Source organism: Allorhizobium pseudoryzae (genome assembly GCF_011046245.1).
Classification (GTDB): Bacteria; Pseudomonadota; Alphaproteobacteria; order Rhizobiales; family Rhizobiaceae; genus Neorhizobium; species Neorhizobium pseudoryzae.
Window position 1 is genome coordinate 345,437 of sequence record NZ_CP049244.1, and the last position, 57,671, is coordinate 403,107.

General features: G+C 59.2%; 47 protein-coding genes and 4 pseudogenes (2 of these 51 running past the window's edge). 31 read left to right on the forward strand and 20 right to left on the reverse strand.

What is annotated here, in order from left to right:
• The 6 genes and pseudogenes from G6N78_RS20550 to G6N78_RS20575 form a co-directional block, all read right to left on the reverse strand.
• A protein-coding gene (locus G6N78_RS20550) for a LysR substrate-binding domain-containing protein (protein WP_165223238.1) crosses the window boundary here: on the reverse strand, positions 1-801 show its 5' portion. It extends 192 nt beyond the left edge of the window; 801 of the gene's 993 nt are visible here — the first part of the coding sequence; its start codon is at positions 799-801; the stop codon falls past the left edge of the window.
• Between the two features lie 238 nt (positions 802-1,039).
• Positions 1,040-1,759 (reverse strand): annotated as a pseudogene (locus tag G6N78_RS20555) (type II toxin-antitoxin system HipA family toxin); the annotation flags it as partial.
• Positions 1,760-1,811: 52 nt separating this feature from the next.
• Positions 1,812-2,309 (reverse strand): annotated as a pseudogene (locus G6N78_RS20560) (transposase); the annotation flags it as partial.
• A gap of 12 nt (positions 2,310-2,321) precedes the next feature.
• A protein-coding gene (locus G6N78_RS20565) for an IS630 family transposase (RefSeq protein ID WP_165221754.1) occupies positions 2,322-3,273 on the reverse strand; the annotation gives its coding sequence in 2 pieces (ribosomal slippage) (positions 2,322-2,939 and positions 2,941-3,273; 951 coding nt in all).
• Between the two features lie 80 nt (positions 3,274-3,353).
• Positions 3,354-3,851, reverse strand: a pseudogene (locus G6N78_RS20570) (IS5 family transposase); the annotation flags it as partial.
• 225 nt (positions 3,852-4,076) lie between these two features.
• On the reverse strand, positions 4,077-5,009 hold the full coding sequence (locus tag G6N78_RS20575; RefSeq protein ID WP_230831444.1) for a LysR substrate-binding domain-containing protein: 933 nt from the start codon (positions 5,007-5,009) through the stop codon (positions 4,077-4,079).
• Between the two features lie 154 nt (positions 5,010-5,163).
• Here G6N78_RS20575 and tkt point away from each other — a divergent pair, with 154 nt between their 5' ends.
• The 10 genes from tkt to G6N78_RS20625 all read left to right on the forward strand — a co-directional run bounded on the left by tkt (position 5,164) and on the right by G6N78_RS20625 (position 16,323).
• A complete protein-coding gene (gene tkt, locus G6N78_RS20580) occupies positions 5,164-7,137 on the forward strand; it encodes a transketolase (protein ID WP_165223244.1) in 1,974 nt (657 codons plus the stop codon).
• On the forward strand, positions 7,134-8,090 hold the full coding sequence (locus G6N78_RS20585) for an NAD(P)-dependent oxidoreductase (protein WP_165223247.1): 957 nt from the start codon (positions 7,134-7,136) through the stop codon (positions 8,088-8,090). The genes tkt and G6N78_RS20585 overlap by 4 nt, the downstream gene beginning before the upstream one ends.
• A gap of 15 nt (positions 8,091-8,105) precedes the next feature.
• Positions 8,106-9,377 carry a glycerate kinase type-2 family protein gene (locus G6N78_RS20590; protein ID WP_165223250.1) on the forward strand — a complete coding sequence of 424 codons (1,272 nt, stop codon included), beginning with the start codon at positions 8,106-8,108 and terminating at the stop codon, positions 9,375-9,377.
• A gap of 85 nt (positions 9,378-9,462) precedes the next feature.
• Entirely contained in the window at positions 9,463-10,449 is a 987-nt protein-coding gene (locus tag G6N78_RS20595) for a LysR family transcriptional regulator (RefSeq protein WP_165223253.1), read from the forward strand.
• Between the two features lie 110 nt (positions 10,450-10,559).
• Positions 10,560-11,414, forward strand: coding sequence for a transketolase (locus G6N78_RS20600; RefSeq protein WP_165223256.1), 855 nt, complete (start codon positions 10,560-10,562; stop codon positions 11,412-11,414).
• Positions 11,411-12,445: a transketolase family protein gene (locus tag G6N78_RS20605; RefSeq protein ID WP_165223259.1), complete on the forward strand. Its 1,035-nt coding sequence runs from the start codon at positions 11,411-11,413 to the stop codon at positions 12,443-12,445. Before G6N78_RS20600 ends, G6N78_RS20605 begins: the two co-directional genes overlap by 4 nt.
• Positions 12,446-12,489: 44 nt before the next feature.
• Entirely contained in the window at positions 12,490-13,242 is a 753-nt protein-coding gene (locus tag G6N78_RS20610; protein WP_165223262.1) for an SDR family NAD(P)-dependent oxidoreductase, read from the forward strand.
• Between the two features lie 274 nt (positions 13,243-13,516).
• Positions 13,517-14,485: a TRAP transporter substrate-binding protein gene (locus G6N78_RS20615; RefSeq protein ID WP_165223265.1), complete on the forward strand. Its 969-nt coding sequence runs from the start codon at positions 13,517-13,519 to the stop codon at positions 14,483-14,485.
• A gap of 44 nt (positions 14,486-14,529) precedes the next feature.
• Positions 14,530-15,054, forward strand: a complete 525-nt coding sequence (locus G6N78_RS20620) for a TRAP transporter small permease (protein WP_165223268.1) — start codon at positions 14,530-14,532, stop codon at positions 15,052-15,054.
• A 12-nt stretch (positions 15,055-15,066) separates the two neighbouring features.
• Entirely contained in the window at positions 15,067-16,323 is a 1,257-nt protein-coding gene (locus G6N78_RS20625; protein WP_165223271.1) for a TRAP transporter large permease, read from the forward strand.
• 108 nt (positions 16,324-16,431) lie between these two features.
• Here the strand turns inward: G6N78_RS20625 and G6N78_RS20630 are convergent.
• A pseudogene (locus tag G6N78_RS20630) lies at positions 16,432-16,830 on the reverse strand (IS6 family transposase); the annotation flags it as partial.
• A 221-nt stretch (positions 16,831-17,051) separates the two neighbouring features.
• On the opposite strand from G6N78_RS20630, the gene G6N78_RS20635 reads away from it, so the two are divergent.
• Positions 17,052-18,044 (forward strand): IS5 family transposase, encoded by a 993-nt coding sequence (locus tag G6N78_RS20635; protein WP_165223274.1) that lies wholly within the window; start codon positions 17,052-17,054, stop codon positions 18,042-18,044.
• An 8-nt stretch (positions 18,045-18,052) separates the two neighbouring features.
• On the opposite strand, the gene tnpB is transcribed toward G6N78_RS20635, so the two are convergent.
• The 3 genes from tnpB to G6N78_RS20650 form a co-directional block, all read right to left on the reverse strand.
• Entirely contained in the window at positions 18,053-18,319 is a 267-nt protein-coding gene (tnpB, locus tag G6N78_RS20640; protein ID WP_165223277.1) for an IS66 family insertion sequence element accessory protein TnpB, read from the reverse strand.
• Positions 18,316-18,678, reverse strand: coding sequence for an IS66-like element accessory protein TnpA (gene tnpA, locus G6N78_RS20645; protein WP_165223280.1), 363 nt, complete (start codon positions 18,676-18,678; stop codon positions 18,316-18,318). Before tnpA ends, tnpB begins: the two co-directional genes overlap by 4 nt.
• A 131-nt stretch (positions 18,679-18,809) precedes the next feature.
• A complete protein-coding gene (locus tag G6N78_RS20650; RefSeq protein WP_165223283.1) occupies positions 18,810-24,002 on the reverse strand; it encodes a trifunctional serine/threonine-protein kinase/ATP-binding protein/sensor histidine kinase in 5,193 nt (1,730 codons plus the stop codon).
• A 54-nt stretch (positions 24,003-24,056) separates the two neighbouring features.
• Between G6N78_RS20650 and G6N78_RS20655 the strand changes: the two genes are divergently transcribed.
• The 6 genes from G6N78_RS20655 to G6N78_RS20680 all read left to right on the forward strand — a co-directional run bounded on the left by G6N78_RS20655 (position 24,057) and on the right by G6N78_RS20680 (position 30,922).
• Positions 24,057-24,953, forward strand: a complete 897-nt coding sequence (locus G6N78_RS20655) for an AraC family transcriptional regulator (protein WP_165223286.1) — start codon at positions 24,057-24,059, stop codon at positions 24,951-24,953.
• A gap of 151 nt (positions 24,954-25,104) precedes the next feature.
• Entirely contained in the window at positions 25,105-25,761 is a 657-nt protein-coding gene (locus G6N78_RS20660) for a hydrolase (protein WP_165223289.1), read from the forward strand.
• A gap of 150 nt (positions 25,762-25,911) precedes the next feature.
• Positions 25,912-26,151: a DUF1427 family protein gene (locus G6N78_RS20665; RefSeq protein WP_165223292.1), complete on the forward strand. Its 240-nt coding sequence runs from the start codon at positions 25,912-25,914 to the stop codon at positions 26,149-26,151.
• 72 nt (positions 26,152-26,223) lie between these two features.
• Positions 26,224-28,101, forward strand: coding sequence for an amidohydrolase (locus G6N78_RS20670; RefSeq protein WP_165223295.1), 1,878 nt, complete (start codon positions 26,224-26,226; stop codon positions 28,099-28,101).
• 113 nt (positions 28,102-28,214) lie between these two features.
• Entirely contained in the window at positions 28,215-29,192 is a 978-nt protein-coding gene (locus tag G6N78_RS20675) for an alpha/beta fold hydrolase (RefSeq protein ID WP_165223298.1), read from the forward strand.
• Positions 29,193-29,305: 113 nt separating this feature from the next.
• Positions 29,306-30,922 (forward strand): MFS transporter, encoded by a 1,617-nt coding sequence (locus tag G6N78_RS20680; RefSeq protein ID WP_370691541.1) that lies wholly within the window; start codon positions 29,306-29,308, stop codon positions 30,920-30,922.
• A gap of 28 nt (positions 30,923-30,950) precedes the next feature.
• Here G6N78_RS20680 and G6N78_RS20685 read toward each other — a convergent pair whose 3' ends face one another.
• Together G6N78_RS20685 and G6N78_RS20690 are read right to left on the reverse strand one after the other, a co-directional pair.
• Positions 30,951-31,325, reverse strand: a complete 375-nt coding sequence (locus G6N78_RS20685; RefSeq protein ID WP_165223301.1) for a response regulator transcription factor — start codon at positions 31,323-31,325, stop codon at positions 30,951-30,953.
• 85 nt (positions 31,326-31,410) lie between these two features.
• Entirely contained in the window at positions 31,411-32,046 is a 636-nt protein-coding gene (locus G6N78_RS20690) for a response regulator transcription factor (RefSeq protein ID WP_165223304.1), read from the reverse strand.
• A gap of 181 nt (positions 32,047-32,227) precedes the next feature.
• On the opposite strand from G6N78_RS20690, the gene G6N78_RS20695 reads away from it, so the two are divergent.
• The 6 genes from G6N78_RS20695 to G6N78_RS20720 all read left to right on the forward strand — a co-directional run bounded on the left by G6N78_RS20695 (position 32,228) and on the right by G6N78_RS20720 (position 38,147).
• On the forward strand, positions 32,228-32,779 hold the full coding sequence (locus G6N78_RS20695; RefSeq protein ID WP_165223307.1) for a helix-turn-helix transcriptional regulator: 552 nt from the start codon (positions 32,228-32,230) through the stop codon (positions 32,777-32,779).
• Positions 32,780-33,022: 243 nt separating this feature from the next.
• Positions 33,023-33,397 (forward strand): response regulator, encoded by a 375-nt coding sequence (locus G6N78_RS20700; protein ID WP_165223310.1) that lies wholly within the window; start codon positions 33,023-33,025, stop codon positions 33,395-33,397.
• 156 nt (positions 33,398-33,553) lie between these two features.
• Positions 33,554-35,278: a ubiquinone-dependent pyruvate dehydrogenase gene (poxB, locus tag G6N78_RS20705; protein ID WP_165223313.1), complete on the forward strand. Its 1,725-nt coding sequence runs from the start codon at positions 33,554-33,556 to the stop codon at positions 35,276-35,278.
• A 2-nt stretch (positions 35,279-35,280) separates the two neighbouring features.
• On the forward strand, positions 35,281-35,784 hold the full coding sequence (locus G6N78_RS20710) for an FUSC family protein (RefSeq protein WP_165223316.1): 504 nt from the start codon (positions 35,281-35,283) through the stop codon (positions 35,782-35,784).
• A 164-nt stretch (positions 35,785-35,948) separates the two neighbouring features.
• Complete coding sequence (locus G6N78_RS20715; RefSeq protein ID WP_165223319.1) at positions 35,949-36,398, forward strand: hypothetical protein; 450 nt, start codon at positions 35,949-35,951, stop codon at positions 36,396-36,398.
• 69 nt (positions 36,399-36,467) lie between these two features.
• Positions 36,468-38,147, forward strand: a complete 1,680-nt coding sequence (locus tag G6N78_RS20720; protein ID WP_165223322.1) for an FAD-dependent oxidoreductase — start codon at positions 36,468-36,470, stop codon at positions 38,145-38,147.
• Positions 38,148-38,298: 151 nt separating this feature from the next.
• On the opposite strand, the gene G6N78_RS20725 is transcribed toward G6N78_RS20720, so the two are convergent.
• The 5 genes from G6N78_RS20725 to G6N78_RS20745 form a co-directional block, all read right to left on the reverse strand.
• Complete coding sequence (locus G6N78_RS20725; protein ID WP_165223325.1) at positions 38,299-39,414, reverse strand: FAD binding domain-containing protein; 1,116 nt, start codon at positions 39,412-39,414, stop codon at positions 38,299-38,301.
• A gap of 10 nt (positions 39,415-39,424) precedes the next feature.
• Positions 39,425-40,654, reverse strand: coding sequence for an MFS transporter (locus G6N78_RS20730; RefSeq protein WP_165225308.1), 1,230 nt, complete (start codon positions 40,652-40,654; stop codon positions 39,425-39,427).
• Between the two features lie 198 nt (positions 40,655-40,852).
• Positions 40,853-43,102, reverse strand: coding sequence for a xanthine dehydrogenase family protein molybdopterin-binding subunit (locus G6N78_RS20735; RefSeq protein ID WP_165223328.1), 2,250 nt, complete (start codon positions 43,100-43,102; stop codon positions 40,853-40,855).
• Positions 43,102-43,590: a (2Fe-2S)-binding protein gene (locus G6N78_RS20740; protein WP_165223332.1), complete on the reverse strand. Its 489-nt coding sequence runs from the start codon at positions 43,588-43,590 to the stop codon at positions 43,102-43,104. Before G6N78_RS20740 ends, G6N78_RS20735 begins: the two co-directional genes overlap by 1 nt.
• Positions 43,587-44,909: a c-type cytochrome gene (locus G6N78_RS20745; protein ID WP_165223335.1), complete on the reverse strand. Its 1,323-nt coding sequence runs from the start codon at positions 44,907-44,909 to the stop codon at positions 43,587-43,589. The genes G6N78_RS20740 and G6N78_RS20745 overlap by 4 nt, the downstream gene beginning before the upstream one ends.
• Before the next feature lie 397 nt (positions 44,910-45,306).
• Between G6N78_RS20745 and G6N78_RS20750 the strand changes: the two genes are divergently transcribed.
• The 3 genes from G6N78_RS20750 to G6N78_RS20765 all read left to right on the forward strand — a co-directional run bounded on the left by G6N78_RS20750 (position 45,307) and on the right by G6N78_RS20765 (position 47,757).
• On the forward strand, positions 45,307-45,822 hold the full coding sequence (locus tag G6N78_RS20750; protein ID WP_165223338.1) for a Dps family protein: 516 nt from the start codon (positions 45,307-45,309) through the stop codon (positions 45,820-45,822).
• Between the two features lie 150 nt (positions 45,823-45,972).
• Positions 45,973-46,809: an alpha/beta fold hydrolase gene (locus tag G6N78_RS20755; protein WP_370691547.1), complete on the forward strand. Its 837-nt coding sequence runs from the start codon at positions 45,973-45,975 to the stop codon at positions 46,807-46,809.
• Between the two features lie 801 nt (positions 46,810-47,610).
• Positions 47,611-47,757 (forward strand): hypothetical protein, encoded by a 147-nt coding sequence (locus tag G6N78_RS20765; protein ID WP_165223347.1) that lies wholly within the window; start codon positions 47,611-47,613, stop codon positions 47,755-47,757.
• An 810-nt stretch (positions 47,758-48,567) separates the two neighbouring features.
• Here the strand turns inward: G6N78_RS20765 and G6N78_RS20770 are convergent.
• The 3 genes from G6N78_RS20770 to G6N78_RS20780 are packed head-to-tail and all read right to left on the reverse strand — an operon-like array spanning position 48,568 to position 51,156.
• A complete protein-coding gene (locus tag G6N78_RS20770; protein ID WP_165223350.1) occupies positions 48,568-48,708 on the reverse strand; it encodes a DUF2474 domain-containing protein in 141 nt (46 codons plus the stop codon).
• Positions 48,708-49,718, reverse strand: a complete 1,011-nt coding sequence (cydB, locus tag G6N78_RS20775) for a cytochrome d ubiquinol oxidase subunit II (RefSeq protein WP_165223352.1) — start codon at positions 49,716-49,718, stop codon at positions 48,708-48,710. Before cydB ends, G6N78_RS20770 begins: the two co-directional genes overlap by 1 nt.
• A gap of 1 nt (position 49,719) precedes the next feature.
• Entirely contained in the window at positions 49,720-51,156 is a 1,437-nt protein-coding gene (locus tag G6N78_RS20780) for a cytochrome ubiquinol oxidase subunit I (RefSeq protein WP_165223354.1), read from the reverse strand.
• A 414-nt stretch (positions 51,157-51,570) separates the two neighbouring features.
• Between G6N78_RS20780 and G6N78_RS20785 the strand changes: the two genes are divergently transcribed.
• From G6N78_RS20785 to G6N78_RS20805, 5 genes are all read left to right on the forward strand, one after another.
• Positions 51,571-52,773 carry a sensor histidine kinase gene (locus tag G6N78_RS20785; protein ID WP_165223356.1) on the forward strand — a complete coding sequence of 401 codons (1,203 nt, stop codon included), beginning with the start codon at positions 51,571-51,573 and terminating at the stop codon, positions 52,771-52,773.
• 132 nt (positions 52,774-52,905) lie between these two features.
• Positions 52,906-53,856 carry a helix-turn-helix domain-containing protein gene (locus G6N78_RS20790; RefSeq protein ID WP_234906063.1) on the forward strand — a complete coding sequence of 317 codons (951 nt, stop codon included), beginning with the start codon at positions 52,906-52,908 and terminating at the stop codon, positions 53,854-53,856.
• A 110-nt stretch (positions 53,857-53,966) separates the two neighbouring features.
• Positions 53,967-55,076 carry an HlyD family secretion protein gene (locus tag G6N78_RS20795; RefSeq protein ID WP_165223357.1) on the forward strand — a complete coding sequence of 370 codons (1,110 nt, stop codon included), beginning with the start codon at positions 53,967-53,969 and terminating at the stop codon, positions 55,074-55,076.
• Entirely contained in the window at positions 55,073-56,674 is a 1,602-nt protein-coding gene (locus tag G6N78_RS20800; protein WP_165223359.1) for an MFS transporter, read from the forward strand. The genes G6N78_RS20795 and G6N78_RS20800 overlap by 4 nt, the downstream gene beginning before the upstream one ends.
• Positions 56,675-56,979: 305 nt before the next feature.
• A protein-coding gene (locus G6N78_RS20805) for an FdhF/YdeP family oxidoreductase (protein WP_165223361.1) crosses the window boundary here: on the forward strand, positions 56,980-57,671 show its 5' end (the start). 1,600 nt of this gene lie beyond the right edge of the window; 692 of the gene's 2,292 nt are visible here — the first part of the coding sequence; it begins with the start codon at positions 56,980-56,982; the stop codon falls past the right edge of the window.

A 57,671-nucleotide genomic window follows, 5' to 3' on the forward strand; every position in this document is an offset into this window, starting at 1 on the left:
CACCAGTTCGACCTGGGCAATTGCCAAGCCGTTGCCAGCCATGGCTGCCTCGTAGACGAGTGTCGAATTCGAAAAGACAAGCAATGGTGTTTGGTCATTCGCCGCCCGATCAGCTCTGTCAAGCCATCGAGGCCAGTCAGCCATACGGTTGCGGGAGGCAATCAGCGGAACTCGCGCCAAATCGAGTGTCGGCCCCAGCTGAACAGCCACGGACGGGGTACAGACTGGACAAAGATGAGGGGTGAAAAGTGGGATCAACTTGTGCCCTGCAGATTCGACAGTCCGCACAGTTAGCGCCATATCGAGGTCAGGCCTATCAGTGTCCACTGTATCGATTCCGGTCTCGAACTCCACAGCGATTCCAGGATGCTGCTGATAAAATGCGTCCAGCCGCGGTATCAGCCAACGATTTGCCCAAGTCTGGAACACTCTAAACTTTATTGCCTTTAGCTCTCTGCCGACGACCTGTTCCAAGGCGACTTCAATTCCACGAAATGCATCGCCGAGCGATTGTGCGATTTGTATCGCCGCTTCCGTCGGCTCTGATCGATTTCCGTGGCGCCGGAAAAGGGGAACTCCCAGATTTTCTTCGAGGCGGCGGATCTGCTGACTGACTGCCCCCGGCGTCACGTTCAGCTCCCGTGCTGCCGCTTCAAATGTCTTGAGGCGGACAATCGCCTCAAGATGACGCAGTGCCTGGAGGTGCAATCGAGACAGGATGCTTGTTTCATGTGCCATAGGTTTGCCGAAAGAACTCAACACAGATTGCGCAGTAGCGATAGCGTAACGTACTAAACCCATATCTGAGAGGATTTCTGGTTTGAATAGCAGAGACGCCGTCGACTCCAACTAATAATGTTCAGATCACCTCTTGCCAGCAGCTTTCGCTCCCAGTGCTGGCTTTCGGGTTGCCGGATTGGCTACCCTGAAGAGGGTCGCGGTATGAATTGTTCAGCGCCTTGAGCGGATATGAACCGGCGACCCGATCGGTACTGGTGGGCCACGAAACTGCTAACGCGTTACGGAAAAACACCAATTGCTAATCAGCGCACGTGCCGAGGATCGGCGACATCAGCTTGATGTGGGCATCAACCCGTTCCAACACTCTATCGGGTAGAACAGCTCGTTCAGGCAGAGACCACCAAGACTGATTGACGCGCTCGACCGTCTCCGTAACAGCCTTCAGCACAGCAGCTTCCGGCAGCCGCGCACGATGAGCGAAGACTTTCCATCGCTGGGCGTTCATTGCCTTGAACGGCCTTTCACCGGCCAGCGACAGTGCCATGGCGTCCGACGGAATGTAAGGGACAGTCGAGAGCACATCATAGACTGGGGCGAGTGCCGGCTTGTCGCCCTTCCCATGATAAATCAGCGACCAATTCTTAAGGTGCATGTCGCCATTTCCTGTCAGGACAGCCAAAGCCAGTCGTCGGACGAACTCGAGGGCTGCCGCTGAAGAAACGGCGACCCCAATAGCCACAGCGATGTCATGATAGGCGGCCCCCTCATATTTTCGAGACGGATAGACGCCGAATACCTGAGCGAAATCTTCGATATGGACGCGCTCACCACCGGCAAAGCGATCGAAACGTTTGACGAGGAGGACTTTGCCGTCGGACAATGTCTTAAACTCCTCCGGGATACCCTCGAACTGCGATTGTTCCACGAGCTCGCGTTCCGGCACGTCCATACCAATCGCTTCGGCCAATGCGAGATTTGCAAATTCGTTTTCCGAGACACCGGGAAATGATGTCGATGGGCTTTGGTGCGTGGGTCGTTGAAAGAACGGAACTCCGTCTTTGATGCTGCTTCTATGGGTTAGCTTTTGTGCAGCGGACGGATTTCGGGCGTGCGCAGGCCAGCATGCGATTGAGGACAGCGCAGCCGATGGCGACTTCCGTCTGCTGGGTCGCGAATGAGCGCGCCCGCAGCCGCCGTCCGATGATTGATTTGTAACGGCCGATCGCCGTCTCGACCAAAGATCTTTTCCCGTAGCCGGTCGCGGCCTGCCACTTCATCCGGCCGTCGGCGTTGATCGCGGCTATATGACGGGCTCGTTGACTGGAGGGATCAGCGTCAGGTTGCTTCACAGCATTGGCGCGTGGCGGAATGATCACCGCCGCGTCAGGACTGTGATTGGTAAGGGCGCCATAGGTCGGATCGCCATCATAGGCGCCATCCGCGGTGAACTGGCCAATCGGCGTGTCGATCATCTGATCGAGCAGCGGCCCAACCTGTGAAGTGTCGCCGGCCTCCTGATCGGTCATGACGTGTGCGATGATGTCGCCGCTGTCGGCATCCAGCGCTAAAGCGTGTCGCATTTATTCTGCCTCATATCCTGCTGCGCGGAAAAAGTTTCTGCATTCAGTGACGGAGAAGAGGCTGATGATGTCGCCGAGGGCTTGGGCAATCGCATCGAAGCTTCTGGCGGCTCGCTTTCGTAAGAGCGCCTTGAGCTTTGAGAACGCCATTTCGATGGGGTTCAGGTCCGGTGAATAGGGCGGCAGGAAGAGCAGCCAGGCGCCCTTCGCCTTGACCAGCTGCTCGGCTTTCTCGCTTTTGTGGAAGCCGACATTGTCGAGGATGACAACATCGCCGGGCGACAGTGTCGGCGCAAGCTGTGTTTCGATCCATGTTTCGAAGATGCGGCCGTTCATGGGCCCCTCGACGATCCACGGCGCGGTCAGGCCATGGCAGCGCAGTCCGGCGATGAATGTCTGCGTCTTCCAGTGGCCGAAGGGAGCGTAAGCCGCAAAGCGGCTGCCTTTGGCACACCATCCGGTGCGCTTTGTCAGACGGGTATTCGTGGACGTCTCATCGATAAAGATGAGACGGGACAACGCCTTGTTGAAGAACCGCTTTCGGCGGTTGATCCAAAGGTCACGCGCCTTGGCGATCTCCGGTCTGCGCTGCTCGCTTGCCTTGAGGCTTTTTTTTATTGCTGAGCCCAAGCTGGTGTAGAAACCGCCCGACGGTGGCGCGGTGGACGTCGATGCCGCGCTCGGCCAGTTCGAGACACAGTTCGTCCAGGGTCACTTCGCCATGCAGAGCAACGCGTTCTCTGATCCATTCCCCATGAGGCGAAAGTTTACTGCCAGGCGGATGGCCCTGTCTGGCGGGGCGAAGAGAACCAGAGGAACGATGCAGGATCATCATGTTGTTGACGAACCGGGGCGAAACCCGGAAATGCCGGGCGGCTTCCCGATTGCTATTGCCTTCGTTCACAAACGCAACGACACGCTCACGCAACTCTATCGGATGCGGCTTACCCATGGCGCTTCTCCTTCCATGGGCAAATGAATCATAAATCCAAACAAACCGGAATACCGAATCTGGTTTGGCGCGACACGCTTTAGGTGCAGTTTTCGCCAACCTCTGCGGGATTTGACACTATGCTTTTCCTCCAGCCACTGCCCCGCGCCGTAGACTTGCAAGCCGGTGCTATCGATCAGGACGTGGATGGGCCCCTTCTGAGGGATGCGATCATTGTGCCGCTTGTCCGGCACTCTCAGCCTACTGGCTCGACGGCTCAGGGTCGTATGGTCGGGAACGGGGAGATCCAGGCCCATCAGCTTCAGTACCGAAGTCAGCAAACCTTCCGTCTGGCGCAGCCGCAGCCCAAACACCAAACCAAGCGTCAGTGCCGTCTCGATCGCCAGATCGGAGTAGCGGGGCTGGCCACCGCGTGTTGTCCGCTTTGGTGCCTGCCAGCACGATAGTGCCTCCGGCGTCAGCCAAAGGGTTAGGCTGCCACGCCGACGCAGGCCTGCCTCGTATTCCCGCCAGTTCGTCACCTTAAACTTCATCTTGCCGATACGATGCCGGCGGCTGGCGTTGTGTTTGAAAGGCATGATCAGTCAGCTGGGTTGTTTCCACCCAATCCGACTACATCACCGCCCTTAAACGATCCGTGCACCAACGCCCCCGAGCATGAGAGATATGTGCGGATAGCGTCTTTCGCTCGCCTTTCGTTCATTAAGTTTACGATGCCAGCGGAGGGGCGGTCAAGATGATCCGCTCTTCGACACGCCCGCCATGAGCGCGGGTGACCTCCAGTACCGCCGACGACCTCATCCCTAACCAGACTGCGGCGTTTTCGCTTTACCAGATTCGGACATTTCCGTTGCCGCAAGTGATATGGCGGCATCCAGATGTGGAGGCAAGTTCAGGCTCTCCAGCAACCATTTGACAAAGAGGCGCACCGGCTTGCGGATCGGGCGGTTGCGTGGAATGACCAGCTTGTGGCCGCTGTCGTAAAGTCGTCCCCCTGCCTGCGACAGCGGTGCAACCAAGCGGCCGCTTGACAGGTCCTCTTGGGCCAGTCTCATTGATTCAAGGGCGATGCCGAGTTCGTTGCGGGCTGCGGAAAGGGCCATGAAGCTGCGATCGAAGCGCAATGCCCGGTTCAAAGACTTGTTGATGCCGTTGACCTTGAGCCAATCGTCCCACCGCACCTGTTTCTGGTCACTCTGGATCAACGGAAAAAGCGCAATATCATCGATGCATCCGATTTGGTTCGCTATCGCGGGAGCGCACAGGGGTGCGACTTCTTCTTCTCCCAGCAGGAGGGAGGTCACACCTTCGGCCCGCACAGGACCGTAAACTATATCCAGATCGAAATCGTCGGTGGCGAAGCGGGCATATTGCGTGTCTGCCGACAGGCGAAGCTCGATCCCCTCGTGGCGCGTGGTGAATTGCTTCAGGCGCGGCGCAAGCCAAAGCGCTGCGAAGCTGGGTGCGGAATGGATGCGCAGCAGCGCCGACCCACGCTGACCGACATCCTCGATGCCCCGTCTGATTTCATCGAAGGCAACGGAAAGCCGTGACAGAAGCGCAAGCCCTTCGAGGGTCGGACGCACACCTCTGCCGGCGCGTTCGAAAAGCTGGACGCCCAGTGCCGCTTCAAGCTGACGCACGGAATGGCTGATGGCGCTGGGCGACAGGCGCAGTTCGTCGGCGGCCCCTTTGAAGTTGCCGTATCGCGCTGCAGCTTCGAAACTGCGCAGCATGGAGAGTGTCGCGCCACCGATCATAGGTCTTGATTAACGTGAATCTGATTCATGAATCAATGAGGAATTGTCGTTTGCATCTCAGGTATCGGATGAGTACGCCTTGACGCCGATAGTCGCGCAGTGCCTGCACGGGTACGCAATGGGAGGAAACATGGTCGACATACAGCGCATGGCGCATGCAATCCGGTTTCTCGCCCTCGATTCCATCCTGAATGCCGGCGAAGGGCATCAGGGCGTACCACTTGGCATGGCCGAAATCGCGGCAACCCTTTACGCCAGGCATCTGAAGATTGACCCGTCCGAACCGCTCTGGCCGGACCGCGATCGCGTCGTGTTGTCGAACGGCCATGGCTCGATGTTGCTTTATGCGCTGCTCCATCTGGCCGGCTACGACCATGTCTCGGTTGATGCGCTCAAGAGTTTCCGCAAGCTTGGATCTCTGTGCGCCGGTCATCCCGAGATCGAACAGCACGCCGGCATAGAGATCACAACCGGGCTGCTTGGCCAGGGCATTGCCTGCGCGGTCGGCATGGCGGTAGCCGAGGCGCGGCTGGCGGCGCGTTTCGGCGCGCCTTTGGTCGAACATCGAACCTGGGCCTTTGTCGGTGATGGCTGCCTTCAGGAGGGGATCGGACAGGAGGCTGTTTCTCTGGCCGGCCATCTACAGCTCGGCAAGCTCACGTTCCTGTGGGACGATAATCATATCACCGACGATGGTGACACGGACCTGTCGACCAGCGAGGACATTCCGGCACGATTTCGCGCTGCCGGATGGCACGTCCATGCGGTTGATGGTCACGATATAGAGGCCATTTCGATGGCGCTTGATGCGGCAAAGGCTGATCCGCGACCGTCGCTCATTGCCTGCCGGACGACGATCGCGCGCGGCATTCCCCGCCTTCAGGGCCAGCGCGGCGGCCATAGCGCGCCTTTGAAGGTGGAGGATTCTGAGCAGGCGCGTGCTCTTCTCGACTGGCCTCACGCGCCTTTCGACATACCGGCGGAGATCCTTCGCGATTGGCGCAGCGCGCTTGCCAAGGGCAGCGCCGCGCACGAGGCCTGGCGCTTGAGGCTGGAAGTCTATCCGGACAAGGCCGAATTCCAGCGTTGGATATCGGGCGGCCTTCCCATGGACTGGTCCTCGCAGATCGCGGCACTGCATGCGGCGGCCGGGCGCCAGATCGAGCCAAGGGCAACGATACTGTCGTCCGGCGATCTCTGCGACGGGCTGGTGTCCGTGCTGCCGGAGACCTTGGTTCTTTGCGCCGATCTCGAAGCGCCGACCAACCACAAGCGCAGCCGTGGCGCCTTCGATGTGCGCGACCGCAGCGGCAGCTATGTCCACTGCGGCGTCCGGGAACATTTGATGGGGGCAATGGCGGATGGCATTGCCGCCCATGGTGGTCTGCGCCCCGTCAATGTCACCTATCTTGCCTTCGCCGATTATGAACGGCCCGCCATGCGCATGGCCGCGCTGATGGGTCTGCCGGCACTGTTCGTTTTCAGCCACGATTCCATTGGCGTCGGCAGCAACGGGCCGACCCACCAGCCCGTCGAGGTTCTGGCGAGTTTCCGCGCCATGCCGAACATGCTAGTCTTCCGACCCGCCGATGCGATCGAGACCGCCGAGGCCTGGCAGGTTGCCATCGAACATCGCAGCGGTCCGAGCCTTCTGGCCCTGTCGCGCCAGGCGGCTGTGCCTGTGCGGATGGAGACGGACGAAAACCGCACCAAACGCGGCGCCTATGTGTTGCGCGAGCCCGCAGGCGGCCGCGATGTGACGTTGATTGCGACCGGAACCGAGGTGAGCCTTGCCGTCGCCGCGCAAGCAGAGCTTGCTCACCTGGGGATCGCTGCCGCCGTGGTGTCCATGCCCTCGTGGGAATTGTTCGAAATGCAGGGTATGGATTATAGATCCGCCGTGCTTGGTGAGGCGCCGCGCATCGGCATCGAGGCGGCGCTGTCCTTCGGCTGGGAGCGCTGGCTGCGGCCCGAGGATCGCTTCATAGGCATGAGCGGATTTGGTGCTTCCGCGCGCGCGGAGGTTCTTTACGAGCATTTCGGCATTACCAGCCGGCGCATCGTGGACATGGCGAAACAGATGGTGGCAGGAGTGGCTGCGTGAGCCGTATCGTTTTTCTTGACCGGGACACGATCAGTCCCGATATCGACGTGCCGCGTCCCGGCTTCGATCACGAGTGGATCGTCTTCGCAAAGACTGCGCCCACGCAGACCGCCGAGCGCATTCGCGATGCGGAGATTGTCATCACAAACAAGGTACGCATCGACGCCGATGTTCTCGATGCGGCACCCGCTTTGCGGCTCGTGGCGGTCGCTGCCACCGGCTACGATTGCGTGGACATCGCGGCCTGCGCGGCGCGCGGGGTCACCGTCTGCAACATACGCGGATATTCGGTCAACACGGTGCCGGAACATGTCTTCGCGCTACTTCTGGCGCTACGCCGCAGCCTGGTGCCGTATGTGTCGGAGGTGCGCGACGGCGCATGGCAGCGGGCCGGACAGTTCTGCTACTTTTCCAATCCGATCCGCGATCTCGCCGGATCGACCATGGGCATTGTCGGCAAAGGGGGCATCGGCGGAAAGGTTGCCGCGCTGGCTTCGGCCTTCGGCATGGAGGTGATCTATGCGGCTAGGCCCGGCGAGACTGCCGCGCCCGGTCGGATCGCCTTCGACGAGTTCTGCGCCCGTACCGATGTGATCTCGCTGCATTGCCCGTTGACGGAGAGCACAAGGTCGCTCCTCGATGCCAAGGCCTTTTCGGCCATGCGCAAGCAGCCCATCATCATCAACACGGCGCGCGGAGCGCTGATCGACCTCCCCGCCCTGCGCGAAGCCCTGGAGGCACGGAAAATCTCCGGCGCAGGCCTTGATGTCGCCGATCGCGAGCCGCCGCCGGCCGACGATATCCTGATGCAGCTTGCCGGCGATCCGCGCGTTCTGGTCACGCCGCATATTGCCTGGGCCTCGAGAGAGGCGCAGAAGACGCTTGCGCGCCAGCTTTGCGACGTGATCGAGTCGTTCCAGCGCGGTGCACCGATCAACTCGCTGACACCATAAAGAACGACGCGATCGATGACAGACACCAAGGCCCTTCTGCGCAGCATGTTCGAGACGGCAATCAACGCGGCGCGGCCTGGCATTGTTCTGCCGCCGGCGCTGCCGCCGCGTCCCCCGACTGGTCGGGTCGTCGTCATTGCCGTTGGCAAGGCGGCGGCAGCCATGGCGGCGGCGGTCGAAATGGTCTGGGGGCCGTGCGAAGGATTGGCATTGACGCGCTATGGCCACGGCGTGCCGACGCAATCGATCGAGGTGGTGGAGGCGGCTCATCCTGTTCCGGACAAGGCGGGGCAGGACGCGGCGCGGCGCATTCTGGCGCTGGCCGAAAGTCTTGGTGCGGGCGACACGCTCCTGTTTCTGATCTCGGGTGGGGCCTCCGCGCTTTTGTCCGCTCCGCTTTCCACAATCACTCTGGACGAAAAGGCGGCGCTGACGCACGCCCTGTTGGCGAGCGGGGCGACGATCACCGAAATGAACAGCGTGCGCCGACATCTCTCGTCAGTGAAAGGCGGACGCCTTGCCGCCGCAGCCCATCCGGCCCGCTGTCTCTCCTTTGCCATATCCGATGTGCCGGGCGATCGACCGGAGGTGATAGGCTCAGGCCCGAGCGTGCCCGATCCTACGACGCAGGCCGACGCGCGCGCCGTGCTCGCCAAATATGACATCCCGGCACCGCCATCGATCACGTCCGTTCTGGCAGATCCTTTTTTCGAAACACCCAAGCATGACGACCCGCGTCTGGCCCATGGTCAATTCAAGCTCATTGCCACACCGCAAATGATGCTCGCCGCGGCCCAGGCGGCTGCGCCCCTGCCCTGTCATTTGCTCGGCGATGCTATTGAGGGCGAGGCGCGCGAGGTCGGCCGCGCCTTTGGGGGACTGGCGCGTGCCGTTAAGGAAGGCAAGTCCGCCTTCATGGCGCCCTGCATTCTTCTTTCCGGCGGTGAAACAACCGTCACGCTGCCGCCAAAGGCCGACGGAAAAACCGTGGGCAGAGGTGGCCGCAATGTCGAATTCCTGATGGGCCTTGCCGGCGAAATTGCCGGCGTCGAGGGCATCTTCGCGCTCGCCGGCGACACCGACGGGATCGATGGTGCCGCAGACGTCGCCGGCGCCTATGCGGATTGGACGACGCTCGAGCGCGCACGCACAACGGGCTACCCGCTTGGCGCGGCCATGGCGGCGTATGATGGGCACGGCCTCTTCGAGCGCCTGGACGACCGGATCGTCACCGGGCCAACCCATACCAATGTCAACGACTTTCGCGCCATCCTGATCCAGTCCTGAAGCGAGCGTTCCGCACGCATTGCGATGGCAGTCGATAAGCCGAAGCCTATTTCCTCTTTTCAACGAAATGCTTTAGCTTCCAGACATGCGTGATCTCAATCTCAAGGCAACCGAATATTTCGAAGCGGCCGCCCGACTGGGCAGCGTGACCAGGGCGGCGGAGGAACTGGGCATTTCCCCTTCCGCAGTGAGCCAGCAAATATCGCTTCTCGAGGCACAACTCGGGGTGAAACTCTTTCGGCGCGAGAAACGCAGGCTGCTGCTGACGCTTGACGGAGACCGACTTTTTCAGACAACAACACAAGCCTTCGGGGCCATCCGCAATGCGCGCTCGGCAGTCTCCTTCCAGCGAGACCGACGCAATTTCGTCATTCGCGTCAGTCCCAGTTTCGGGGTGCGGTGGCTTGGGCCGCGCGTCGGCGCCTTCTGCGCGGACAATGAAGAATGGAACATGCGCATCGATGCCACGCCCGACTTTTCGGCTTTTGAAACGGAAAATGTCGATGTGGACCTCCGCTATGGCCTCGGCACCTGGAGCGGGGTTTCCGTGACGCCTCTGATGCATGATCTGGTCCTGCCGTTGTGCAGCCCGGCCTATCTGGAGCGGCTGCGACAGATCGATCCGGATCCCGCCCGCCAGCTGGCACAGGCGCGGCTGATCGACAGTGTGAAGACACTTTATCGCTGGGACCTTTGGCTTGCCTCCAACCAGATCCATATTCCGAACGTGAGTTACCCCTTACGCTTCGACCGATCGTCCATGTCGATCGAAATGGCAAAGCAGGGCGGAGGCATCGCGCTTGACAGCGTTACGCTCTGCCTCGGAGAACTGGAGCGTGGCGAGCTTGTGCCGTTCTCGACGGCCTTCGAAGTCATCGACTTCCCCGCCTATTGGTTCGTCTGTCCGTCACGGCATCTGAACAGACGGATTGTCCTGCGCTTTTTCAACTGGATGATGTCGGCCTGCAAGAACCACGACGATTCTGCCCGTGCGCATCTAGCAGGCCTGGGCTGCCGGTTCCGCATGGGGTTACCCACCGATCTCATCGACGTCAAACCCTGGGGTCTGTGACGCGCCGGGAAAGAGTTGTTAAGCCTGACTTCACATGTCTTTCGGATTTCTTAAAATATTTTCTCTGCTGTAGATGCTATCTCTCAGGCACAAACAGTCGGGAGGAAACGATGAATTTGGCAAGCAGCCCGGTGGCGCGTTCCAACGTGTCGCTGGCACTTCGGGCATGGAATATCCGGCGCAAGGCCCTTCTTATGGGCCAAGTTCAAGGCCAGGGCTACATCGGCCAGGCGCTCGGCATTGCGGATGTTCTGGCCGCCTCCTATTTCCACGCGCTTGAATACCGCTCCGAAGATCCGGAATGGGAGGGACGCGACCGCTTCCTCCTGTCGATCGGTCACTATGCCATCGCACTCTATGCCGTGTTGATGGAAGCAGGCCTCCTGCCCGAGGAAGAGCTGGAAACCTATGGCATGGATGACAGCCGCATGCCGATGTCGGGCATGGCATCCTACACGCCAGGCATGGAAATCACCGGCGGTTCGCTCGGACACGGATTGGGCATCGCCGTCGGCATGGCCATGGGCCTGAAGCGCAAGAGCAACAAGGCATTCGTCTACAATCTCATGTCGGATGGTGAACTGGGTGAAGGATCGACGTGGGAAGCCGCCATGTCGGGCGCGCATCACAAGCTCGACAACCTGATCTGCCTTGTCGATTTCAACAACCAGCAGGCCGACGGCAAGTCGACCGAGATGCTCTGCTCCGAGCCGCTGACGGAAAAGTGGCAAGCCTTCGGCTGGCACGCCCAGCGAGTCGATGGCAACGATCTTGCCGCCGTCGTCGCCGCATTCGATGCCGCGCGTGACCTCACGCAAGCCAAGCCCCGCGTCATCATCTTCGACACGACCATGTGCAAGGGCGTGCCCTTTCTGGAAAGCCGGGAAATCACCCATTTCGTTCGCGTTGACGCCGATGAATGGGACAAGGCGCTTGCAGTTCTGGAAGAAGGAAAGCCCGCATGACGCTCGCATCCATGGCTCGCAAATACGAAGCCCGCAAGCTTCCCGAGGGCGAACGCCAGGCAACCTCTGCGATGATCGCATCGCTGGCCGCCGAAGGCTACGCCACCGTGGCCGCTCCGTTCGGACAGGCCCTTATCGAGGCCGCTCAGAAAGATGAACGCATCGTTGGTCTCACGGCCGATCTCGGCAAATATACCGATCTGCATGTCTTCGCCAATGCCATGCCGGACCGTTTCTATCAGATGGGCATGGCCGAGCAGGTGCTGATGTCAGCGGCGGCCGGACTTGCACGTGAGGGTTTTCTGCCCTTTGCAACGACTTATGCCGTCTTTGCGTCGCGCCGCGCCTACGATTTCATTGCCATGGCGATTGCCGAGGAGAACCTTCCCGTTAAGATCGTCTGCGCCCTGCCAGGGCTTACGACCGGCTATGGTCCGAGCCACCAGGCCACCGAGGATATCGCCATCTTCCGTGGACTGCCCAATATGACGATCATCGATCCGTGCGACGCCGACGATATTCTCGGCATGGTGCCGGAAATGTGCGCCCATCAGGGCCCTGTCTATGCGCGACTTCTCCGGGGCAAAGTTCCTTCCGTGCTCAGGAAACACAAGCCCGATTACAAATTCAAGCTCGGCAAGGCCCAGCCGATCCGCGAGGGTCGAGATGTTCTCGTGATATCGACGGGCCTGATGACCATGCGTGCGCTGGACGCTGCCGTAAAGCTTGCCGAAGACAAGGTGGATGTGGCGGTCCTGCACTGCCCCACCATCAAGCCCCTCGACCTTGAAACGATCGCGGCGGAAGCCTCCAGGGGCGGGCGCCTCGTCGTGACCGCCGAAAACCATACGGTGGTGGGCGGATTGGGCGAGGCCGTCGCCGCAGGTCTTCTTTCTCGAGGGATCGCGCCGAAATTTCGCATGATCGGTCTGCCGGACCAGTTCCTTGAGGCAGGCGCGCTGCCAACCTTGCACGACATGTACGGACTTTCGGTCGATAAGGTGGCGCAGAAAATTCGGGAATGGCTCTGAAGGCCGCCCCGGAGATCCAATAAATTTACGGAGGAATGAGACCCATGGGTCTACTGAAGGGAAAATTCGCGATTATCACGGGGGCTGCGTCGGCACGCGGGCTTGGAAAGGCAACGGCAAGGCTGTTTGCCGAGCATGGGGCGACGGTTGCAATCCTCGACCTGAACGCCGATGCCGCAATGGCCGCAGCCTCGGACCTGGGTCCTGATCATGTCGGTCTTGCCTGCAACGTGACCGACAAGGCGGTCTGCGAGGCAGCCGTGGCGGGACTCGAAAAGCGCTGGGGTCGCATCGACATCCTCGTCAACAATGCCGGCATCACGCAACCGCTGAAGATCATGGATATCGAACCGTCGAATTACGATGCCGTGCTCGACGTGAACCTGCGCGGCACGCTTTACATGAGCCAGGCGGCCATTCCGGGCATGCGCGAGCGCAAATCCGGCTCGATCGTCAATCTGAGTTCGGTGTCTGCTCAGCGCGGCGGCGGTATCTTCGGCGGACCGCATTATTCGGCGGCGAAGGCGGGCGTGCTTGGCCTCACAAAGGCAATGGCGCGGGAGCTTGCTCCGTCTCAGGTCCGGGTGAATGCCATCTGCCCCGGCTTTATCGCGACTGACATCACGGACGGCAAGCTCACACCGGACATGCTCGAAAAGATCGTCGAGGGCATACCGCTGGGCCGTGCGGGAGAGGCCTCGGATGTTGCCGGTTGCGCATTGTTTCTTGCGTCGGATCTTTCGGCTTATTGCACGGGTACCGAAGTGGACGTGAACGGTGGTTCCTTGATCCACTAGGGCATGAGTCCGAGTTGGCAAGGCCGCAAGAGGAGCTGCGGCGGACCTTGTCATCAAGGCAAGAGGAGCCTGCGGCGGGCCTTGTCATCAACGCTTGTCACGCTCCGGAAATTGAGTTTGGTTCGCCGGCGGCAGATCCGCCGGCAGCCGTTGGGGGAGATCTGAAACAAAGCAATGGCCGCAAGGCGGCCTGCCTGTTTCGGGCCGCGCGTGAAAAGCCCCGGTCACAGCCCGGCTTGGCACTAGCGGGGGATCATTTGAGGAGGAGAAAAACATGAAATCGAGCTGCATAACCGCTGTTGCACTGGCAGCGACTTTGTCCGCGAGCGGCGCGTTCGCCGACCAGATCACCTTTGCGCATGGCGCGAATCCGGGAAACCCCCGGTTCGTGGCTGCCGAGGAATGGGGCAAGATCTACGCCGAATGCACGGGCGGCAAGACCAAGGTTGATGTCGCTCCGTCGGCAACGCTGGGTGACGACGTGGAATTGCTGACCTCGGCGATCGGCGGCGTCATCAATGTGACGGCCAACAGCCAGGGCGCAGTCTCGCAGGTCGTGCCGGAAGTCGGCCTTCTGGGCCTGCCTTTCCTCTTCAAGGATTTGCCTGCGGCCTGGAAGGTCCTCGATGGCCCTGTCGGTCAGATGCTCGACGATCGCGCCCAAAAACACGGCCTGAAAATCCTGGGATTCTGGGATAATGGCATCCGCCAGGTCAGCACCCTCAAGGGTACGGTCAAGGAACCAGCCGACCTGAAGGGGATCAAGATCCGCACACCGCCAGACCAGATGACCATCGACATCTTCACAGCTCTGGGTGCGGCGCCTGCGCCGCTGGCCTTCTCGGAATTGCCGACGGCCTTGCAGTCCGGCGTCTTCGATGCGCAGGAAAATCCGCTGACCAACATCTACTCGTCGAAGATCTACCAGATCACCAAAAACATCACGATGACCGGCCACAAATATGAAAGCACGCCGGTTGTCGCGGGTCTGGCCTGGTGGAATGAGCTGGACAACGCGGGACAGGACTGCGCGCTCAAGGCCACAGCGGAAGCCGGGAAAATGCAACGCGATCTCTCGCTGGAAGGCGACCAGACGCTGCGTCCTAAGATGGAAGCGGAAGGCGTTGTCTTCGCCGAAGCCGATCATGACGCCTATGTGAAGGCGACGGCCTCGGTCTACGACAAATACGCCAAGCAATATCCTGAGATCGTCGACATGCTTAAGAAGGCAGCGGGGCAATAATGTCCGGCCGCACGCAGTCTTCCGAAAAAACGGTGGAGGGGCCGATGGCCCCCCTCATCCGGTTCATGCTCCGCCTGAAGATGGTGTTGGACTGGAGCGGTCGCGTTATCGCCGCCGTCTCCCTCAGCGCTCTCTTCGTCGTTCTGCTGGTCAATGTGGTCCTGCGTTATTTCTTTAATTCGGGCATCGCATGGGCCTATGAGATCCACGGACTGTTGCTTCCGTGGCTTGTGGCGGGCGGCCTACTGATGGCGGCCGCACATGGCCGAAACATTGCAGTGACGCTGTTGCCGGAAATGCTCGGACCGCAATGGTATCGGCCGATCATGGTGGCGGTTCACCTCTGCGCCTTGGTCATCTGCGTCAGCGTTCTTAGCTCCAGCTCGCCCATCTTGCGCGCGGCGCAATACCAGATGTATTCGACCATGCCGATCAGCCAGATTTGGGGCTATTACAGCATCATCTACGCATTCGGCGGGATGGCTTTCATTGCCACCGCAGATGCTCTTGCACTCCTGCTTGGGCACGCCGTCACTGAAATCGATGTCAGCAATTCCAGCCTGAGCTGAGGAGACTTTCTCATGTCTGCCGTAATGATATGGGTCTTCATGATCCTACTGGCCATCGCAGTGCCCGTGGCCCATGCCATGCTTGGCGGTGTGGCTGCAGCGCTTTGGCTCGCGGATCGCCCGCTGGCCGTCATCACCCAACGGCTGTTCTCGACGACACAAAGCTTTCCGATGCTTGCGGTGCCGTTCTTCATCCTCGCGGGCAGCTTGATGATGTCGGGCCGCTTCGGCGTCTATCTCGTCAATATCGCGCGTCTTCTCGTGGGGAACTTCAAAGGCGGCCTCGGTCAGGTATCGATTATCGGATCGGTCATGTTCGGAGGCGTGTCGGGGTCTGCCGTTGCCGATGCCACGGCCATGGGAAATGCCCTGATTCCAGTGCAGCGCGAAGCGGGCTATCCGCGCGGGTTTTCGGCGGCGATCAATGCCTCCTCGTCAACGATTGCCGTGCTTATCCCGCCTTCGATCCCGCTCATTCTCTTCGGTCTTGTCTCCAATGTCTCCATAACCGACCTTTTCGTGGCGGGTATTGTGCCCGGCCTCCTTCTGGGTTTCGGCATGTCGGTTGCGGTCTGGTGGGTCGCGCGCAAAGAGAACCTGCCGCGCGCGCCGCTGGCTGGAGGCTTCAAGGCATTTCGCGGTGAAATCCTTACAGCGCTCCCGGCACTTTTCATGCCCTTCTTCGTCATTGGAACGCTGCGTTTCGGCGTTGCGACGCCGACAGAAGTCAGCGTCATGGCCGTAGCCTATGCTCTCCTGATCAGCGGCGTGGTCTATCGCGACCTGAGCTTTCGAACACTATGGCGCGCAGCCTGCGAAACCGCGCTCATGACGGGTGCTGTCATGTTCATCATCATGGCATCATCGACCATTCAATGGCTGCTGACCGCCGAACAGGTTCCTCAGCATCTTGCGGCCTGGGTTACGTCCTACTTCAGCGAGAAGTGGATGATCATTCTGGCGATGAACATTGTCATGCTGATCGTCGGATGCTTCCTCGATCTTCCCGCAGCCGTCCTGCTGCTTGGCCCGCTCTTCGTCACGATCGGTAGCGCCATTCACCTGGACCTCGTGCAGCTCGGCTTGATGATGGTGGTGAACCTGTCCATCGGACTTTACACGCCTCCTGTCGGTACGACGCTTTTCATTTCCTCCGCCATCGCCAAAAGCGGCATCGGTGAGACGGTCAAGGCACTTGCGCCATTCTATGCGGTTGCGGTTGCCGTGCTGTTGGCCATGTCTTACTTTCCGATGCTCACTATTTATTGACTCGGTCACGGCGGCACTTGAGAATCGACCCCAATTCGGGGCGTCAAAAAGGGCATCGTAAACTTAATGAACGAAGGGCGAGCGAAAGACGCTATCCGCAGATATCTCTCATGCTCGGGCAATTTTCGCCCACAGGCTCATCGCCTCCGCACGCAGTTCGCGATGATGGCAGGAGGTGATGTCGTGGCGCGGGATGTGAAACAGGTTGGCGATCGGGTCATGGATGGAGACGAAGCATTGTAGATGTCGCCGTGATTTGAAGCGCTGCATGATCCGCTCTCGCCGCCGGACTGGCTGGTGAGAACTCTCCGCCCGATTATTCAACCCCTTGTGGGAGCGATGCTCGACACCCGGCATGATCTCTCGCTTTGCTGCGCCGTAGGATTGCAGCTTGTCTGTGATCATCACTCGGGGCAGCCGTCCCTGGCCCTTCAAGAGCTTGCGCATCAGTCGCTTGGCGGCCTGTGCATTTCGGCGGCTTTGCACGAGAACGTCCAAAACGAAACCGAGCACGAACCCGCTACGCGGGAGGGCGTGCGCGGCGAGTTCCGCATGATTATCTGAGGTTCTAGGCAGGCTGTTGGTGTTGCCTGACCATGACGTTCCCTTCAACGAGAGGAACGTTCAATGGCCAGCTTTCAACACGATGCCCCGATGGCGTTGGTGCACGGATCGTTTAAGGGCGGTGATGTAGTCGGATTGGGTGGAAACAACCCAGCTGACTGATCATGCCTTTCAAACACAACGCCAGCCGCCGGCATCGTATCGGCAAGATGAAGTTTAAGGTGACGAACTGGCGGGAATACGAGGCAGGCCTGCGTCGGCGTGGCAGCCTAACCCTTTGGCTGACGCCGGAGGCACTATCGTGCTGGCAGGCACCAAAGCGGACAACACGCGGTGGCCAGCCCCGCTACTCCGATCTGGCGATCGAGACGGCACTGACGCTTGGTTTGGTGTTTGGGCTGCGGCTGCGCCAGACGGAAGGTTTGCTGACTTCGGTACTGAAGCTGATGGGCCTGGATCTCCCCGTTCCCGACCATACGACCCTGAGCCGTCGAGCCAGTAGGCTGAGAGTGCCGGACAAGCGGCACAATGATCGCATCCCTCAGAAGGGGCCCATCCACGTCCTGATCGATAGCACCGGCTTGCAAGTCTACGGCGCGGGGCAGTGGCTGGAGGAAAAGCATAGTGTCAAATCCCGCAGAGGTTGGCGAAAACTGCACCTAGCGCTGGATGCCGACAGCGGCGACATCATCGCACACGTCATGACCGATCAGGAGGCCGGCGACACTTCACAGGTTGGGCCGCTGCTCGATCAGATGATCGACACGCCGATTGGCCAGTTCACCGCGGATGGCGCCTATGATGGCGATCCGACCTATGGCGCCCTTACCAATCACAGTCCTGACGCGGCGGTGATCATTCCGCCACGCGCCAATGCTGTGAAGCAACCTGACGCTGATCCCTCCAGTCAACGAGCCCGTCATATAGCCGCGATCAACGCCGACGGTCGGATGAAGTGGCAGGCCGCGACCGGCTACGGGAAAAGATCTTTGGTCGAGACGGCGATCGGCCGTTACAAATCAATCATCGGACGGCGGCTGCGGGCGCGCTCATTCGCGACCCAGCAGACGGAAGTCGCCATCGGCTGCGCTGTCCTCAATCGCATGCTGGCCTGCGCACGCCCGAAATCCGTCCGCTGCACAAAAGCTAACCCATAGAAGCGGCATCAAAGACGGAGTTCCGTTCTTTCAACGACCCACGCACCAAAGCCCCCACGCTCCAAAATCTTGTAGAACAGGCAAAACCCCTGGCCGTCCCACCACAGAAGCTTGATCCGGTCAGCGCGCTTTCCGCGGAAGCCGAAGATCGCGCCCGAGCCAGGCGCCTCCTTCACGACCGTCTCGACCAGCGCGGACAGACCATCAATGCCACGCCGCATATCGGTCACCCCGCAGGCCAGATAGACCCGCACATTCCCCGATGGCCCGATCATACCGCCTCCACGCAAGCGACCAGCGGACCAAGCAGCTTCAACTCAACGTCAGCCGGAACCGTCAAGCGCCGACCGTTTCGGAGCAAGATCTCGACGATCGCCGGCCTCGTTGCCGCGCTAGAAGCCTGGCCTACGCCAACCTCCTGGGTGATCTCCACCGGGAGGAACACCGTCGGCCGATCGGCATAGCTGAATGATTGCCGCCATAAGCGGATCTGGCCCGGATGAATGTCATGCCGGCGCGCCACATCGCCAATGTGAGCACCGGGCTCATCAGCTTCCGCAAGTATCCTCAGCTTCGCCTCGTCCGACCAACGCCGTCTGCGCTCGGTACCGGACATGATCTCCATGCGAGCCATGAAACCTCTTTGTTCTGGTATTAATGTCAGCATTAATGCTGGTTCGAATGCCAGAACATCGCCTGATTTGCCTGATCAGCAAAAACAGCTCACCGGACGTTCACGATGTATGAGAAAGCAAATGACAGTGGCTAATCGCAGGCTCCCGTCTTAAGCGGGATGGAAAATATAAATCGGGATCCGATCTCTTCGCCAATGGCCTTCAACGAACCACCATGTGCTTCGATGATGGACTTGCAGATCGCAAGGCCCATACCCATTCCAGAGGACTTTGTTGTAAACATCGGTTCGAAGATCTGAGCGGTGAGGTCTGGTGAGATCCCGCTGCCGAAGTCGCGGACGCTGACCCTGACATCCGTCTCTGTCTTCCTCGACATGATTTCAATCCTTCGTTTGGATGCGGGAACAACGTCCATGGCATCCATCCCATTTTGTATCAGATTGAGCACTACCTGCTTAAGTTGTGTCGCGTCACCTATAACTGAAGTTTCGGAGGTCGCGAGATCGAGCGCGATCTCGGTCTGCTGACGATCGATTTCGGATCTGGAAATTCGCAGAACTTCCTTGATGACTTCATCCAAGACAACGGGCTGTTGAACACTCGGCGCCTGTTTTGACAACGCCCGCAAAGCGCGGATGATATCGTGAGCACGCGTAACGCTGGTCTCGATTTCGGTAAGGACGCTGAGCGTTTCCGCAATGTCCGGTTCGGGGCGGCGCAGCCAGCGAAGGCCGGCGCCGGCGTTTGATGCTATGGCGGACAGGGGTTGGCCAAGCTCGTGCGTGACGGAAGCGGCAATACCGCCGAGGAGTGTCAAGCGGGCGTTCTTCTCGAGTTCAGCTCTGGCACCTGCGAGTGCCTGTTCGCTGCGGGAGCGTAAATCATTCTCCTCCAGAAGCTTCGTGTACAGTCTGGCATTCTCCAGAGAAATTGCCGCCTGCGAGGCCAGAAGCTTGAGGATTGCCACGGTATCCGAGGAAAAAACGCCTTCCAGATAGTCGTTCTGAAGGCAGAGCAGACCGGTCAGTTCGCCGCGGCGCAGAAGTGGCACGCAGAGGATCGAGCGCCCTGTGGTGGATACCTTATCCGCGGCCCAGGCTCCAAAATCGGACCCGGAAATGACAAAGGGGGTTCGGGTCTGAAGGGCGCGATCGATTACCGAATAGGGTGGGCTGAGGCCATACCGATCCGGATCGATCGTGCTGACGCGCACGCTGTCGCCTTCAGTCCAGGCGGATGCCTCGGCCTCCAGTTTGCCATCACCGATCTTCAGCAGAAGCCCGCGATTGGCGCCCGCGTGTACGAGCATTCGGGTCATCAGGGTTTCGATCACCCGATCGAGGACGATCTCCTCAGATAGTGCGAGCGAGGTTCCGAGAACAGTGTCGAGGTCGCTGGCGGCGGAGGCAAGGCCGGATGCGGAAGCCGGATGCCGAGTAACATCGAGGGTTGTTCTCAGGCTTCTTGCTTTGTGTCCCGCACCCCAGCGCTCATAGGCGTCTGACGCAAGCGATAGATAGGCATTGGCACTGATCCGGTTGCCCATCTCGAGACAGCAGCCCCCCGCACGCTCAAGCGCCAGCGCATGCTCGTGCTCGAAGCGGGACGATCGTGCGGCGGTGGCGGCCTTTTCGTAGAGGACGAGGGCTTCAGCGTAATTGCGGTTCCTGCGGGCAATCTCGGCATCCAAGAGCAGCAGCTTGTCGGCGAAGTTCAAGGGGTTCAGGTCTGCCCAAAGCGCTAGGCGGGAGCGAACGTCACGGAGCCGGGCATCCTTCTCGCTCTCTGCCGACGCGCCTTTCTCCAGAGCAGCAAGACCGAGCCCGAGATAGAACTTGCAAAAGCCCGTATCGATATGGGCAAGCAGGAAGATGCTCAACGCGTCGGCGACGAGCAGTTTCTCGACCGCTTCAGCATAGGCACCCTTGTAATAAAGCGAGGTGCCTTCATAGAAGGCAACCCAGAAAGCCGTCGTAGGTGAAATCACAGGGGCCGTCTGCGCGAGGCTTTCTGACGACTGGACAGAGCCGCCCTGCCCTTCGGCGAGATCGACGACCAGACGGAGCTGTGCAGCCAGAATATGCTCGATGTCGGTGTAACCAAAACGTCGGGTAACAGCGATCGACTCCTCCGCCTCTCGCCGGATCTTTGGGATTTCCTCACCCATGGCAATCAGGTCAGAAACGAGATGGTTGCGTGCATAACACATCCAGCCAACATCACCCGCCGTATGAGCAGCATCGAGGGCTTCACGCACGCGCTCCAAGGCGTAAGGCATCGAGCGGGTCCAAGGGGAAACCTGATCAACGGCGAGCAGGACAGAGGTTCGATGCTCTTCGAAACCATATTTGTCCAGAAGCGCGCGTGCGGCGAGGCTGAAGCTCAGACCGTCGGCATAAGCGTCGTACTTGTCCGAGATCATGGCACCGAACCAGGCGAGGCCATGGGTGGATTCCGGACTTGCCCCATAATCGAGCGTGAGTTCGACCATCTTGGCAAGATGCAGGAAGCGCAGCCCATCCGTCGTAAAAACCGATGAGATCAACGGCGCTAGCAACGACATGGCAGCCCGGATGCGCGGATCCTCCATCAGCGGAATATGCTCGAGATCGGCAATCTGCCTTCCCTCCAGTCGTCGGCGGATGGCGCGATAGGCTTCATCCTGCTCCGTTTCGCTCGACCCACGTGAGAGTTTCACGCCAAGTTCGTCGAGACCCAGCAATGCCTCGTCGATTGAGCCCTCATAGTCGGATTTTAGCGTCAGAAGGTTGGAGCGAAGGCGGAAGACAGCGCTTCTGTCGAGTGCGGACCGCGCATATGGCAGGAGTTCGTTGAGCCGACGCTCTGCCGCTTCGAGCGAGGCGGATCCCAGCAGAGCCTCACACAGTTGAGTATGGGCGCGGAACGAAAGACCGTAGTCGTCTGCCCACGTATCATCTCGGATCAACTTGACCGCGGTCTCGCCATATCGGACCGCCTGACCAAAGGCTGCCGAACGCCTTGCATGAGTCAGTGCGGCCAGAAGTGCATCAATGAGCAGCTTGCGCTTTTCAAGCGACAGATCTTCGGCCCGAGCAAGCTCGATCTGATTGGCAATCGCGAACGCGGTAGCATTGGCACCACTGCCCCATACGGACATCATTACATCGACCAGATGACGATGGCGGTCGCGCCTTGTCGCCTCGCCCATAAGCGAATAGGCGGCCTCCTGAATACGGTCATGAGTGAAGCTGAGTTTCGCAGGCGACAGCATGACGAAGCCCGAACGCGCCAGGGGGGCGGCAAGTTGCTGCAGGTTTTCGTCGGATAGACCAAGCGCCCTGGCAAGGACGACCTTTTCCGATTCCGGGCCTATGCAGGCCATCGTTTGAAGCAGACCGAGTGCCTCCGCGCCCTCCTTCTCGAGACGGGCCGTAACGAAGGAGATGATGTTTTCACTGGCCGGATAACGAGCCACATCTTCAACCCGGCACAGCCAGGCCTTCTCAGCCGGCGAGAAGTAGACGACACCATCCTGCACCAGTGCCTGCAGCAGTCTTCGGAGATAGAAGGGATTTCCTCCTGTCTTCTCATACAGCGTGTCGGCCAGATTCGAGAAACCGTCCGGGGCATCCGAAAAGATCGCTTCGAGCATCTGCCGTATGGCCGGGAGAGAGAGCGGACGCAGGTGAAGTTCTGCCAGCTCAGCCATAGAGGTCCGAGCATTTGCAATCCAGCGGTCGGACAAGGCTTGTGCTTCCCCGGATTGGTCGCGCCGGGCAACGACGAGAAGCAGACCGGTCACCGGCTCGCTGATGAGTACCGACAGGAAGGAGCGGGTCGCTTCATCAGCCCATTGTATATCGTCGAGAAACAGGACCAGTGGGCTGATCGTCGCTGCAGCGACGGACAGCACGGTGCGCAGGGCCCGCTGCAAGCGAAGTTGGATCATTGGGCCGGGAATCTCGATCCGGCTCGCGAGCGGTCCCGTGAGAATTTCAACGGCTGGCAGGAGATCAACCAGCAAGGACGCATTTCCCTGTAGCTCTCGGGCGAGCGCTTTTCGAAGAGATGCGAGGATCACGTGATCAGTGCGCACGGCTTCATCGATCAAAGCGCTCATTGCCTGCACGATGGGCCCATAAGGGACTTCCGACTGATGCTGGTCGCTCTTGCCCTGGAGGAACACGACCCTTTCACCTGCAATCTTAGCAAGACGCTGAACAAGACTCGACTTGCCAACACCGGGTTGGCCATGCACCGATATCATCGAGGGCTTGCCATGATCAAGAAATCGGTCGAGCACGTTCTCGAGGGTCTTTTCCTCGTCCCCACGCCCGAAGAGCGAAGATGTCAAAAGCTGTGCGAAAGGCGCATCAACACGTCCGATCTCGAAGTCAGCGATCGCGCCCATCTCGCGCCATTCCTGATCGCAGCGCGCAAGGTCAAATTCAAGCGCCCGGGCGGACTGGTAACGGGCTGACGGTTCCTTGGCGAGCAGGCGCTTGAGGATCTGGCCGATGACCGGCGGCAGGCCCGTGAACATGCTGCTCGCATCCATGGGAGCCAGCGCAAGATGAGCATGGCGCCATTCAACCGCCGAATTGGCTGCCAGTGGAAAGATACCTGTCAGATGCCTGAAAAGGATCATGCCGAGTGCGTAAAGATCGCTTCTGCTGTCATATTGCGGTGCGACCGGTCTCAACTGCTCGGGCGCGCGGTAGATGATTTCGTCGATCACACCAAGCGTCTGGGCGGAGACCGTGGCGGGCATTGCTCGCAAACGGATGATACCATTTCGATCCATGGCAAAATCGATCGGATGCAGAGAGCCAAGCTGTGCGCCGTCGGCATGTGCTGCAGCAAGCGCACGAACCATGGATAGCGCTCGCGGCAGGAACTCCTGCAGCGGAACGGGCGAAGGCGACAACAACCCAAGCACGATACTTGTGCTATCGAAGACCAAGACCCGATGTTCGTCTTCTTCCAGAATGGCAGCTGGGGTGTCGAGCCAGATCTCGGCATTCGCGTACCGGCGCAGGCCCAGATCGCCATTCGCCAACCGCACCGGCTCCCTGGACCGGGGGAGAAACAGCGCATCCCATCTACCATCATCTTGCGACAGGCGACGGAAGCTTACTCCGGCAGACTGCCATACAAGAGTTTGATTGCAGGCCCGAAGCCATGCTTGATCAAACATTCCGCTATCTCTGGCTACTTGGAGCATGGTCATGACCCAACGTGGTTTCCCATGTTTCAGTGGTAGCATTGGCGCGCCAAGACTGTCTTTGCCCCACGTGCTGTCGTAAAGGCCGAGTGTGCTGCGAATGCGAAAACTCGGCATTGCAGACGGCAAATCGGAGATTTATGATAAGTGGCTATCGAGGGGCAAAGGCGCATGTCGTCACTACACGATCATGGCATTTTCAAATTCCCTCAGGCGGGTGTCATCAACTCTTCTGCGGATCGGCGATGGCGTAATCTGGGCGCGGAAGTGCGTGCACATCCGGCCTGCGAGATACCTGACATTTGCAGCACCCAGATGGAGATTACCCTCGCTCTCAAGGGCACTCCCTCTGGCGTCGTACATCGCCGGGGTGACGGGCGTTTTCAGTCGACGGCGGTCCGTAGCGGCACACTCTGGTTCTGCCCGATAGGCGTACAGGAAGATTCGATCAGGATCACCGAGCCGCTGCCTGAAATTCTGCATCTCTATCTTCCGGAACACCAGTTTGCGACAGCGGGCGAATTGACCTCTCAGCCCGTTGCTTCGGGCGACATCGCTTATCTGGCCGACGTCGCCGACGAATTCGTTCGACAGGTCTGCATGCGGGTTTTGCAGGAGATGCGGCATGAAACGGCGGCTGGCGACCTGCTCGTCGAACAGCTGTCGATGACGCTCACGCTGCATCTCCTTTCACGGTATTCGGGAAACGGTCTTATAGAATCGTCGACCGAAGTGAACGGTGCCTTGAGCCCGGTCAGGCGAAACAGGGTCATCGATTATGTTGAGGAAAACCTGGAAGCCGATCTTACCGTTGCAGAGCTCGCTGAAGTTGCCTGTCTCAGTCGCTATCATTTTGCCCGCTCCTTCAAAGCGGCGCTCGGCCAATCGCCATCGGAATATGTGGCCAATCGGCGGCTGCTTCTGGGACAGAAACTCTTGGAAGACCCGACACTCTCACTTGCGGAAATCGCCTTCCGTTGCCGTTTTTCCTCGCAGGCAGCCTTCGGACGTGCGTTCCGGCGCCATACCGGCATGTATCCCGGTGACTATCGCCGGCGCAGGAGCTGAACGCGCTCCAGGTCCTAGAGCGGAACTGGCAACGGCAACGGCTGGAGATCAGCGAAACGTCCAAAATGGCTGAGTAACCGACAAGATACAAACAGCGCATCAGGGCATTTTCTCCTCGTCACTGCTTCTCACAAGCACCGAGGAAATGAAAATGACGATCCAAGCCAAAGCCACTCCTGGCGCGAAACTTCTGAACGCCGCCGATCACACCCTGATCATGATCGACTTTCAGTCTCAGATGGCCTTCGCCACGAAGAGCATTGACGCGGTCAACCTGCGCACGAATGCAGCGCTCGTTGCCAATGCCGCCAAGACCTTCAATGTCTCGACAATCCTGACCACCGTCGCCGAGAAGAGCTTTTCCGGACCAATGTTCGACGAGATTACCAGCACCTTCCCCGGCCAGGCAATGTTCGACCGCACCTCGATGAACACCTGGGAAGACGCAGCCGTCATTGCCGATGTCAACCGCATCGCCAAAAAACGGATCGTGCTTTGTGGTCTCTGGACCAGCGTGTGCATTGTCGGTCCTGCCCTGTCAGCACTCGATCAGGGCTTCGAAGTCTATGTGATCGCGGATGCCTGCGGCGATGTGAGCACGGAAGCACATGAACGCGCCATGGATCGCATGGTGCAGGCTGGTGCCCAGCCCATGACCTCACTGCAGTATTTGCTTGAACTGCAGCGCGACTGGGCGCGTGGCGAAACCTATGAGGCCACCACCGGCATCGCAAAGAAGCTCGGCGGCGCTTACGGCCTTGGTGTCACCTACGCCAAGACGATGTTCAACGCGGCCGAAGGCCACTGATCCCCCCCCGGTCGTTCCGTGTCCCGCCTCCCAACCGGAATGACCATTCGAGCCTGGCGCGGCCTCCCCTCCCGCGCCAGGTGTCGGGGACGGCGGGACAAGACCGCCGAGCCCTATCGGTCTGAAATCCCGCGCCGAAAGGAAAATCTGATGAAGCTCTATGTCATTTCACTCGCCGCAGGGCTGCTGGTCGGCGTGATTTACGGCGTCTTGAACGTCCGCTCCCCTGCCCCACCGGTCATTGCGCTGGTTGGCCTTCTTGGCATTCTCATCGGCGAACAAGTCGTGCCGCTCGCCAAAGCCGCACTCGTCCGTCAGCCGATCACCACGTCGCTTCCGAGGACCTCCGACCTCAGCGAGACGCGCAGGCCGCAGGATCAGGCCGGCTGAGCGCTGAGAGATCGCCCCCCAATTCGTCGCACTGATGGCTCGGTGCATTCCCACTTCGAAAGGAACACTGTGATGGATGCCGACCTCATCCTCTACCACGGACTCGTGACCACACTTGACCGCTCCAATCCGTCGGCGACGGCGGTTGCGATCAAGGACGGCAGGTTTCTCGCAGTCGGCAGCGATGCTGAAATCATGAAGCAGGCCGGTCCGCACACAAAGATTGTCGATCTGCGCGGCAAACGCGTCTTGCCAGGCCTCAACGACAATCACACCCATGTCGTCCGCGGGGGGCTGAACTTCAACATGGAACTGCGCTGGGACGGCATTCGCTCGCTCGCCGATGCCATGGACATGTTGCGGCGCCAGGTGGCTATCACGCCTTCACCCCAATGGGTGCGGGTGATCGGTGGCTTCAACGAACATCAGTTCGTTGAAAAACGGCTGCCGACCATTGATGAAATCAATGCGATTGCGCCGGATACGCCCGTCTTCCTGCTGCATCTCTATGATCGCGCATTGCTGAATGCCGCGGCCGTTCGTGCCGTCGGCTTCACAAAGGAGACGAAAGATCCGCCGGGTGGCGAGATCACGCGCGATGCCGCCGGCAATCCGACCGGGCTGCTTCTGGCGAAACCGAATGCCGGCATCCTCTATGCCACACTCGCCAAGGGCCCCAAGCTGCCCTTCGACTACCAGGTGAACTCAACGCGCCATTTCATGCGTGAGCTCAATCGACTGGGCGTCACGGCCGTTATCGATGCCGGAGGTGGTTTCCAGAACTATCCGGATGATTATGCCGTCATCCAAAAGCTGGCGGACGAGGATCTGCTGACGGTTCGGCTCGCCTATAATCTCTTCACCCAGAAGCCAAAGGAAGAGAAGCAAGATTTTCTCCGCTGGACCTCCTCGGTCACCTACAAGCAGGGCACCGACTACTTCCGTCACAACGGCGCAGGTGAGATGCTGGTCTTCTCCGCGGCCGATTTTGAGGACTTCCGGCAGCCGCGCCCAGACATGCCGCCGGAGATGGAAGGCGATCTCGAAGAGGTGGTGCGCGTACTTGCGCAGAACCGCTGGCCCTGGCGCATGCATGCGACCTATGACGAGACGATTTCGCGGGCGCTCGACGTTTTCGAGAAGGTCAATCGCGACACGCCTCTTGATGGCATTCACTGGTTCTTCGACCATGCGGAAACAATCTCCGATCGTTCGATCGACCGTGTGGCCGCGCTTGGGGGCGGCATCGCGGTGCAGCACCGCATGGCCTATCAGGGCGAATACTTCGTCGAGCGGTACGGCCATGGTGTCGCCGAAGCAACGCCGCCGATCGCCAAGATGCTGCATCGCGGCGTTCACGTTTCGGCCGGCACTGATGCGACGCGCGTCGCATCCTACAACCCCTGGGTCTCGCTCTCGTGGATGATCACCGGCAAGACGGTGGGCGGCATGAACCTCTACCCGCGGCAGAACTGCCTGGACCGGGAAACGGCGCTCAGAATGTGGACCGAAAAGGTCCAATGGTTCAGCAATGAAGAGGGGCGGAAGGGTCGTATCGAAGCCGGCCAATTCGCAGACCTGATCGTCCCTAGCAAAGACTACTTCTCCTGCCCCGAGGACGAGATTTCCTTCCTGACCTCCGACCTCACCATCGTCGGTGGCAAAGTCGTCTATGGCGCCGGAGACTTCAGCGGGATCGACGGCTCACCACTTCCACCCGCCATGCCCGACTGGTCGCCGGTTAGAACCTTCGGTGGCTACGCCGCCTGGGGAGAGCCGCAGGGAGCCGGCAAACACTCACTCCGCCGTCATGCGCTGAGTTCTTGCGGCTGTGCCAATGATTGCGGCGTGCATGGCCACGACCATGCAGGGGCATGGACGTCCAATCTTCCCATCAGCGATCTCAGGGGCTTCTTCGGCGCACTCGGCTGCTCATGCTGGGCCGTTTAGGAAAGAAGACACGGATGCAAGAGCGGCCAAACGTCCAAAAACCAGCCTAGGCGACAAGCGCACGCGGCACGCAAGCCCTAGTCTCGGATCATCCAATCAGCAGGAACCAAGCGATGGATCACAAACACGAATTCCTCTTATCCCGGCGGCAGGCACTGCTCGCGGGCGCCACCCTTTCGCTGGCAACGACGCTCCCGGTCCTTGCCTCGGAAACCCTCAACGCACTTCAACAGGAAGGAACGATACCAATGACCGAGAACTTCGTCACCACCAAGGACGGCGTCGAAATCTTCTACAAGGACTGGGGTCCGAAGGATGCGCAGCCGATCGTATTCCATCACGGCTGGCCGCTGTCGTCCGATGACTGGGACGCGCAGATGCTGGTCTTTCTCCTGAATGGCTACCGCGTCGTCGCCCATGACCGACGTGGCCATGGCCGGTCGCAGCAGGTGAGCGAAGGTCACGATCTCGACCACTACGCGGCCGATGCCTCGGCCGTTTTCGAAAAGCTCGACCTTCGCAATGCCGTCCATATCGGCCACTCCACAGGTGGCGGCGAAGTGGCCCGTTACGTCGCGAACTTCGGCGAACCGCAGGGTCGTGTTGCGAAAGCCGTCCTGGTTGCCGCCATCCCGCCGATCATGCTGAAGACCGAAGCCTATCCGGGTGGTTTGCCGATCGAGGTGTTTGACGGCTTCCGTTCGGCGCTTGCCGCCAACCGGGCCCAATTCTTCCGGGATGTGCCGGCAGGTCCCTTCTACGGCTTCAACCGTGCCGGTGCGACCGTGCATGAAGGCGTGATCCAGAATTGGTGGCGCCAAGGCATGATGGGCGGGGCCAAGGCCCATTACGACGGCATCAAGGCCTTCTCTGAGACCGACCAGACAGAGGACCTGAAGAACATCTCCGTGCCGACTCTTGTGATGCATGGCGACGATGACCAGATCGTTCCGATCGCGGCATCCGCTGAGATTTCGGTCAAGCTTCTCAAGAACGGCACGCTGAAGGTCTATAAAGGTTTTTCTCATGGCATGCTGACAGTCAACGCCGACGTGATCAATCCAGACCTTCTGGCCTTCGTGAAGAGCTGAGCCGACTAGTGGCTTCCAGGCCGCCGCCTGACCCGCGGCGGCCTTTGTGTGTCTACACCTTGCCCGCTTCGCAGCAGGCTCTCCGTCGCACCGAAACTCCAGAGGTGATCGTGATGACCCAATTGCAGCCTGACAAAATGGAGGCCGGCAGTGCGCTCGCTCCGTTCCATCATACGGCCTTCGCAGTCCTCTGGACCGCAACCGTCATCGGCAATACCGGCACTTATATGCGTGACGTCGCAAGCGCATGGCTCGTCGCTGATCTTTCGGCGTCTCCGGGTGCCGTTGGCCTGCTCCAGGCTGCGGGAACACTTCCGATTTTCCTGCTTGCGCTGCCGGCCGGCGTGCTCGCCGACATTTTCGATCGGCGCAAACTGCTGATGGCGATGCAGATGATACTGCTGTTTGTGAGCCTTGCCCTGACACTGCTTGCTTGGCACGAAATGCTCACCGTCGAACTCCTGATCGGCCTCACCCTTGTTGGCGGAACGGCCGCTGCGATTGCAGGTCCCGCCTGGCAATCCATGGTGCCGGATCTGGTTCCCCGGTCCCAGTTGCGCGACGCGATCGCGCTGAACTCCGTCGGCATCAATGTGTCGCGGTCGATCGGTCCGGCGGTCGGCGGCATCCTGCTCGGCGCCTTCGGTGCCGCTTTTGCTTACGCGGCAGATCTTGCCACCTATCTTTTCGTGATCGGCGCCCTCCTCTGGTGGCAAGGTTCACCGGCCGAGTTGAGCCACATCCCCGAGCACTTCTTCGGCGCTTTCCGTGCGGGGCTGCGTTATGCACGCTCGAGCCACAAGCTGCATGTCGTGCTGTTGAGGGCTGGCGTCTATTTCATCTTTGCAAGCGCCACTTGGGCGCTTCTCCCGCTCGTTGCCAAGGATCTGCTCGGGGGCGGCGCAAGCTTCTTCGGTCTGCTGCTCGGCTCGGTCGGCGCAGGGGCCATCGGCGGGGCAATCGTGCTGCCGAAACTGCGCAACTATCTCGATCCCGACGCCATCCTGTTGGGCTCGGCGATTCTCAGCGCTGGGGTCATGGTCGCTCTTACCGTTACGCCACCGCAATGGGTGGCCTTGATCTGCCTCTTCCTCCTGGGCAGCGCGTGGATCGCGGCGCTTACCGTGCTCAATGGCGTTGCCCAGGCGGTGCTGCCCAATTGGGTGCGCGGGCGGGCACTGGCGGTCTACCTCACCGTCTTCAACGGGGCGATGACGGCCGGCAGCATAGCCTGGGGTATCTTGGCCCAGGCGACGGGACTGACGGCGACCCTTTTGATCGCCGCCGCAGGCCTTACGTTAACAGCCCTTCTCATGCACCGGCTGAAACTACCACCGGGCGAGGACGACCTATCCGCGTCCCACCACTGGCCAGCGCCCATTGTCGCCGATGGCGTCGCCTATGATCGGGGACCCGTCCTGGTGCAGGTCGAGTACACCGTTGCCGCAGCCGATCGCCCCGCATTCCTTCGGGCGCTTAACCTCCATGCCGAAGCGCGACGGAGAGACGGCGCCTATATGTGGGGTGTGAGTGAGCATGCGGCAAAGCCCGAGCAGATCGTTGAATGGTTCTTTGTCGATTCATGGGCTGAACATCTGCGACAGCATGATCGTGCGTCGCACGCGGACGCCGAGATCCACGGCCAGCTCATGGGCTATCACCAAGGCGAAAATCGACCGACTGTACGGCACTTCATCTCCATTCCGGCGAGAAGTCGGGATCGAAAATAGGCCAATGAACAGGCGTTTCGGCGCCTGATCAGGTCTGCGGCTGGGCGCTGATCGCCCGCTCGATGCAGGCGATCAGCGCCTCCGCCTGGTAGGGTTTCTGGAGCACACAGATGGGCGCCTCGATCTGCTGACGGACGGGGGCTTCGGCAAAGGCGGTAATGAATATGACGGGGACGGTATCCTGGCGTTCTCGCAAGGCGGCGAAAAGTTCAATGCCACTCATGCCCGGCATCTGGACATCCGAAATGAGACAGGCCGAGCGACCATTGCTGGGAGAGTGGAGGAAATCTTCAGCGGAAGAAAAGGTCGCGACGTCGAAACCGCAGGATCGCAAGAGGCTGCTCGTGGCTCGAAGAACTTCGACTTCGTCGTCGATCACTGAAATCAGCCTGGGAGCATGCACCTTGATCTGCCAATCTCCGGTCGGGACCGGGTTACCTGGACAACATTGTATGCACAGTCCGACCTTTTGGCGATTATACTCACGTTTATTGAGATGTTGACGAGATCTGAGTCCGCGCAAGCGTCTCTGCCATCTTGACCAGATCCGCAAAGGTTCGCGCCATCATCTTGCGCATGACCTTGCCGCGATGGATCTTCACCGTGATTTCACTGAGATCGAGTTCTCCGGCAATCTGCTTGTTCATAAGGCCTCTGGTGGCCATATCCATGATCTGCCGTTCGCGCGGCGTCAGAGACGAAAAACGCTGCTTCAGCTCTGCTTCCAGCTGCGTTGCTCCTTTGGCAACTGCACGGGTCGAGCAGGCGGCGCCAACAGCATCCAGCATGTCCTGGTCACGAAACGGCTTTGGCAGGAAGTCCACAGCGCCGGCCTTCATAGCCCGCACCGACATCGGAATATCACCATGGCCAGTCATGAAAATGATAGGAACATCGCTGCCCATTTCTGACAGTTTCTGCTGAAAATCGAGACCGCTTGTGAAGGGAAGTCGAACGTCTAGGATTAGGCAGTCCGCTTCCGCTAGCGACTCCTGATCTTGAGCCAAGTCCAGCGGCATTTCATAACATTTTACCCGGTAGCCGACCGAGCGCAGCAGGCTATCCACGGAATTGCGGACGATTAGCTCGTCGTCGACAACAAGAACGAGAGGGCTTGCGGACATCCTTCGGCTTCCCAGTTACCATGGTCCACTGTTCCTAGACCGCACGCCAGCCAAGGAGCAACTATACGTCTGTATGTCGGGATTAGACTGCAGTCTGACGCGGATCAATTTTCGTACAATATCAGACGACCGCAGTTCGTCCCAATATTCCCCCGTCCAACAGGGTTGAAGGGGAAACCTTATGTTCTCACATCAGTCTCAAATCGATAGCAGGAATTACCGACCACAAACCGATGTCCTGTCCATCAGTCATCAACACCATCAACTCAATCTGCTGATCGCCAACGCCATTTCGCTGGTAGAGAGCGATGAGAAAAGCGCTTTGGCGTTCGTGAAGCAGGCATCCGCCATTGCAGTATGTCTCGAGCTACTCGATGGAAATGCAGAGCCAGCTTCGCGGGGTTTGGCGCCATGGCAATCACAACGCGTTAAGCAGCATATTGAAAGTCAATATGGCAGACGCATTCTCATAGATGAACTTGCCAAGTTGGTGCGCCTTAGTACCAGCTATTTCGCCGTTGCTTTCAGAGCAAGTTTTGGCACATCGCCGCACGACTACGTGTGTCGTCGTCGGATCCACCACGCACAGCTTCAGATGGCGACAACCGGCAGACCGCTTTGCGAAATTGCCCTCAATTGCGGCTTTGCGGATCAGTCCCATCTCTCCAGAGTTTTTCGCCGTGTCACTGGCCAGACACCTGCGGCATGGCGACGGACCAAGCGAGTTTCATGAAACAGCACTCAGTTGGCTTGCACGTCGAACTGCCGGGTTAATTGCACCAGCATCTGCTCGCCCCAGATGGCGGCGAGCGCAACTTTTGCCTTGAAGGCCGGGCTGTGATTGCGGCGCGGTCGTCTTCGGCAAGGTCGAACGGCCGGCTGAATGTTTAAGGTCACCTGCACCTTGGTATGATATCTTTCATGGGTGCACGGGCGCATAGATTAAGGAAAGACAACAACAGGAAAGGCCGCTTCCTTGCCCGCCGCCATAACCATTGCCGTTGTTGATGATGATCAGACCATTCGCGAAGCCATGGAGGGTCTCAGTCTGTCCTTCCTGTACCAAGGCCCTCTTTTCTCTCTGGCAAAGGCGTTCCTGACATCGAAGCAGCGGGCAAACGTCGATTGCATCGTCATGGATGTGCACATGCCCGGTCTTTTGGGCATGAAGCTGACAAGCGAACCGAACCGGCCTTGGCCACATCCGCCGATGATTTCCATCAAATCTTCCCTGGACGAGCGCATATGCAATGCCGCTTCGGCCGATGGCGCTTTCGCTTTGCTCCGCAAGGCCGTGGCTGTCGATAATCTGATCCGATCCCTAAGATCTGCCCTCACCCGACCAGCTTGATCGGGCCCACCGCGTGAGCCGTTGATCATGAACCGCTCCGGATGCCGCAGCGACAGCCAAATTTGCATGGCTGGTTCTCGCTGGCCACCGATTGAACACGATCCCTCGCGCGACAGCTTGCTGTCACCCCATGCCCCTGAATAAAGGAGAAAGCTCATGAATATCACTATCGCCGATCTGCTTGCACAGACATTGGCCAATGCCGGTGTCAAGCGAATCTGGGGCGTTACCGGCGACAGCCTGAACGGGTTAAATGATAGCCTGCGGCGGCTCGACCGCATCGACTGGATGCATGTGCGGCATGAAGAAACGGCGGCCTTCGCCGCTGGTGCAGAGGCCGCCGTGACCGGCGAACTTGCCGTCTGCGCCGGAAGCTGCGGTCCCGGCAACCTGCACCTGATCAACGGGCTGTTCGACTGCCATCGCAACCGCGTGCCAGTCCTGGCGATCGCCGCTCATATTCCCTCGTCGGAAATCGGGCTTGGTTATTTTCAGGAAACCCATCCGCAGGACCTGTTCCGCGAATGCAGCCACTTCGCGGAACTCGTGACCAACCCCGCGCAGATGCCGGAAGTCCTGCATCGGGCAATGCGGGCTGCGATTGGCGAACGGGGGGTGTCCGTCATCGTGCTGCCGGGGGATGTCGCACTGCAAGCGGCTCCAGATGGCGCAAGCGCCGAATGGGCGCCACTCGCACGCCCGCGCCAGCTGCCCGATGAGGCGGAGCTTTTGCGACTCGCAGACTTGCTGAACGCCTCCAATTCGGTGACCATTCTCGCCGGAAGCGGCTGCGCCGGCGCCCATGATGCCGTGGTAAGCCTTGCAGACCGGCTACAGGCACCGATCGTCCACGCACTGCGTGGCAAGGAATATCTCGAGTGGGACAATCCTTTCGATGTCGGAATGACCGGGCTGATCGGCTTTTCCTCCGGCTATCATGCCATGCTCAACTGCGACACCCTCATCATGCTGGGCACCGATTTTCCATATCGCAACTTCTATCCGAAAACGGCCAAGATCGTTCAGGTGGATTGCGACCCATCGGCGCTCGGCAAACGGGCGCACCTCTCCATGGGTCTCGTCGGAGATGTGGCCGAGACGATCGAGCAACTGCTGCCACGCATCAACCCGGATCGGAATTCTGACTTTCTGGATGCCGCGAAAGCACATTATACGAAGGCGCGGCAAGGTCTGGATGATCTGGCGCAACCTTCGAAGACTGGCCAGCCGATCCATCCCCAATACCTTGCCCGACTGGTGAGCGAACTTGCCGCGGACGATGCCATCTTCACCGCCGATGTCGGTACGCCAACCGTCTGGGCAGCGCGGTATCTGAAGATGAACGGCAAGCGACGTTTGCTGGGTTCGTTCAACCATGGCTCCATGGCAAATGCTATGCTTCAGGCCATTGGTGCACAAGCGGCAGCACCCACCCGACAAGTGATTTCCCTTTCCGGGGATGGTGGCTTTACCATGATGATGGGTGACTTTCTAACGCTTTCCCAACTCGATCTCCCGGTCAAGATCATTGTTTTCAACAATGGCTCGCTCGGTTTTGTCGCCATGGAAATGAAGGCCGGCGGCTATCTCGATACAGGGACCGACCTGCAGAACCCGAACTTCGCAGCGATGGCCGAAGCAATCGGCGTGAAGGGGATCCGTGTCGATGGTTCGACCGATCTGGAAGACGCATTGCGCGATGCCTTTGCCCATCCAGGACCGGCGCTTGTCGATGTTGTTACGGCACGGCAGGAACTGGTCATGCCGCCGAAAATCAAGATCGAGCAGGCCAAAGGCTTTAGCCTCTACATGCTGAAGGCGATAATGAATGGCCGGGGAGACGAGATCGTCGAACTTGCAAGCACAAATCTGAGGCGCTGACCATGGCGCTTTCCGTGACCGCCCGCGACATCGCTTTCGTTCTGCGCTGTTCCGGCGCCGGCACGCTCGCCTATGCGCTCGCCTCGATACTCGGTCTCGAACATCCGGTCTGGGCATCGATCTCCGGCGTGATCGTCTCACAGGAGGAACTCGATCAGACAAAGAACGCCACATTCTGGCGTTTGGCCGGCACCATTGTCGGCATCCTTGTGTCGGTGAGCGCCGGCAGCCTGACCGCATCCACGGGATTGAGTGTTGCCATGCAGATGGGACTCAGCATTGCCCTTTGTGCCGCCATCGTCCGGCGCTGGCCTGACCTGAAGGTTGCGATGTGGACTGCGCCGGTCCTGTTCTTCGCACGTGACCCCAACGTCTCGCTGCTGACGATCGGCTATTGGCGCGGCAGCGAGGTTGTACTGGGCGGACTGACGGGTGCAGCGCTGCACTTCGTTTCCGCGCGGCTCATTTTCAACCTTGAAAACAGGACACCAAAGCGGGGCGCGTAGGAAAGACGCGGCGGCTACAGCGGTCGTTTAAACCCTAGGCGGAGCCAAACTACACATCTGTATAGATGCCAATACTGTCCGGCCGCCGTAGTCTCTTCTTCACGTCAACTTTTCATGGCGCGCAGAAAACATATCAAAAAGAACCGCTTTTCATGGAGCATCGCATGACCTCCATACGGACGATTTCGGACGAGAGCAGAACGCACAGCGTCTTTGTGATTTTGACCTTGGCATTGGCGACCATTGCGCTCGTTTCCGGCAGCACGCCGGTGACAAAGACATCAGAACCAGCCTTTGCGAGCAAGCTGGTTGCTCCCGCTAACTCATTCCGCATCCTCGCGCCACACCTCATCGAAAAACTCTCTGATCGATCCGCAACTGCGATAATTTCCCTGGCTTCCACTCGCCCGGGTTTGGATGAGGCATCCTGTATCGCAGAACGCGCGGCAACCAAGACAAGTCGTCATGTGGCGATCGATCCGCAATCCTTTTGTCGCCTACAGACGAGGCTTGTAAACGCCGAACTGATCGGCCGCAAAAGTCTACGGGAACTGGCAAGTGTCAAGCCTTCCTCAGAGGTGACATCTGAATTCGCCTTCAACCACAGTCGCTAGCGCTTCAGCATTTTAGACGCAAACCGTCTGCTTTTCCTGACCCAACCAGAGCGAATGCGGGAGCAACCCATGGCTCTTCTTCACACAAGAGAGTACCAGATGTTTCCGGTCCTCACGCCAAGTCAGATCGCCACGGCACAGCGATTTGCAAGTGGCGATGCGAGGCGCTTCTCACCCGGCGCGGTAATCTATCAAACAGGCGATCGCCTGGTGCCGTTATGGCTGGTGATTGACGGCTCGATGACTGTGTATCGCCAGAACGGCCTATCGGGACAGACACCGATCACCACCCATGGCACCGGCCAGTTATCCGGAGAGATTGATCAGCTCTCGGGAAGGCCAACCCTGGCCAAGGCACTTGCCGGGCCGCTGGGCTGCACCGCCCTTCCTTTCGATGCCGCGCATCTCAGAGCCCTAATGATCGGTTCGGCGGACGTGGGTGAGATCATCATGCGAGCCCTGATCCTGCGGCGGACCGCTCTGATCGATGCTGGAGCCGGCTCGGTTCTCGTCGGTTCTGCAGGAACTGCCGCGCTTTCCCGGCTTCAGGGATTTCTGGCACGAAACGCTTATCCCTACACTGTTCTCGATGCAGCCAATGGAGGGGATGGCAAGGCACTGATCGACCGTCTGGGAATCCAAGACGCTGAAATGCCGGTGATGGTTTGCCCAAACGGCACGATCCTCAGGAACCCGAGCGATGCCGAAGCGGCACGGCATCTCGGAATGACGCCAGACCCTACGGCGGGCAAGATCTATGATGTTGCAGTGGTGGGAGCCGGTCCGGCAGGCCTCGCAACAGCCGTTTACGCCGCGTCCGAGGGGCTTGGTGTGATCGTCTTCGAAGAACGCTTCGTGGGTGGCCAGGCCGGCGCGTCCTCACGCATCGAAAACTATCTCGGCTTCCCCGCTGGAATATCCGGCCAAGAGCTTGCCGAACGGGCGTCTCGTCAAGCGTTGAAATTTGGCGCAGAACTGTTACTGCCCGTGGCAATCGAGAGCCTTTCCGCATCGTATGGGGCGATTGCGCCCCTGTCGCTGATGCTTGCGGGCGGCACGTCGGTGTACGCCCGGACCGTCGTGATTGCCTCTGGTGCAAGGTATCGGCGCCCCGGAATTGCTGGCCTTAAATCCTTCGAAGATGGCAGCGTCTCCTATTGGGCCTCGCCGATCGAGGCAAAACTCTGTTCTGGACAGGACGTGGTTCTGGTCGGTGGCGGCAATTCAGCAGGCCAAGCCGTTGCCTTCCTTGCACCTCAGGTGCGCAGGCTGCATCTCGTCGTACGGCGGCCCCTGGAGGAAACCATGTCGCAATATCTGATCGACCGTATCCACGCACTGCCCAATGTTGTCCTTCACGTGCACTGCGAGGTCGTCGCTCTCGAAGGTGATGCGCCACACCGCCTTGCTTCTGCGGTGATACGCTCCCAAGACGCAAGCAGCGAGACGCGTTTGCCGCTGCATCACCTGTTTCTCTTCGTGGGAGCCGACCCCAATTCGGGTTGGCTGCCCAAAGACGTGATCACCGATTCAAGAGGCTTCATCGTTACAGGTCAGCCTTTCGGAGAAGGTGCGAAACCGGCCCGTGCAGCGCTCCCGCTGGAAACCAGCCTGCCGAACGTATTTGCAATCGGCGATGTCCGGTCCAGTTCTACCAAGCGCGTGGCTGCCGCAGTGGGCGAAGGCGCCGCGGTCGTTTCGCAGATCCATACGGCGCTTCGGGATGAGGGCACAAGACATCAAGGTTGACGCACATGCCGCTTCGGGCAGCGAGCCGATCTCAGGCAGGTTTCCACAAATACAACGCTTCGGTCGTCTGACCCTTCATCGGCCACGTGTGATCGGCAGAACCGGCGAAGAGTAAATCGACCGGCCGGGATCAGGTCATTGCATTTTGCCTCTACAGGGCAGAAGCGCCAAGCTGCCTTCCATAGGCGACGATATCTCGCCCGACTTCGATGCGTTCCGCTTCGTAGCGGCGCAGGGCCATGGCGAGCTCGTCCTCCTGAGACAGCACCTCACACAGTGCCATCACATCGCCGGCGGCCTTCGAGACACCCATGGCCGTATGCGGGCGCGCGATGAAAGCGGCATCGCCGATGAGCGCGATCGACCGGCCTACCATGCGCGGTGCCTCGTAATCAAAAATGGCCTGAATCGAGGGCATCGGCTCTTTTTCAACCGCCGCTACGAACTGGGGCGGAAGCATTCGCGCCGCATCGGCCCGCAGCCCGGCGAGGCGCACCTCCGATAGCGCGCCCCGTGGCAGAGAATAGGCGTGCGGTTGCTGAGTTGCATCCGTCAAGGTCAAGGGCAGTTCGCTTTCCGGCACGGGACGATACCAGACCCAGTTGTAGCGCCTGTGGCCGACATCCGTCTCACCCTTTGCTCCCGGAACGAGATAGCCGAGCACATGGACTCCGGGCTGGATGTAGAAGGCAAAGCGATTGAGAAGCAGGGCCGCGGTGTCTGGCAAGCTTCCTTCCGGAATTAGTCCGCGCCAGGCGACGTATCCGGCATACAGGTTGCCCGAATGCTCGGGATTGATCGCAGCGCGCACCGCGGAGCCAAGGCCATCCGCACCGATGACAAGATCGGCGATTTCACGCCCCCCGTCTTGGAAGGCGATCTCTGCGTGATCATCACCATCGTGCACCGCCAGCACCTGGCGTCCCAGTTCGTAGGTATCATCCGCAATATGTGAGGCGACCGTTTCAAACAGGACATCCCAGGAAATCTGGGTCTGTGGCATGTCAAGCCTGCGGGCGATGCTGCCGTCGCGGTTGAGATAGATCCGTTCTCCGGCAACGACACCGACACGCGCCACATGTTCACAGCCGATAAGCCTCAGAACACGCAGCAGATCCCTCTGTCCCACCAGCCCTGCGCCGCGCCCTGCAAGGCCACTCTTCGAACGTTCGAATATGCGCACATCGTGGCCGGCCTGTTGAAGCATGATGCCAGCAAAAAGACCGGCGAGCGAGCCGCCAACGATCCTGATCCGGAGCTTTCGCATTGCCGCCTCCTTAATGTCTGACCGTGGAGGCCGCCCCATGGCGACGATGATGGCCGAGCTTCACCAGGAAGGCGCTGACCGCGAGCACGACACCCAAGAGGCTCACCAGCAGCCAGCCGCCCTCCCGCCAGGCCAATGTCGCGATTGCCGATCCGGCCGCACCGCCCAGGAACATTCCGGTCATGAACACCGTGTTGATCCGGCTTCGCGCCGAGGTGTCAAGCGCATAGATGATGTGCTGGTTTGAGATCAGCGCGCTCTGGATGCCGAAATCCAGAAGAATGACCCCGATGATGAGGGAGGCCATCGAGGCCCCGGCGCCGAAAATGAACCAGGCGATGATCGTCAAGCCGGCACCCAGCCAGACGACGAAATGCGGCCCGCGTCTATCAGCGACCCGTCCAGCCAACGGTGCTGCGAAGATGCCGACAGCACCAACGATGCCGAACAGGCCAGCAACATCCGCACCGAGGCCGAACGCTGGCCCCTGCAGATAGAAGGCCAGAATGGTCCAGAAGGCCGTAAACGACGCGAAGAGGCAGGCCTGGATGAAGGTCGCGGCGCGCAGCGATGGGTGGCGCTTCCAGAGATAGACGAGGGAACGAAGGGCTTGCGGATAGTCAAGGCCGGAGTTGATACGGTGATGAGGGAGCACGGCAAACATCAGACCTGCCGCAAAGAGCGCAAGCGGCACACCGATCCAGAACATCTCCCGCCAGCCGGCATGTTCGCCAACAAAACCCGATAGCGTTCTGCTGAACAGGATACCCGAAAGGACACCTGCCATCACCGTTCCGATCGTCGAACCCCGCTTTTCTGGTGAGGCTAAGGATGCCGCAAACGGCACGATCTGCTGCGCAACGGACGAACAGGCACCGACAAGGGCGGATGCCGCGACCAGGCCCCAGGCAGAAGGCGACAAGGCTGCCAGGGCGAGCGCCAATCCCAGCAGGAGAAACTGGCCAATGATCATAAGCCGCCGATCTACGAGGTCACCGAGAGGCAACAGGAAGAACAAGCCAAGCGCGTAACCAATTTGTGTCGCGGTCGGCACCAGAGCCGCGATCGGCTGATGCGGGAAGTCCGCCTCGATGAGGCCGAGCATCGGCTGGTTGTAATAGATGTTGGCGACGGCGATACCACCGGCAGCTGCCATCGCCAAAAGAGCGACATGCCCAATCGTGTCAGCAGAGCTGCTTGCCTTTACCAACGCCGCCTGTCGCGTCCCGTCTGTTCCCATATTCATTCTGATGCTCCGTGTGTGGGAGAAATTGCATTCCATGTGATCCCATCGGACAATGGCGACCACTCCATGGTGGTGTAACCGTTGCTATACGTGCGTGCAGGATGTTGCCTCGGCCGCGTCGAAGGCGCGCGCGTGCGAAGCTCCAACCGTGGCGACAGGAGCTCATGCGACTTCAGCTCCGCCGCACGGCTGTCAAAGAGTGAGAAGGGCGCGGCGCAGCTTTTCTGGCGTCAGCGGCATTTCTCGGAAGCGCACGCCCGTTGCATCGGCGAGCGCATTGGCAAGCGCCGCCGAAGTGGGCCCCTGCGAGGCCTCGGCTACGCCGAGAAACGGTTCTCCCGGCCTCGGCAAGACATCGACCTCGATCTCCAACGGCACATCCCCGAAGCGAAGGATCGGATAGCTGCTCCAATCAAAACTGGTCCGGCGTTCCGCATCATGGGATATGGCCTCGCGGGTGCACCAGCTGAGCGACTGTATGAGGCCGCCTTCCACCTGATTGCGCACGCCATCCGGATTGACCACCTCCCCGCAATCGACCGCGGCACGGGCGCGCTGCACCGTGACCAAGCCGGTGTTCGGTTCGACGGAAATTTCCAGGAACACCGCGCAATAGGCGCCGAGGTTTTTGTAACGGGCAAAGCCCATGCCGTAACCATGGAACTTGCCCTCGCTACGGCGTGTTGGCCAACCGAAGGCCTCGGCGCCGGCCATCATCACAGCCCGCGCCCGTGGTTCATTCATGTGGTTGAGCCGAAGCGTCAGCGGATCGATGCCCGCTGCATTTGCCAGTTCGTCGAACATGCTTTCGATCGAAAAGACATTCAGATGCGCGCCGAGCGAGCGCATGGCGGACGATCGGAACGGCCCGTTCGGAATGAAGTGAAAGTTCACATTCATGTTCGGCAGGGCATACAGCGGATTTGAATTACGACTTCCATCGCCAGCGGGCATTGGGATCGGCACGTTTTCCGGCGGTGGAAATGCATGCGTTACCTCCCAACCGGCAAGCACTCCGTTGGCGGAGGTCGGTCGCGTGTTGTGGGGAGGGCTCCAGACGTCGTAGTTCCAGGTGACGATATGGTTGTCTGCATCAAGTTCAGCGACGACTTCGGTCACCATGCCCGCACCCAGCGGCTCCCAGCCGAACTCCTGCTCGCGCATCCATTGCAGGCGAACCGGACGGCCCGGCAAAGCGTGAGCAATGAGCGCAACGTCCGCTGCCACATCATCAGCTCCGTTCTGACCATAACATCCGGCGCCCTGCACATGGATCGCGTAGACTTTGTCTTCCGAGAGGTCAAGGAGGCTTGCCGCCACCCGTCGAACATCGAAAATACCTTGGCTATGGCTCCAGATCGTCAGCTCACCACCCTTCATCTCGGCGATCGCGCAGGATGGCCCGATGGAACCGTGGCTGTACCAGGGACGGGCGTAACGAGCGGAAAGACGCTTGGTTGCCGCCGCGGTTGGATGCGTGACCTTCTCTATGGAGTAATCCTGAGCCGGCAGCGCCTTCAGGACTTCAGCCATGTTGCCCGTCGGAATGGCAGCATCGGTCCGCTTGGATTGCCCGGCCAGCAATTGCCGCATGATGCGCACTGCATCCCATTCCCGTTCGCAGACGACGGCGGCAAAATTGCCATCCTGAACAAAGGCATGGAGACCCGGCATCGCCTCGATCTCGGTACGCGAGGGCAAGGTCAGCGTCATGCCTTCCGCCGGTGCCCGGATGACCCGCGCATGCAGCATTCCGGGAAGGCGCATATCCTGGATAAAGGACAAACCGCCCGTCACCTTGCCCGGGATATCGAGACGCGGAAGGCTCTTGCCCATGGTCCGAAAGTTAGCTGGCTGGCGCAAAGGGACGTCAGCCTGCGCTTGAACATGCAACGAAAGCGTCGCGGCCACCGCACCATAACCGATGCTGCGACCATCGGGGGCGCGGATCGTGCCCTCTCCCGTTGTCTCGAGGTCCGCTCCATCTGTCCCCAGCATCGGTGCTGCAGCCCGCAGCAGCAACATGCGCACATTGGCCGCAGCAAGGCGAAGAGCGGGGCCACCATATTGCATCGAATGGCTTGCAGCCGTCAGTCCTTCATCCGGCGTACGGGCGGTATCGCCTGTCACAATCGATAGGAGATGTGGCGGCATGTCGAGTTCTTCGGCGGCCACCTGCAGCAGCGCCGTCATGATGCCCTGCCCCAGTTCGACCTTGCCCGTAAAGACCTGTGCCCGACCGTCGGGGTCGATCCTGATCCAGGCATCGAGGTAGGGAAATGGCTGAAGATCATCCGGCAGAGCAGTGCTTGCACCCGCCGGTTCCGGCTGACCGGTCGCAGCAGCCCTGGCGGCTGGAACTCCAGCAAAGGAAAAGGCAACGAGGAGGCCCGCACCACCCAGAAAGTTGCGGCGCGTGGTCGTCAGAGCACTGGATGACATCACGATGCATCTCCCTTGCCGTTTTGGCTGCTCAAGACAGCGCTGGCCCGCTTGATGGCGCGGATGATCCGGTGATGCGTGCCGCAGCGGCACAGGTTTGGTTGCATGTGCCGACGGATTTCGGCATCCGAGGGAGCTGGATTACGGTCCAGCAGGCTCTGCGCCCGCATGATCATGCCGGCAATGCAATAACCGCATTGTGCAGCCTGTTCATCGATGAAGGCCTGCTGCAGGATGCCGGGTTGCTCCTGTGTACCCAGTCCCTCCAACGTCGTCACCTGCCGTTCCTGCATTGCCCCGATCGGAGTAAGGCACGAGAAGACCGCCTTGCCATCAAGATGGACGGTGCAGGCGCCGCACTGGCCAAGGCCGCAGCCATATTTCGCGGCATTCAGTTCAAGGTCATCGCGCAGCACGTACAGAAGTGGTGTATCCGGAGTGGCCGAAACGGTCCGCCGCTGGCCGTTGACAATGAAGGAGACAGTCATCTTGCATCTTCCTTTCGAATGGCGGAAACCTCGGCGGTGAGATCCGGCCATGGGCTTGCATCCGTGAAGTGCGCCCGTGCATAGCCGAGGAGGTCGGCAATCTGTTGGTCGGTCAGGTTGTCGGCAAAACCGGGCATCGCCGGGCCGCGACCGGAGGACGGCGCAATACCCTGCAGGACCGCCTGAATGGCATTGCGCGGGTTCGTCATGCGCAGATCGGACACGGTCGACAGAGGCGGACGTCCGGCAACCTGCATCGGCGCGCCCGGCATGTGGCAACCGCCACAGGTGCCCGCAAACAGCGCCTCCGTTGCGGGAAACGCAATGGTTGACTTTGACGGCGCAGGATCCTGGAACGCAGCATCCCGTGGCAGAGTTGCCGCCGTGGACGCAGCCTTTAGAGGCGCACTCTGGGGTTTCATGCGCGAGGCGATGTAGACAGCGATTGCCTGGACATCGGCGTCGTCAACCATCGACAGACCCTCCGCAACCGGCCCCATCGGGCCGCCAGCTGCGCTATGACCGCCTGCAATGCCGGTCGTAAGATAGGTCTTCAACGAGGCCTCGTCCCACCGATCGGCAGAAGGATTGGATTGGTCGAGAGCAGGCGCGATCCAGCCTTCGGCGATACCGCCCGACAGATCCAACGACCGCTCTTCGCCACCCAGGAGATTGCGGGGGGTGTGACAGCCCCCACAATGGCCGAGACCCTCAACGAGATACTTTCCGCGATTCCATTCGGCACTTTGGGCGGGATCCTGCGTCGAAGGACCTTCGTGCAGAAACAGAAGCTTCCAGCCGGCAAGCAGCGGGCGAAAGCCGAGGCCGGGTAGAAGGTCATTCTTCGGCTGGACCTGTTCGACCGGCTGGCGAGTCATCAGGAAGGCATAGATGGCCCGAAGGTCGGCGTCATCGACATGCGTGAAATGTTCATACGGCAGCGCCGGATAAAGATGGCTTCCGTCTCTCGCCACGCCGTTGACCATAGCACGCTTGAAAGCAGCAAATGACCAGTTGCCGATGCCTGTCTTTTCATCCGGGCTGATATTGTCGGAGTAGAGCGTGCCGAAGGGCGTCGGCAGAGCCCTTGCCCCGGCAAAGGGCCTGCCGCCATCCGCTGTATGGCACACGATGCAGTCGCCAATGCTCGCCAGTTGTGCACCCTTCGCAACCTCTCCCGGGTCGAAGCTGGTCGGTAACGGACGCTCCACCGGTTTGATTTCTGGCGCATACATGACGGCAGCGGCAACGATACCACCGGCGACGGCAGCAAGGCCAAAGGCTGCAAGCAACCCTCTCGATTGAATCGGTCTCATCATTAAGCTTCCGTACGATCAGAAAGGTCCGACATGGGATCTGTCTGCTGATACTAGAACCTTCGAAGAGCGAGGGAATTATAGGTTGGTCTGGTTGAACCGATACCTGAGTATAGTATAGGCGAAAGCTGTGGCCTGAATTGAACCAGAAAAACGACCCGGCCGATCGCCGAAAGCAGGGCATATATTGTTTTCGATCGCGCGCAGAAGCGGCGGTCGCGATCTGGCCAACCGTTAAGGATTGAATAAGCGGCCATCAATCTGCCGACGTCGCCGAACACGACTATACAAAAGTGCAGGCTATCCGATACCTCAATCGGATACTCAGCGATCGAAGGCTTTTATATCTTCAGTGAGGTTTTCCGCATCTGCGGCAACCATCTTTCAACTGGAGATAGTCATGAGCAGCCCGTCCCTTATGAACCGGCGTCTTGCCCCGCTCACCACCCCAACCGATCTTGGCGCCATCGCGCGGCATGAGATTTGCGCGTCTCTGACGGCCTTGCTGGCCGATGTCTTAGCACTCTATCTAAAGACGAAAAACTTTCATTGGCATATGTCGGGTCGCAATTTCCGCGATTATCACCTGCTTCTCGACGAGCAGGCTGACGAACTGCTCGCCCTGACCGATGTAATTGCCGAACGGGCGCGCAAGGTGGGCGGCACGACCCTTCGCTCGCTCGGTCATGCGACGCGGCTGCAGCGCATCCCCGACAATGATGCCGATTTTGTCACCCCTGACGATATGCTCGCCGAGCTTCGCGAAGACAACAAGCAGCTCGTCTCCATCTTGCGCCAGCTGCATGGCACAACCGCAGAGAACAATGACGTCGCAACAACCAGCCTGATCGAGACATGGATCGATGAGGCCGAGCGTCGTGTGTGGTTCCTGTTCGAAATCTCCCGCAACCTCTGAACCGGCGGTTTCGCGATGATCAGCCAGGCTCTTCCCATCAAGCGGCGCGGTATCCTGATTTCAGCTGCCGTTACTGCTGCAGCCAGCGCGCTGCCGCTTTCGGCCGCCGCTGCCGCACCCAAACATCATGAGCAAGAAGGAAACAAACGCATGAGCTACGTTACAACCAAGGACGGCGTCGAGATTTTCTACAAGGACTGGGGCCCGAAGGACGCCCAGCCCATCCATTTCCATCACGGATGGCCGCTGTCGTCTGACGACTGGGATACCCAGATGCTGTTCTTTCTTGGTAACGGTTATCGCGTTATCGCCCACGATCGTCGCGGACATGGCCGTTCGCAGCAGGTCAGCGAAGGCCATGATATGGATCATTATGCCGCCGACGCAAATGCGGTGGTGGAACATCTCAATCTCCGCAATGCCATCCATATTGGCCATTCGACTGGGGGCGGCGAGGTCGCCCGCTATGTGGCCAAATACGGTGAGCCACAAGGGCGCGTGGCCAAAGCGATCCTCGTATCCTCCGTTCCGCCGCTGATGCTGCAGACGGCGGCCAACCCTGAGGGCACCCCGATCGAGGTCTTCAACGGCTACCGGGCCGCACTTGCCGCCAACCGGGCGCAGTTTTTCCGCGATGTCGCCTCTGGCCCGTTCTACGGCTTCAATCGTCCCGACGCAAAAGTCTATCCAGGCGTTATTGATAACTGGTGGCGTCAGGGCATGATGGGCGGAGCCAAGCCGCACTACGATGGCATTAAAGCTTTTTCGGAGACCGATCAGACGGAAGATCTGAAGCGGATCACGGTTCCGACCCTTGTCACGCAAGGTGACGATGACCAGATCGTTCCCTACACCGACGCCGCCGAAAAGCAGGTCAAGCTGCTGAAGAATGGCACCTTGAAGATCTACAAGGGCTTTCCCCACGGCATGCTGACGACCCATGCGGACGTTCTCAATCCGGATCTCCTGGCCTTCATCAGGGGCTGACGCAAACCGTCGTCCCATCCCGCATCCTTGACGGGATGCTCGACTAGAAGAGGCGGGTCGCCGGCCCGCCATCTACCGATCGGGTTTCGCACAAAAAGCACTTACGAGCGCAGAAAATTCGCTCCATCTGCAATAGCCGCCCTTTGTTATCCGAAAGTTACAAAGGCTTAACGAACCGGACAGCCTGCCGTAATCATGGTTGGACGAGAGTCTTCTCCAAGGTCATGCAGAAGCCGTGACTGTTTATGAAGGATCAAGAACATGTTGAGCGTATCACGTCGATTTGTCGCCACCGGTCTGCTCGCCCTGACGGTTGCCAGCACGGCTTTCGCCACCGCCTCCCAGGCTGAAGCTCATAACAATTTTGGCCCCGGCCTAGCTGCGGGATTGGCCGGAGCGGTCATCGGGGGCGCATTGCTTGCCGGAGCAGGCCATGCCCCTGCCTCTATCGCTCCCCCTTATGCTCCCCTGCCATACGGCTCGCCGGCCTATGCTTACGGCCGAGGTCCGGCCGTTTCCTACGATGCACGCTGCCACATCGTATGGCGCCAGGATGCATGGGGTGACATGTACCGCACGCGCGTCTGCGACTAGATCGATCGCATCGCATACAGGCGAGCTGCCTTTTTTATTCATCCTCCACGTCACGCCCGTAGCTCCTGCCGCGTCGAACGGGGCCTCATCACCGTATCGGACAACCAGCATAATGCCTGGGAGCCTTTGCGGGGAGCAATCGCGACTCACTACGCAGCGGGCAATGTCCGACGAGCGTGTCATACGCGAGACGATGCCGTCTGCGACTTGATCATCATCAGTGAAGACGTTGCCGCCATTGTACGAGAGGCCGAAGGTGTCATCGTCGTGTGCCCCAGCTTTGGCTATCGTGCCATCGGCCACATCCTGACGGCGCAGGTTTCCTTTGTCCGTACCGGCTCAACTGCCCAATGATGGGCAGTGCGGTTCGAAACTTCCCCAGGCGCTTTCGCCGCCGGTCATCGCTGGTACTCTTTCTGATGGTCGGAAGGGGATATTGGTGATCAAGGTGAGGCAGACGGTCATGATCTGGATCTGGATCAGTTGGGCCTGACGGTGTCGGCTATTTCCATACAAACGAGCATCGACCGCAAGACAATGCGCAAATGCCGACTAGGGTCTTGAGGCTGCGGCCTATGGCCCAAGATAGCGGCGGGCAAAGGTCATCGATCCGTTTGCTGCCGCTCTAGGTGAGCCAATGAAGTCCTAGCCCGATCTGACGGGGCCGCCGCAGGCTTTAGGGAACTGCCGGAGCGAGATTATGCCGGTGGCTACACAATTCTACCGAATTTCCGTGGTGACATCCGTCCGCCTGCAAGCCAGGGTTTTGAAGTGCGTTTCGTTACGTCAGCTGGCAAACAGGCTCAAGTCGATTTTGCCCAATTCATACTCTTTATTGAGGAACAGATGACGTCGAGGATCGTCTGGCTGGCTGTTCCCTAGGGTGGCGGGCCACGGCCGTATGAACCGTCGGGCGCTGGTTATGCATCAAAACCTGCCGACCGACCTGCTTTGACATATCGCGGCTTTCAAAGCCATTGGCGCCACGCGACGTTCTTCACGAGAGGATGAAGACGGTCATCGGCGAAGGTCACACAAAGGGTGTTGTCTATAATAGTGCCCTCATCGACCTGGCCGGACATTATGCTTTCCACCCGAAGGTGTGCAAACCCACCACGCCGAGACCGACGGCAGGCAAACTTTGCACAACCCAACCCGGCAGCGTTACGGCGTCAATCCCGCCAGCCACATGACGAACCTGAAGGCCATGGCAAAAACGCCGAGACTGAGCACCGACATCGTCCAAATTACAACAAGCCAGACGACCTTCCGGGCAGGACCTGCAAGCGAGACCCTGATCGCCATCAGTGATACCCCTCACCCGCGACCGGTTTGTCTCGGAATACATAATAGGACCAGGTGGTGTAGCCGAGTACGATCGGAACGATCAAAAGTGTGCCAACAAGCGCAAAGCCGGAGCTTTCTGGCGGCGATGCCGCAGCCCAGATGGTGATGGATGGTGGGATGATATAGGGCCACATACTGATGGCAAGTCCGGTATAGCCCAGGAAGATCATCAGCAGCGCCAGCATAAACGGTGCTGCGTGCAGTTCGCGACGCCGCAGGATGCGCAGGTGAAGCCAAGTGACGCCGAGCACCAAAAACGGAACAGGCAGCAGGTAAAAAAAGTTCGGCAGGCTCAACCATCGTGCGGCGATATGAGGATGCGCGAGCGGCGTCCAAACACTCACTACGACAATGACCATTAGGAGACCGATGGAGATCACCTGAGCGAGATCGCGCATCCGTCGCTGCAAGTGGTCGCTGGTTTTCATGATGAGCCATGTGGACCCCAGAAGCGCATAGGCAACCATCAAGGCAAACCCCGTGAAGATGCTGAAAGGGGTAAAGCAATCGAGCGCCGCGCCGGCAAAAGTTGTTCCGTCGATTTTGAACCCATTGATGAAGGCACCGAGCGCAACACCTTGTGAAAAGGTTGCAACATAGGAGCCAAAAGCAAATGCCTTGTCCCAAAACGGCCTGCGACGTTCGGAGGCCTTGAAGCGGAACTCGAAGGAAACACCACGCCAAATGAGACCGGCCAGCATAAACATAAGAGGCAGATAGAGCGCACTCAGCAGGAAGCCGTAAGCCAGCGGAAAGGCGGCGAACATTGCCGCACCGCCCAACACGAGCCACGTTTCGTTACCGTCCCACACCGGTGCCACGGTATTGATCATGATGTCACGCTGCTGTCGGTCCGGCACGAAGGGAAAGAGGATTCCGATGCCGAGATCGAAACCATCCATGATCACGTACATCATAAGCCCGAAGGCAATGATGACAGTCCAAATAAGCGAAAGATCGATACCCATGTCAAACCTCCTTGGTTTCGCGCTGCGGTGCACGGGTGATGTTGTCGGGAACTGCGGAGAGCGGCCTTGCGGCTCTATGAACCTGTAAGGTGGCGGATGAAGGTACTCTGTCTGGATGCTGCTCAGGTACCTGTGCAACCAGCTTCAGCATGATGCCGATGCCCGTTCCAAAGATCAGAAAATACATGACAAAGAACAGGACGAGCGTGACGCCCAGTGTCAGTGCCGAATGGTTTGAAACCGCATCCTGGGTGCGCAGGACCCCATAAACCACCCAGGGTTGGCGCCCCACTTCGGTGGTGATCCATCCCGCGAGGACGGCCAAAAGACCTGTCGGGCCCATGAGCAGCGCAAACCGCAAAAAGAGTCGGCTCTGGTAGAGCGTGCCGCGCCAGCGCTGATAAGCTCCTCCAATGCCCAGCAGCAGCATGGCAATGCCCAGCCCGACCATAATGCGGAAGGTGAAGAAGATGATGGTCGAGTTCGGACGGTCCTGCGGCGCGAACTCCTTCAGGCCAGTAATCTTGCCGTGCAATGTGTGGGTTAGAATGAGACTGCCAAGATAGGGTATCTGGATGGCGTATTTCGTTTGCTCGGCCGTCATATCCGGAATCCCGAAGGCGATCAGGGGCAAGCTCGTCGCGTTCGGGTCGTTCTCCCAATGACCTTCGATGGCAGCGATCTTGGCGGGCTGATGCTCCAGCGTATTGAGGCCGTGAGCATCGCCCACAACCATTTGGACGGGTGCCACGAACAGCAGCATCCAGAGCGCCATGGAGAACATCTTGCGAATTGCGGGCGTTGAGCGACCGCGCAACAGGTGCCATGCAGCAGCAGCGGCGACAAAGAGAGCCGTCGACAGGTATGCTGCGAGCGTCATGTGCATCAGGCGGAAAGGAAAGGAGGGATTGAAGATCACCGCGAGCCAGTCAGTCGGCACAACTTTGCCATTGACGATCTCAAAGCCTTGAGGCGTCTGCATCCAACTGTTCGACGCCAGGATCCAGGTCGTCGATATCAGCGTTCCAAGGGCCACCATGGCGGTAGCAAACATATGCAGACCCGGCCCCACCTTGTTCCAGCCAAACAACATCACGCCGAGAAACCCGGCTTCGAGGAAAAATGCGGTCAGCACCTCATAGGTGAGCAGAGGTCCGGTGACGCCTCCGGCAAATTGGGAAAAGCCGCTCCAGTTGGTGCCGAACTGATAGGCCATGACGAGGCCGGACACGACGCCCATGGCGAAGTTAATCGCAAAGATCTTCGACCAGAAATGGTAGAGCTCCACGTAAACCGGATTTCGCCGGATCAGCCAGAGCGATTCAAGCACGGCCAGATAGCTGGCCAGCCCGATCGTGATGGCGGGAAAGATGATGTGGAACGAGACGGTGAAGGCAAATTGCAATCGCGCAAGTTCCAAGGCGCTGAGACCCAGCATGCAGCACTCCTTCGCGTTGACGGAATAAAAGCGAGCTTTAGCGCTCGAACGGGTGGCGCTCGAAAGCACCTGCGACAAAGGTCGCCGCGGACAACTCTCATCGCAACTGAACGTAGGTATAGATCAGCTATGCCTTGTATTGCGGGTCGGACGGAGCGATTTTGTCTGTGCAAGGCCGCTGAAAGGATCTACGCGACTCACAACGATTGAGCTCGGCGGTGGACCCATCAGACTGCCAGGGACTTCGGGTCGCCGCCTGCCTGTTTTACAGCGGCTTTGAATAAGCTGGCGGTCTACACGCAGCGTTTTGAACGGTTGCGCCACGAAATGTGATACCTAAGCATCTGTACGTTGACGCACGGTTCCCGCGTGGATTTTATCTCTGCCATCGAACGATAATGGACGGTGACGAGTATGATCGACACGCTTTTCGAACGACGCCCAGAGCTGAGTGGTGAGGTTGATGAAGGAGCCACCGATGCCGCGGCACTTCTTGCAGAGCTGGTGAAGTTTGCCGGTGCGGACCAAGGCAAACTCATCCGTTGTAGCGGTCAGTGTGCGATCGTGTTCGCGACTGCACAAGTGCAAGATGGAGAGGTCCAGACAACAGTGAACCGTTCCGAGCGGCTGGACGCCAACCAGCAACAGGTTGTCAGACAGGCACTGTCCAGCGGATGCATGGTTACTTCTGGGATATCAACGCTTTGCGTCCCGATGGCACCATGCAATGGCATACCTTGGGCACTTCATCTTCAGACCCGGTCGCATGCCGAGGGCTTTTCCGATCAGGTTGTTTCCGCAATCAGACTTTTCGCCAAGATGCTCGAGCGCTTACTCGACAGGCATGCCAATCTTGACACGATATCGTCGGCTGACACAGCAGCCACTACCTACCTGCAAAAGCCGATGATCGAATCTCCCTCGTTGAGCGGAATTGACCCAGTCGTGTTGGCGGGCGTGGCAGAATCCATGGCAATCAAAATCAACGACTCCCTGTCTTCTGTCGTTGCGCATGCGGGCGCAGGCCTTCAATGGCTCAACCAGGAGACGCCAAAGCTGGAACAAGCGCGACAGTCCTTGAGAAAAATCGCCTCCTCTTCCTTCGCGATAGGAGCGATGATATCTGGCTTTCGGTCAGCATCCCAATCGAGCGGTCATGCGTTTGAGACGGTCGATCTTCAGGATGTCATCGCGAGCGTCCTTGAGCAGCTTGCGCCGGATTTACTGGAGGCAAAGGTGCGTATCGATTGCGACCTTTCTGCCGGTTCGGAGGCGTTGGCAACCGCCCGACAGATAGAACAGGCCATTGTGAACCTCGTCAGCATTGCCGCGGATTCGATGCGGGAGATTTCCCACCATCGGAAGATCTCCATATCCAGCACACTGCAGGACCGATATCTTGTCCTTTCGATATCGGACACGGGGCCTTCGATACCATCGGAAGGTCGTGACGCGATATTTGACCCATCCTATACGGCCAAGCAAGGAAACAAGGGGGTTAAACTAGCAATTGCACGCACCATCGCACAACTGCACGGCGGGAACCTTGAAATCGCCCGCTCCGATGACGAGGGAACGACCATGCTCCTGAAGCTTCCCGCAAAAATTTGCAACTAGTGGGTTGGCGAACCGGTACAAAGGCGTGAAGGTGTGCGGGTCTGGTATCCGACAGTTTATTCGTACATGATAATCGATCTCATTTGATCTTACATAAATGATCGTCAAACATCGCCGTGGAGTTGGTGAGCTATGCCGGAGCCAGAGGAGCAGGTGGTTGACAACCGCAACATGGAGTTTCTGCGGGTCCATCAAACGCCGCAGATTGTGGCGGCGTCTCTCAGCGGCGGGATATTATCCGCATCACGGATCATGCGCGACACGCCCGGCCACGGCATGTCGGATGATCATGTTCAGGAAGACGCGTTCATGCTCTCCATGCAGATGCGCGACTATCATGGCGCCCTCTGGGCCGATGGCAAGGAAATAGACTTTGCTGGTAGCAGGCAGGGGAATTTTACCCTTTACGACTATACCAGAGTATGGCGCGCAGATTTGCAGTCTGCCTTCGACTGCATCAACATACATATCTCAAGAAAGGCACTTCTTTCTCTCCAGGAGCAGACGGGTGTCCGGGCTGTAGAAGGTTTCAATATTGCCCCGGGTGCGGATGTGGATGATCCGGTGATCAGAGGTATCGTAAGCGCCATGGCTCCGATTTTCCAAAACCGTTTCGACGCGAACCAACTTCTACTCGACTATATCGGCACAGGTTTGCTGGTCCATCTTTCATCCACTTATGGAGGCCATCCGCATAGTTTGCGATTACATCGCGGCGGCCTCACGCCGGTTCAGTTAAGAAAAGCCACAGCGATGTTGGATGCCAATCTCGACGGTAGGCTGAATCTGATCGATATCGCACAGGAGTGCGGGCTATCATCATCCTATTTCGCCCGAGCGTTCAAACAGTCGACCGGCAGCACGCCACACAGATGGCTGGCGCAACGGCGGATCGACAAGGCAATAGACCTGATGAGAAACTCTTCCAAGACATTGAGGGAAATCGCCGCTGCCTGTGGTTTTTCCGATCAGGCGCACTTTACCCGTGCCTTTGGAGAGGCGAAGGGGATTTCCCCTGCCGCATGGCGACGCCACATCATTCCCGCGCCGTCTCATCTCTTCCGAGATGCGCCGAAGGGCTGAGTCCCAGAGCTCCCCGAACCTATTCTCCCGTATAGTGTCGGCAGTTCTTGGGGACTGCTAGCCTTCGCGTGAACCTCTTCCTCCATCACGCCGACCGGGGCTGAATGCCGATGACTGACCAAGCCAAGACGGGGAGCGCCTCACCTGCGCCACAGCAACCACCATCCCAACCCGCGGCGAGTATCAAGCGCCTCGCCATTCCGCTGCTCGCAATTCTTTTTGTTGGTTCTGCGGTCGCATCGGTGATTATTGACTGGGATCGCTGGATCGCCGGCGCGTCCTATCAATCGACGAATGACGCGATCATCAACGCGGATGTCTCGACGCTGAGTGCCCAGATCAGCGGTGCGGTGCTCAATGTTCCGGTTGGCGACTTTCAGAAGGTCACCAAGGGGCAGTTGTTGGTGGAAATCGATCCGCGTAGCTATGAGGCGGCAGTCAGAATTGCATCGGCCAACCTTGCCGCAGCGAATGCCACGCTCTCCAATCTAAGCAATCAGATCGAACTTCAAAAAGCAGCGATCGAGGCGGCGGATGCACAGCACGCCTCAGCCATGGCGCAGAATGCACAAGCACAGGAGGAATATCAGCGCCAGTTGAGTCTGGGAGGTGCGACCTCGCAGCAAGCTCTCCAGCAGGCTCAAGCAGCGGCGCTCCAGGCCGCGGCTGCCGTACGTTCGACCGCCGCTTCCCTTGTCGCGCAGCAGGCCCAACTGAAGGTTCTGCACGGCCAAGAGCCGCTGCTGAAGGCGCAGGCAAGCGCAGCCGAAGGGAACCTGGAGACGGCTCGCATCAACGAAGGATATACGCGCATCTACGCGCCTTTTGACGGGAGACTCGGGCGAAGGCTGGTTCATCAGGGTGATTTCGTCACCGCTGGCACTGGTGTCGTTTCTGAAGTGCCGCTGCCAAACGTCTACGTGACGGCGAATTTTAAAGAAACACAGCTTTCACGTATGTTGGCAGGCGATAAAGCTGAAATCAAAGTCGATGCCTTTCCGGGTCGGCCCCTGCATGGAACGGTGGCAGAACTTTCTCCGGCCAGCGGCTCGATCTTCGCTTTGCTTCCTCCTGACAATGCGACCGGCAATTATACGAAGGTGGTTCAACGACTGCCTGTGAAGATTGCGATCGATCCCAATCAGTCTCTGCTCGATGCGTTACGTCCTGGCATGTCCGCGACCGTCACCGTTTCCACCCCTGGCGGCACGAGCCAATGACGACAGCCTTTCGTTCGTTTGGGCCAGTTACTGAGGGCACCACCGCAACCCGGCCGGTGTTGATCGTCGCTGCCCTGCTTCTGGCATCATTCGTCGTCGGCTTCGACACACGTGTCTTCGTCGTCGGTTTACCCGATCTTGAGGGTGCCTATTCGCTCGGCAGCGACGAGGCATCTTGGCTCAGCACGATCGCCAATGCGCCTCAGATCCTGATTGCTTCTGCAGTGGCCTGGCTTGTCACCGTGTTTGGCGTCCGGCGGATCATGATCCCGACCGCCCTCGTTTATGCCATCGTTTCTCTTGAAATTCCGATGGTTCACGACGGGCTGCTCCTGTTCGTACTGCATGCCATCAGAGGCCTTCTGCTTGGCGTTTTCATCCCCGCCACGATCATGGTGATCTTCCGAAACCTGGACAAGCGCTACTGGCTGATTGGCATTGCCATCTATGCGCTGCGTGTCCCACTGTCCCAAAATCTGGGCTTCGTGCTGGTGGGCTTTTACGGAGATTACCTCGGCTGGCAGTGGATGTACTGGCAGGACGTCATCGTGGCGCCGTTGATCGCTCTCCTGCTGGTCATCGCGGCACCAAAGGAGCAGATCAATCTTGGCCTCCTTGAGCACGCGGACTGGGGCGGAATGCTGCTCCTGGGCTCGTCCATGACCTTGCTGTATGTCGGTCTCGACCAGGGCAACCGGCTCGACTGGTTCCAATCGGGAACGATCATTGCGCTTCTTGTCGGCGGCTGCACGCTGGCAATCGGCTTCGTAATCAACGAGAGCGTGGTTGCGCACCCCTGGGCCCATCTCAGCGTCATCATGAGCCGCAATATCGGGCTCGGATACGCCATCATCATCTGCTATGCGCTCTCGAGTGCCGGCGCATCCATGGCCATACCGGGTTTTTTGCACACTGTCCTCGGATTCCGTCCGATTGCAATTTCCGCGCTATATCTCGTCGGAGCTGTTTTCCCTGCCTTCCTGTTCATTTCCGTCGCGATCATCCTGCTGCGACGTTTCGATGCTCGCCTCTGTATTGTGCTGGGTCTGTCACTGATGGCACTTGGTTCGCAGTTGGGATCGCACCTGACGCTGGCCTGGGGGCCGTGGAATTTTCTTTCGACCGTGCTCATTCATACCGCAGGCCAATCCTTCGTGTTTTTCGCGGCGGTCGTTTATCTCGTCGGCAGTTCGGATCCTTCCCGCTCGACGGCCGTCTCGGCCTATATTCAGGTTGTGCGATTGGGAAGCGTCGAACTCGCGACAAGCATTCTAGGAACGCTGCAACGACATCGCGAGCAGTTTCATTCCGACATCCTAAACGGCCCGATCGCCGCCACGTCACAACAACTCCAGCTTTTGCTTGGCAAGCTGCAACACGTCTATGGCCAAGGAACCCGTGGCCATTTGGAAAGCCTCTCTGCCGTATCATTGGCGATCCGCAATCAGGCGACAATCCTCGCTTATAGCGACCTGTTTGTGGTGTCATTCTGGGCAGCGGTCGCGGGGCTTTTCGTGACGATTTTCATGATCTCTATGCCTTATGGTCCACTTCACCAGGATTTCAAACATCAAGCGATAGCCGAAGCCGATCGGTAAGCGCAGCGCAATAGCTTGTATTTCCGCAAGGCTGCAAATTGCTCCGGGTGTCGAGGCGAGCAGTTTGATCTGCCGGCCGTTCGCCGGTCGCATTGGCACAGCAGGAGGACCTTTTTTCTCGACAGCCTGCGTCGGCACACGTGCTGCCCGAGATCGCGATAGCGCCGGGATTTGTCAGGTCCATATGATCGTTTGCTTCACAGAGAGGGTGACGCATGGCGAACGATTGCAGGACCTATGCTCCTGTATAGCTTCGAAGCCGTCCGCGCGCTGTTAGGGTGTCCTTACGTAACGGAGATTGACCGATGAAAAAGAAACGCCCGGACGGCATCAAGCCATACAATGAACCAGCAGGCGGCTGGGGAGCGCTCAAAGCGGTTGCCGAAACGCTCGCCAGACAGCAGGTCGTCGCGCAGGGAACGGCCACTCTGATGAAGGCGAACCAGCCCGAAGGTTTCGATTGTCCCGGCTGCGCCTGGCCCGACCCCACGCATACGTCATCCTTCGAGTTCTGCGAAAACGGTGCCAAGGCGATCACGTGGGAATCCACCGCCAAGCGCGTCGGCCCCGATTTCTTTGCCGACCACACCGTTGCCGAGATGTGGAATTGGACCGATCACGAGCTTGAGAACCAGGGGCGCCTCACACACCCGCTGATCTATGACTCAAGCATCGATCGCTACCAGATTATCGAGTGGAATGAAGCCTTCCGCCTGATCGGTCAAGAGTTGAACGCTCTTGAAAGCCCGAACCAGGCCGAGTTCTACACCTCGGGCCGCGCCTCCAATGAGGCGGCCTTCCTCTATCAGCTCTTCGTGCGCGCATTCGGAACCAACAATTTTCCAGATTGCTCCAACATGTGCCATGAGGCAACCAGCATCGGGCTGCCGGAATCGATTGGCGTTAGCAAGGGAACGGTCACGCTGGAGGACTTTGACCATTGCGACGCGATCTTCAGCTTCGGACACAATCCGGGCACCAATCATCCGCGCATGAT

Excerpts from the sequence above, each read along its gene's own strand:
- G6N78_RS20575 (WP_230831444.1), bottom strand. The coding sequence starts at position 5,009 with ATGCTGCGCAGTTTCGAAGCTGCAGCGCGATACGGCAACTTCAAAGGG.
- tkt (WP_165223244.1), top strand. The coding sequence starts at position 5,164 with ATGGTCGACATACAGCGCATGGCGCATGCAATCCGGTTTCTCGCCCTC.
- G6N78_RS20590 (WP_165223250.1), top strand. The coding sequence starts at position 8,106 with ATGACAGACACCAAGGCCCTTCTGCGCAGCATGTTCGAGACGGCAATC.
- G6N78_RS20595 (WP_165223253.1), top strand. The coding sequence starts at position 9,463 with ATGCGTGATCTCAATCTCAAGGCAACCGAATATTTCGAAGCGGCCGCC.
- G6N78_RS20600 (WP_165223256.1), top strand. The coding sequence starts at position 10,560 with ATGAATTTGGCAAGCAGCCCGGTGGCGCGTTCCAACGTGTCGCTGGCA.
- G6N78_RS20605 (WP_165223259.1), top strand. The coding sequence starts at position 11,411 with ATGACGCTCGCATCCATGGCTCGCAAATACGAAGCCCGCAAGCTTCCC.
- G6N78_RS20610 (WP_165223262.1), top strand. The coding sequence starts at position 12,490 with ATGGGTCTACTGAAGGGAAAATTCGCGATTATCACGGGGGCTGCGTCG.
- G6N78_RS20615 (WP_165223265.1), top strand. The coding sequence starts at position 13,517 with ATGAAATCGAGCTGCATAACCGCTGTTGCACTGGCAGCGACTTTGTCC.
- G6N78_RS20620 (WP_165223268.1), top strand. The coding sequence starts at position 14,530 with ATGGCCCCCCTCATCCGGTTCATGCTCCGCCTGAAGATGGTGTTGGAC.
- G6N78_RS20625 (WP_165223271.1), top strand. The coding sequence starts at position 15,067 with ATGTCTGCCGTAATGATATGGGTCTTCATGATCCTACTGGCCATCGCA.
- G6N78_RS20635 (WP_165223274.1), top strand. The coding sequence starts at position 17,052 with ATGCCTTTCAAACACAACGCCAGCCGCCGGCATCGTATCGGCAAGATG.
- tnpB (WP_165223277.1), bottom strand. The coding sequence starts at position 18,319 with ATGATCGGGCCATCGGGGAATGTGCGGGTCTATCTGGCCTGCGGGGTG.
- tnpA (WP_165223280.1), bottom strand. The coding sequence starts at position 18,678 with ATGGCTCGCATGGAGATCATGTCCGGTACCGAGCGCAGACGGCGTTGG.
- G6N78_RS20650 (WP_165223283.1), bottom strand. The coding sequence starts at position 24,002 with ATGCCGAGTTTTCGCATTCGCAGCACACTCGGCCTTTACGACAGCACG.
- G6N78_RS20655 (WP_165223286.1), top strand. The coding sequence starts at position 24,057 with ATGTCGTCACTACACGATCATGGCATTTTCAAATTCCCTCAGGCGGGT.
- G6N78_RS20660 (WP_165223289.1), top strand. The coding sequence starts at position 25,105 with ATGACGATCCAAGCCAAAGCCACTCCTGGCGCGAAACTTCTGAACGCC.
- G6N78_RS20665 (WP_165223292.1), top strand. The coding sequence starts at position 25,912 with ATGAAGCTCTATGTCATTTCACTCGCCGCAGGGCTGCTGGTCGGCGTG.
- G6N78_RS20670 (WP_165223295.1), top strand. The coding sequence starts at position 26,224 with ATGGATGCCGACCTCATCCTCTACCACGGACTCGTGACCACACTTGAC.
- G6N78_RS20675 (WP_165223298.1), top strand. The coding sequence starts at position 28,215 with ATGGATCACAAACACGAATTCCTCTTATCCCGGCGGCAGGCACTGCTC.
- G6N78_RS20680 (WP_370691541.1), top strand. The coding sequence starts at position 29,306 with ATGACCCAATTGCAGCCTGACAAAATGGAGGCCGGCAGTGCGCTCGCT.
- G6N78_RS20690 (WP_165223304.1), bottom strand. The coding sequence starts at position 32,046 with ATGTCCGCAAGCCCTCTCGTTCTTGTTGTCGACGACGAGCTAATCGTC.
- G6N78_RS20695 (WP_165223307.1), top strand. The coding sequence starts at position 32,228 with ATGTTCTCACATCAGTCTCAAATCGATAGCAGGAATTACCGACCACAA.
- poxB (WP_165223313.1), top strand. The coding sequence starts at position 33,554 with ATGAATATCACTATCGCCGATCTGCTTGCACAGACATTGGCCAATGCC.
- G6N78_RS20710 (WP_165223316.1), top strand. The coding sequence starts at position 35,281 with ATGGCGCTTTCCGTGACCGCCCGCGACATCGCTTTCGTTCTGCGCTGT.
- G6N78_RS20715 (WP_165223319.1), top strand. The coding sequence starts at position 35,949 with ATGACCTCCATACGGACGATTTCGGACGAGAGCAGAACGCACAGCGTC.
- G6N78_RS20720 (WP_165223322.1), top strand. The coding sequence starts at position 36,468 with ATGGCTCTTCTTCACACAAGAGAGTACCAGATGTTTCCGGTCCTCACG.
- G6N78_RS20725 (WP_165223325.1), bottom strand. The coding sequence starts at position 39,414 with ATGCGAAAGCTCCGGATCAGGATCGTTGGCGGCTCGCTCGCCGGTCTT.
- G6N78_RS20730 (WP_165225308.1), bottom strand. The coding sequence starts at position 40,654 with ATGGGAACAGACGGGACGCGACAGGCGGCGTTGGTAAAGGCAAGCAGC.
- G6N78_RS20735 (WP_165223328.1), bottom strand. The coding sequence starts at position 43,102 with ATGTCATCCAGTGCTCTGACGACCACGCGCCGCAACTTTCTGGGTGGT.
- G6N78_RS20740 (WP_165223332.1), bottom strand. The coding sequence starts at position 43,590 with ATGACTGTCTCCTTCATTGTCAACGGCCAGCGGCGGACCGTTTCGGCC.
- G6N78_RS20745 (WP_165223335.1), bottom strand. The coding sequence starts at position 44,909 with ATGATGAGACCGATTCAATCGAGAGGGTTGCTTGCAGCCTTTGGCCTT.
- G6N78_RS20750 (WP_165223338.1), top strand. The coding sequence starts at position 45,307 with ATGAGCAGCCCGTCCCTTATGAACCGGCGTCTTGCCCCGCTCACCACC.
- G6N78_RS20755 (WP_370691547.1), top strand. The coding sequence starts at position 45,973 with ATGAGCTACGTTACAACCAAGGACGGCGTCGAGATTTTCTACAAGGAC.
- G6N78_RS20770 (WP_165223350.1), bottom strand. The coding sequence starts at position 48,708 with ATGGCGATCAGGGTCTCGCTTGCAGGTCCTGCCCGGAAGGTCGTCTGG.
- cydB (WP_165223352.1), bottom strand. The coding sequence starts at position 49,718 with ATGGGTATCGATCTTTCGCTTATTTGGACTGTCATCATTGCCTTCGGG.
- G6N78_RS20780 (WP_165223354.1), bottom strand. The coding sequence starts at position 51,156 with ATGCTGGGTCTCAGCGCCTTGGAACTTGCGCGATTGCAATTTGCCTTC.
- G6N78_RS20785 (WP_165223356.1), top strand. The coding sequence starts at position 51,571 with ATGATCGACACGCTTTTCGAACGACGCCCAGAGCTGAGTGGTGAGGTT.
- G6N78_RS20790 (WP_234906063.1), top strand. The coding sequence starts at position 52,906 with ATGCCGGAGCCAGAGGAGCAGGTGGTTGACAACCGCAACATGGAGTTT.
- G6N78_RS20795 (WP_165223357.1), top strand. The coding sequence starts at position 53,967 with ATGACTGACCAAGCCAAGACGGGGAGCGCCTCACCTGCGCCACAGCAA.
- G6N78_RS20800 (WP_165223359.1), top strand. The coding sequence starts at position 55,073 with ATGACGACAGCCTTTCGTTCGTTTGGGCCAGTTACTGAGGGCACCACC.